Below are 54,107 nucleotides of genomic sequence, written 5' to 3'. Positions count from 1 at the left end.
GTTGCCGGCCTTGGAAATGTCGCGCCCGGCGCCCTTGGCGGTCTCGCAGGCCGCCAGCCCCAGCAGCATCAGCGCGCAGGCAAAAATCCGCATCATTCCGGTCACTCCTCAAATCTGCTCTCTCTGTTGGCAAAATGTCTAGCAAGCCATTGGGGCGCAAGCCAGAGCCTTTGATGCGGTTGAGCGAGGTCAAGGCCGCGGGGGCCACGCCGGGCTAGGCTTCGGGTGAACAGTCACGAGGAGGCAGAGCCATGGACCTATCAACCCGCAAACAGGCGCTGGAGGCGCGCCGCGCCGAGCTGACCGGCCATCTGAGCAAGGTTGAGCACACGCTGGACGCACCAATGCCGCAGGACTGGGAGGACCGCGCCTCCGAGCGGCAGGGCGACGAGGTTCTGGAAAGCCTCGGCAACGCAGAGCTGGACGAACTGCGCCGGATCGACGCCGCGCTGGGCCGGATCCGGGCCGGCACCTACGGCATCTGCGCCGGCTGCGGCGGCCTGATTTCCGACGCGCGGCTGGATCTCTTGCCCGCTGCGCCGCTGTGCAAAACCTGCGCCGGAGCGGCAGCGGGGTAGGGCGCGGCCTCCGGTTCAATGGGGATTTACCAGAAATTTGCAACTTATAAGATAGTGCAATCCCCGTAAATCGCGAGTATCTTGACCTGGATCAAGGAGATAGAACTGACCCGGGGGCACGTTGCGCGAAACCTGAACTGGAGGGCATGGACGATGGACTTTTCCGCCAGAAGAGAATTGCTTGAGGCGCGGCGGCAGCGCCTGGCCGGGCTGCTGTGCCGCACCGGGCAGGCCCCTGCAGCACCCCGGATGGGCTCTCACCGCCAGCCACGCTCTGAACGCGGCGCGGGTTGCGCGATCGAGGTGCTGCCCTACGCCAGCCACGAGGAGCTGCGCCGGATCGAGGCCGCGCTGGCCCGCCTGCGCGACGGCTCCTACGGCTATTGCCGGATCTGTGGCGACGACATCGGCGACGACTTTCTGGACCAGCGCCCGGCCTCGCCCTTTTGCAAGTCCTGCGCTTTGTAGCCGCGCCGCCCGCGCTGCGGCTCAGCAATGATTTCCTCCAGTGCCAGCGGCCTTTCGGGCCGCTGGCTTTTATGCCTGCAGGTATTTTGCTGGGGGCGCACTTTTTTTTGCCGGGGGCGCACAGGTTTTTTGCCACGGGCGCACCGGGGCCGTTGCCCGGTGGCAGCGCCGCACTACTTTAGCCCTTCGCGCGCAAAGGCCCCGTTGCCGTGCTTGCCGGGATGTGCCACAACCGGCCTGACCGACTGAACAAATGAGTTTAGCAGATGCCAGAATTCACTGAGCGCCGCCGCATGATGGTGGATACCCAGATCCGTCCCTCGGATGTCACCAAATACCCGATCATCGAGGCCATGCTGGCGGTCCCGCGGGAGAAATTCGTGCCGGACGCGCAGCGCGAGGCGGCTTATGCCGACCAGAACGTGCGCCTGGGCGGCGGCCGGGTGCTGATGGAGCCGCGCACCCTGGCCAAGATGCTGGATGCGGTCGATCTGCAGAACGACGAACTGGTGCTCGATGTGGCCTGCGGCTTTGGCTACTCCACTGCGGTGGCTGCGCGCATCGCGCAGATGGTGATTGGTGTCGAGGAAGACGAGGCCATGGCCGCGGACGCGCAGGAGCTGCTGAGCGAGACCGGCGCCGACAACGCCATCGTGCACGTTGGCCCGCTGGCCGAAGGCGCGGCCGAACACGGCGCCTATGACGTGATCCTGTTGCAGGGCGGCGCCGAGGAGCTGCCCGCAGCACTGCTGGACCAGCTCAAGGACGGCGGCCGCGTCGCCGCGCTGATGATGACCGGTAACCTGGGCGAGGTTAAGATCGGCTACAAGACCGGCGGCCGGATCTCCTGGCGGTTTGAATTCAACGCCAGCGCGCCGGTGCTGCCGGGCTTTGCCGCGGCAAAGGAATTCGCGCTCTGAGCCTGAGGGGCTGGCGCTGCGGCGGGACCCGCTGCAAGATATGAGGAGGGGCCGGGCGCCGATCATTGGGTGCCCGGAGCAGGAACCAACAAACCGCGGCTGGCGGCGCGGCAAAAGATAAGGCAACCGATGCGAATGAAATTTCCGGCGAGTGTGTTCAAGGCTTTTGTATTTGCCGGCGGCGTGGCGGCGACGGCGCTGATGCCGCTGAAGGCGGCGGCGGACAACCTGTCCGACGCGATGATCGGCGCATATAAGACCAGCGGCCTTTTGGAACAGAACCGGGCGCTGCTGCGCGCCGCGGACGAAGATGTCGCCGCAGGCGTCGCCCGCCTGCGCCCGGTGATCGAATGGACCACCTCCGCCACCCATACCTATACCCGCGGCACCAGCCAGTTCGGCAACTTCAATGAATTCACCGACAATGAAATCCGCACCCAGCTGCAGCTGACCCAGCTTGTCTTTGACGGCGGTGAAACGCGGCTGCGCAAACAGGCCGCGCAGGAACTGGTGCTGGCCACCCGCCAGCGGCTGATCAGCATTGAGCAGCAGGTGCTGTTCTCGGCGGTGCAGGCCTATGTCGGCGTGCTGCAGGGACAGGAAAACGTGTCGCTGCGCCGCAACAACCTGCGTCTGCTGCAGGAGGAGCTGAAAGCGGCCCAGGACCGGTTCGAGGTCGGCGAGGTCACCCGCACCGACGTGGCGCTTGCCGAAAGCCGGGTGGCGGCCGCCCGCGCCAACCTGACTGATTCCGAAGGCACGTTGCGGACTGCCCGCGCCACTTATTTGCAGGTGGTCGGCCATCAGCCGGGCAGCATCGCAGGCCAGCCGCGGCTGCCGTCGCGCAGCGCCTCGCTTGATCAGGCGCAGTCGATTGCCCTGCGCAACCAGCCCGACCTTCTGGCGCAGCAGTTCTCGGTCAAGGCGTCCGACCTGCTGGTGCAGGCCACCACCAAGGCGCTGGGGCCGAGCGTGAACTTCACCGCCCGTGCAGGCCTTGGCGAAAACATCAATGACGGAACCGGCACCTCCTCGGATTTCACCGCCTCGCTGTCGCTCAACCAGCAGCTCTACACTGGCGGTCTCAACGCCGCGACCCGGCGCCGGGCCATTGCCACCGCCGATGCCGAACGCGGCACTCTGATCAACGTTCAGCGCTCGATCCTGCAATCGGTCAGCGCCGCCTATTTCAACGTTGAAACCGCCCGCGCAACCCTGGTCTCCTCCGGCGAACGGGTGCGCGCCTCCAAAGTGGCCTTTGACGGCATTCGCGAGGAAGCCACCCTGGGCGCCCGCACCACGCTGGATGTGCTGCAGGCTGAGCAGGAATACCTCGATGCGCAGACCGAACAGGTCAATGCCCGTGCGAACCAGGCCCTGGCGGCCTATCAGCTGCTGCAATCCCAGGGGCTGCTGACCGCAGAGCATATCGGCCTGGCGGTCGAGATCTACGATCCCACCCTCTATTACAACCTGGTCAAGGACGCTCCGGCCCATCACAGCAAGCGCGGCAAGGATCTGGACCGGGTGCTCAAGGCCTTGGGACGTAACTGACAATTCATCCTATCAGTTGTGCGGGAAGGGGAAGGCCGCTACACTCTGACTCAAGAGGCAAGAGTGGTTTTAGATAATGTCCGACCCAGTTACCCACGCTGAGATTGAAGATGTATTGTCCTCGATCCGCCGGTTGGTGAGCGAAGACACACGGCAACAGCCCGCGGCGCCGGAACCGGCGGCGCGGCTGGTGCTGACACCCGCCCTGCGGGTACAGGAGGCCGACGCCCCCGTCAGCGGCCCGCCCGCTGCAGAACCAGATGCAGGGCAGGACACAGAGGCTGCTGAGGCTGTCGCGGAACCGGCCGAGCAGGCAGCGGAAGACCTGCCGCAGACTGGTTTCGAAGCACAAGAACAGGGCGGTGGCACCGCCGCCATCGCGGATACCGCAGCTGCGGAAGACCTCGCCGCCAGCCTGGCACCGGAACCGCCGCTGGCCTTCCGCCACCACAGGGACCGGGACATTGGCCGAACGAACGCGGATGCACCGCAGGAGACGGCCGAAGATCAGGCCCCGTCTGCCGCCGCTGCGGATCCTGCCGAAACAGATGCGCCCTGGGGCAACCCCGAAACCACCCTGTTTGCCGCCGCTGCCGGAGCCGGGCAGCACGCTGACGATGAAGCCGGGGACGAAGGTACACACGCTGAAGGGGAGGCGGACGCCCAAAAGGCCGCGCCAGTCCTGCTGACGGAGGAAAGCCTCGCCAGCACCACCGCCGGCGCCCGCGCCGCATCCGTAGTCCGCAAGATTGCGGAGCTGGAGGCGCGCAGCACAGCCGCACAGGACCGCGCCCGGCAGCACTGGGAGCCGGACAGCCAGACCGAGGCGCCCTTTGCCGGCGCCGGTCCCGACACCATCGAATGGCGGGATGAGCCGCTGCCGCACCGCCGCACCCGCCGCGCGGACAACGGCATCCCGGATGCCGCTGCAGAGGATATCGCACCGGACACTGCCGATGACCCGGCCAGCGCCGAAGCAGCGCTGGATCCGGAAGCGGCTGCGGACACGCTGGAGGCGGCGGTGGAAGACGCAGTCACCGGCGCGGCAATGGACACGCTGGCGGAGGAGGGCAGCGACAGCTACCTCGACGAAGACGCCCTGCGCGACCTGGTGGCCTCCATCGTCCGCGAGGAACTGCAGGGCCCGCTGGGTGAGCGCATAACCCGCAACGTGCGTAAACTGGTCCGCCGCGAAATCCACCGCGCATTGGCCGCCCACGACCTGCTCTGATCCGGTCCGTTTCTGGATAGGTTTGTTTCGGGGGAGGGATGAAAGGGCCCGCTTCCGGCTCAAGAGAAAACGGGGGCCGTCCCCTTTCCCCATCGCCTTCGCAGGCAGATGCCTATGGCGCACCGGAACCTGCATCAAGGACGCTGCGCGCCAGCAAGCTGGCAAGTCCTTGACGCAGAACCCTGACCGCCATTTCCCGGCATCAGCGAAGGCGACGGAGAAAGGGGACGGCAGCCAGCCCGGCGGCTGCGGTCAGGCCCGTACCTCCTGCGCCAGCTCCATCAGCTGATCCAGATCCATGTAGCGCTCCAGGTGATCGGCCAGCGCGTCCAGCACCTCCTCCACACCGTCCTCATATCCCGCCTGGCTTTCATGCCCCAGCGAAGCCAGCACGCTGGCGCGGAAGGCGTCCTCGGAAAACAGCCCATGCAGGTAGGAGCCCTTGACGCGCCCGTCGGCAGAGGCCGCGCCCTCGGCCCGCCCATCAATGCTGAGCCAGGCGCGGGCGCAGTCGGCGCCGGTGGTGCGGCCCATGTGAATCTCATAACCGCTCACAGGCAGGTTGCCGTCGCGCGTGACCGCCTCGGTCAGCGTCACCCGCTTTTCCCCGGCCATCACCGTGTGCACGTCCAAGAGGCCCAGCCCCTCCACCTTGCCGGGCCGCCCGTCAACTCCTTCGGGATCGTCGATGGTCTTACCCAGCATCTGGTAGCCGCCGCACAGCCCCAGTACATGGCCGCCGCGCCGGTGATGCGCCAGGATGTCGATGTCCCAGCCCTGCGCCCGTAAATAGTTGAGATCGCCGATGGTCGATTTGCTGCCGGGCAGGATCACCAGGTCCGCATCGCCGGGCAGGGCGCGGCCCGGCGGCACGATCTCCACCGTCACCTCCGGCTCCGCCGCCAGCGGGTCCAGGTCGTCGAAATTCGCCATCCGCTCCAGCTGCGGCACCACCACCTTGCAGGCGCCGCCCTGGCGCGAAGCGATGTCCATCATGTCCTCGGCGGGCAGTTTCCAGGCATCCCAGAACCACGGCACCACGCCCAAGGACGGCCAGCCGGTGCGCGCGGCAATGTCGTCGCGGCCGCCGTCAAACAGGCTCAGGTCGCCGCGGAAGCGGTTCACCATGAAACCCACGACCCGCTCCAGGTCCTGAGGCTCCAGCACCGCATGGGTGCCAACAATTTGCGCAATCACCCCGCCGCGGTGAATGTCGCCGGCAATCACCACCGGCACCCCGGCGGCGCAGGCGAAGCCCATATTGGCAATGTCGTTCTTGCGCAGGTTGGTCTCGGCCGGGGAGCCTGCGCCCTCGATCAGCACCAGATCGGCATCCGCCGCCAGCCGGTGAAAGCTCTCCAGTGCCGCTTCCAGCAGGCCGGATTTGTCGCGCATGAACGATCCGGCTCCTTGGGTGCCGCGGCGCTTGCCCTGCACGATCACCTGCGCACCGGTGTCGGTCTCGGGCTTCAACAGCACCGGATTCATATCGGTATGGGGCGGGCGTTTGGCGGCCCGCGCCTGCAGCGCTTGCGCCCGGCCGATCTCGCCGCCCTCAGGTGTCACCGCGGCGTTGTTCGACATGTTCTGCGGCTTGAACGGCGCCACCTTCAGCCCGCGCCGCACATAAGCGCGCGCCAGTCCCGCCACCAGCAGTGACTTGCCGACATTGCTGCCGGTGCCCTGGATCATGATTGCGCGTGCCATCAGCCGCTCCCTGCCTGTGCCCCGTTGTTCAGGGGCCTGCATAGCAGGTTAGACGCCCCCGTCCATGGGGGCTGTGCCGCAAGCGTCCCGCGGCAGCCGCCGCGCGACAGGGTTCCCCTGCGGAAACCCCGGCATGCAAAAAGAAAAACGCGCCCCTAAGGGCGCGCTTTTCAGCAATGCGCAGGGGAAGCCTTAAGCGGCTTCAGCCTGCGCAGCGTTGCGGCGTTCGCTTTCTTCACGCGACAAAGCAACCGAGGTCCGCACACCGCGGCCCACGAAGTCCATCAGGCCTTCCACAACCCGTTCGTTCGGGTCGATGCCGGCGCAGGACAGCACTTCGCGGCCATCGCGCGAGCGCGCCCAGCGGGCGATCTGTTCCGGGCCATTGCCGTATTTCTTGTCGTCGGCGATGGCATCATCCAGTGCGGCCAGGACAACGGCTGCAAACAGTTTGCGGGCGCGGTTGCCTTGCTCGTTATTATAAGCGGTGCCGTCTACGAAATCTCGCATCTCGTATCCCTTGTTGTTCTTGCTATTGCAATTTTCGGCGTAGCGCTGCTTATGACGGAAGTGTGACGATTCGGATAGAGCGCAGATGCATAGCTTTCATGCAATTTGCGCATATCTTATTCACAGATCTTCCATACCATATCCTTGTCTTGCCAGCGATCAGCCCGCCAGATATAGGGTCTTGCAAATTATCATCAACCATCTGAAAGGCATTTTCCCATGCCCAAGATCAACGGCAACGAAATCCGTCCCGGCAATGTGCTGGAACATAATGGCGGCCTTTGGGCAGCGGTGAAGGTCGACCACGTCAAACCCGGCAAGGGCGGCGCTTTTGCCCAGGTCGAGATGCGCAACCTGCGCAACGGCTCCAAGCTGAACGAACGTTTCCGTTCCGCGGACAAAGTGGAGCGTGTCCGCCTGGAGCAGAAAGACCAGCAGTTCCTCTATGAGAGCGACGGCATGCTGGTGTTCATGGACGCCGAAACCTATGAGCAGATCGAACTGCCTGCGGAGCTGCTGGGCGACCGCCGCCCGTTCCTGCAGGATGGCATGACCATTGTGGTGGAATTCTACGAAGCCGAGGCGCTGAACGCGACCGTGCCGCAGAAAGTCACCTGCAAGATCGTCGAGACCGAGCCGGTTGTCAAAGGCCAGACCGCGGCAAACTCCTTCAAGCCCGCGATCCTGGACAATGGCGTCAAAGTCATGGTGCCGCCGTTTGTCGGCCAGGATGAGATGATAGTGGTGAACACAGAGACCATGGAATATTCCGAGCGCGCCTGAACCGGGACGCCTTCGGAAAAACGGAAAAGCCGCCCTCCCTCGGGGGCGGCTTTTTCTGTGTCTGCGCAGCGCCCAAGACTTTTCTGAAAAGTCTTGGCAAAAGTTTTCAAAAACTTTTGCACCAGCCGCCGGGCGGATCACCCCGCAGGCAGCGCCAAGCTGAAGCCGCATTCATCCATCATCTTGCCATAGGCCGCGGTGAACCCGCTGAGCGAGGCCTCGTAGAACATGTCATTGCCCGCCCAGATCTCCACCCAGCGCCCCTGTTTCATCGCCTGCAGCATCACTAGGTGGTCCTGGAACCGCAGCGCGCTTTCGGCTTCGGCCAGGCCTTCCTCATTGATCCAGGAATTGATCCCGGCAGAGAGGGAGAAACTGCGGTCGAAGTCAAAGATGAAATCCACCGTGCCGCCCTGCTGCATCAGCGTCGGGTAATGACGCGGCGCGTATTCCTGCACCTTGGCCATCGGATAGACATCCGGCGGGCCCGCATCGCCGGAAAACACCTCCAGCGCCAGCAGCGGGTCGCCATCGCCGCCGGTCCAGGCGCGGCAGGTCAGATAGCTGTCCTGCTCGGTCTCATGCGGTTCGGTGGCGACATGCCAGTCCTTGTAACTCCAGTAGTCTGCCCAAGCGGGGCAGGCAGCCAGCACGGCAGCACACACTGCAAACATCAGACGCATCAATTACCCTTTCAGCAAATCCTGCGGCGACCCTAACGCAATCAGGTGAACAGAGGCTTGTCAGAAACCCAATGCGTCCAGCCGAGCCTCGACCATGTTTCGGTAGCTGGCGCCAAACAGCCGCAGATGCACCAGCGCGGGCCACAGCTGATAGATGGGAAGGCGCGCTTCAAACCCCGGCTCCAGCGCGCCATAGGCGTTGTGAAACGCCGCAGGCGGCGCGCCGAACAGATTTAGCATCGCCAGATCCACCTCCGCATCGCCGTAATAACACGCCGGGTCGATCAGAAAGGCCTGGGGGCCGCTGAACAGCACATTGCCGCTCCACAGATCGCCATGCAGCAGCGCGGCAGGCGGCGTAGCGGGCAGCAGCTCCGGCAGCCGGGCACACAGCGCTTCTATCCGCGCTCGCAGGTCACGGGGCAGGGCGTCCGGGGCAGCCAGCAAGCGGCGGCTGGTCCAGAACTCCACCCAGTCCGCCAGCGGCGCGTTCGGAATCGCCACCGGACCAAAGGCATAGTCTTCCGCCCAGCCGTAGTGCGGCCCGGTTGCAGAATGCAGCTGCCGCAGGGATTGCCCCAACGCCTGCCAGCCATTTGAAGTGGCCCCGGTTTCCTCCAGCGCTTCCATCAGCAGCACTTGACCGGCGGCGCCCAGCACCTCCGGCGCAGGCGCGCCCGCGTCCCGGATCGCGCGCAGCATCGCCGCCTCCGCCGCCACCAAAGGCCCGGTCTTGGCCACCACACGGCGGCCATCGCTTAAGGAAAGCAGCTGCACGTCCGACAAATCGCCGCCATGCAGCGGGCGGGCGCGCAAAACCTCCGCGCCCAGCAGGGACAGAACCGTCTGGTTCAGCCCGCTCACGGCGTCCAGGTGACGCGGGCGTCTCCCGCCTGCATCTCCCCTTTGGCGCGGTCGAACCGCAGATAGGCAATGCCCTTTCCACCCGATTGGGTGAACAGCGTGCCTACCGGTTTGCCGCCGGCGGTGATCTCCGTCCCCACTGGCGCCGCGCCCTCGACTTCGACCGTGCGCAACCCCTTGCGCAGCTCGGTCTTGTGCTTCATTCGCGCCGTCACCTCCTGGCCGACATAGCAGCCCTTGCGGAAATCAACGCCCTTCAGCGCCTCAAAACCCGCCTCCAGGATATAGCTCTCCGGCCCCAGCTCAACGCCGCTTTCGGGAATGCAATGCGCCACCCGGATCGCGTCCCAGTCGCTGCCGTCATCGCCGCCCTCTGCGCCATACAGCCGCCAGCCCAAATCCCCGTGGCGCGGATCCTTCAGCGCGCCTTCAGGGGCTGCGCCAGTGCCGCGCTTCACCTGCAGCTCCGTCATCTCCACCTGCACATCGGCGCGCAACCGGTACATGTTCAGCCGCTTCATCAGCCCCTCGGCCAGCGACGCCTCCACATCCAACAGCACCGCATCGCCGTCTGCGGCCAGAAAGAAATCCGCCAGGTATTTTCCCTGCGGCGTCAGCAGCGCGGCATAGACCAGCCCGCTGTCCAGATGGTCCACATTATTGGTCACCAGCCCCTGCAGGAAGCTCTTGGCGTCAGCGCCAGTCAGGCGCAGGATGCGGCGGTCGCTCATTTGTGTCTCCGGGTTGCTGCCAATGGCGTTTCACTGCTTGGCCCAGTGATATAGGAAGCAGGGCGGAAGAAAACAGCAAATCCTCTTCAAGGAGCCCCCATGCCCGCGCCGGTCAGCATCGTCATTCCCACTTTGAACGCTGAAGGAGAGCTGCCCGCCACGCTGGAGCATCTGATGGAGGGGCTGGCGGCCGGACTTATCCGGGAGCTGGTGATCAGCGATGGCGGTTCAACGGATGCGACCCGCGCCATTGCCGAAGCGTCCGGCGCCGAATGGATCAGCGGCGCCCCGTCCCGCGGCGGCCAGCTGCGGCGCGGCTGCGCGGCGGCGCAGGGGGGGTGGCTGCTGGTGCTGCACGCCGACACCCATCTAGCGCCGGGCTGGGCTGCGGCGGTGACCAAGCATCTGCACGAGGGGCAGGGCCGCCCCGCCTGTTTCCGCCTGCGGTTCCGGGCGCGCGGGGCAATGCCCGCCTGGGTCGCCGGCTGGGCCAATCTGCGCACGCGTGTGTTCGGGCTGCCTTACGGTGATCAGGGCCTGTTGATTGCCCGCACGGACTACGAGGCTGCGGGCGGCTATCCGGATCAGGTGCTGATGGAGGACGTGGCGCTGGCGCGCCTTCTCAAAGGGATCACTGTCCTGCCAAGCGCGGCGCTCACCAGCGCCGTGCGCTACCAGCGCGCGGGCTGGCTGCGGCGTGGAGGCAGGAACCTGTGGACGCTGATACGGTATTTTTTTGGTGGAAAGCCGGAAAGGTTGGCAAAATACTATAGTAAGTAGAATGTCTTGCCTGGCCGGAGGCCGGGCAGCGCCCGTCCCGCCCCCCCACGGGGCGGGCGCCGCCCTTAACGTTCTGGAGTTGAGGAAATCTTTACCCAAACACCTTCTTAGCAAAGCGGCGGAACCAGCGTTCCTTGCCGCGCCGGGCGCCGCCGGGAACCTGCTCTGCCTGGGCGGCAATGCCTGCGGTGTCCACCACCGTCTTGCCGTCCTGAAACTGCAGGCGGTAGAGGTCGGCATAGATGCCGCCGCGGGCCAGCAGCTCGTCATGGCTGCCCTGGTCCACCACCCGGCCGCGGTCCATCACCACGATCTTGTCGGCATTGCGGATGGTCGACAGACGGTGCGCGATCACCAGCGTGGTGCGCCCGCCCGACAGCTTGTCCAGCGCCTTCTGCACAACCTTCTCAGACTGCGCATCCAGCGCCGAGGTCGCCTCGTCCAGCAAGAGCACCGGCGTGTTGCGCAGCAGGGCGCGCGCAATCACCACCCGCTGCCGCTGGCCGCCCGACAGGGCTGAGCCGCGCGGGCCGACCCGTGTCTCCAGCCCATGCTCCAGCTTGGGCAGGAAATCCGCCACATGCGAAGCCTCCAGCGCCGCCTGCAATTCCTCATCGCTGACGTCCGTGCGGCCCAGCACGATGTTCTCGCGCAGGGTCTCGTCAAACAGCATCGCATCCTGGGTGACGACCGAAAACAGCCCGCGCAGATCGGCAGTGTTCAGATCGGTGACCTCAACCCCGCCCACGGCGACAGAGCCCGCCTGCGGGTCCACCATCCGGGTGAGCAGGTTGAAGATCGTCGATTTGCCGGCACCCGAGGCACCCACCAGTGCCGTGGTCCTGCCGGCCTCGGCCTCCAGGTTCAGCCCATGCAGGATATTCGCTTCGCCATAGCTCAGGTCCACCGCCTCCAGCTTGATCCCGGGCAGCCCTTCCGGCGCAGGCTTCGGGCTTGCAGGCTCGCTCAGCAGGATCGGCGCATCCAGCAGCTCCTTGATCCGCTCCAGGGCTGCGGCCGCGCTCTGCCAGACGCCGGAGATATTGGCCAGCCGCCGCATCGGCTCAAACGACAGCCCGATCGAGGTGAAGAAGCTCATGAACTGGCCGACGGTCTTTTCGCCGGCGATGATCTCATTGCCGCCATAAAGCAGCACCGCCATGAAGCCGACGCCGGCCATGATGTCGGTCATCCCCGAAATCGAGGAGGTGCCAAAGGCCGCCTTCACCTCCGAGCGGACAAATTCATCCTGCCGCTCGCCAAAGCGGCGGGTCTGATACTCCTCCAGCCGGTTCAGCTTGACCGGCACGATGCCGTGGAAAATCTCGTCCAGCCTTGTCGCCAGATCGGCGCCCAGATCGCGGGCGCGCGACGCCTTCTTGCGCACATAGCGCTGGATGGTAGAGATCGGCAGCAACAGCACGGGCACCCCGATGAGCAGGATCAGGGTCCAGCGCCAGTCGATGCTGAAGGCCACGCCCAGCACCGCCACCAGCGCCACCAGATCGCGGCCCGCGCCGGTGATCACCGCCTGCCAGACCGAATTGATCGCGCCCACGTCGCTTTGCACCCGCTGCAGCAGCAGCCCCGGCGGGTGCTGCTGGTGAAACGCCGGGTCCTGGCGGATCAGCCGCGCCAGCATGTCCTTGCGCAGATGCGCGGCAGAGGTCTGCGACACCTTGCTCAGCAGCACCTTCTGGGTGACGCTGGAGATCCCGCGCAGGGTGAAGATCGCCAGAAACGCCAGGCTGACCCAGACCAGCGCGGTGGAGTTGCCAGCCACGAACACCAGGTCGAACATCGGCTGCATCATGTAGCCAAGCGCGCCCATGGTGGCGCCCTCGATCAGCATGAAAATCACCGCGATGCCCAGAAGACCGATGTAATGGCGCAGGTATCCGCGCCACAGCCAGCCGAACAGTTCCTTGGAGGATTTATGCGGTTTCCGGCTCATGTCAGCGCTTCCCTGCGGGAATTTCGTGTCATTGCGGGCCTTTCCCTGTCGTTCCTGCGCCATTTAAGCAGGTGGGAAGCAGGGCGCAAGCACTTCGCCGTGACCCTGCGTCCGCGGCAATTGACGCCGGCAGCGGTCCGGCTACTGTGCCGGCATGGATCAACCGCGGCGGCCCCCGGGGCGCGCGCTGTCAGGGAACATCAGGGATGAGCGGACCAGTGAACGTATCGGCAGGGCGGCAGTACCGGGCCATTCCGGGGCCTTCGGTGGTGCCGGACCAGGTGCTGCAGGCGATGCACCGCGCCTCGCCCAACATCTACGCGGGCGAACTGGTGGAGATGACCGCTGGCCTGATCCCGGACCTGCGCCGGGTCGCGCGCACCCAGCATCACGCCGCCATCTATATCGCCAACGGCCACGGCGCCTGGGAGGCGGCCCTGCAAAACACCCTGCAGCCTGGCGATCTGGTGCTGGTGCCCTCCTCGGGCCGCTTTGCCGTCGGCTGGTCGGAAATGGCGGACAGTCTGGGGGTCGAAACCCAAGTGCTCGATTTCGGCACCCGTGCCCCTTGGGACATGGCCAGTATTGGTGAGGCGCTGGCTGCCGACACGGACCACCGCATCAAGGCGGTGCTGGGCGTGCATGTGGACACCTCGAGCTCCATCCGCAACGACATACCGGGCCTGCGCCAACTGCTGGATGAGGCAGGCCACCCGGCGCTCTTGATGGCCGATTGCATCGCTTCCTTAGGCTGCGAGCGGTTCGAGATGGACGCCTGGGGCGTTGATGTGATGGTCACCGCCAGCCAGAAGGGGCTGATGATGCCGCCGGGCCTCAGCTTCGTGTTCTTTAACGACAAAGCTGCCGCGGCGCGGGCGGCGCTGCCGCGGATCAGCCGCTACTGGGACTGGGCGCCGCGGGCCAACCCGGAGGAGTTCTACCAGTATTTCGGCGGCACCGCGCCCACCCATCACCTCTACGGCCTGCGCGCTGCGCTGGACATGATCCACGGCGAAGGGCTTGATAATGTGTGGAAACGCCATGCTCATCTGGCCCAAACCATCTGGGCCGCCTGTGAGGCCTGGGGCGCAGTGGGCCCGCTGCGGATGAATGTGGCGGACCGCGCCTTGCGCTCCCATGCGGTCACCGCGCTGCACATCGGCGCGCCGGACGGCACCCGCCTGCGCGACTGGGTGGAGCAGAACCTGGGGCTGACCCTGGGCATCGGCCTTGGCATGGCCGCGCCCAAAAGCCCGGAATGGCACGGGTTTTTCCGGCTTGGCCACATGGGGCATGTGAACGGGCAGATGGTGATGGGTCTTCTGGGCGGCATTCAAACCGGCCTCACCGCGCTGGAAATCCCGCACGGAACAGGCGCGCTGGAGGCAGCTTCACGGGTACTGGCGGGCCGCTGACGGCCCGGCATCCGCAGCTGGCGGGGCGGGGTCTAGGCCCGCTGTGAATTCAGCCTGATGTCCAGCCTGGTGATGAAATGGTTGATCAGCACGGCCAGCACCAGCACCGGCACTAGACCGTACATCACCCATACAACAAAGAAGATCCACATCAGGTTGATGCCGGCAAACATGATTGCGGCGGTAAAGAAATCCGGCATGGCGTCCGGCAGTTCAGGGTCACGCATGACAACTCTCCCGGTGATACCCTTTGATGGTAGGCCGGGAGTGGTGAATGTCCGGTAAAACTGCCGCGAGCAGCAGGCCATAGGCGGGTTTCAGCCATTCCGCGCGGCGGCCAGCGCACTAGGCAGCGCCGCGGCAAAGGCCTCCAGCTCCGCCTCCGGCCCGCAGCTCACCCTTATGCAGCGGTTCTGCGGTTCGGCAAAGGGCATCCGGACAAAGATCCCCTGATCCACCAGCCCGTCCAGAACCGCCTTGGCAAACGCCCCGTCCCGCCCGCAATCAATGGCCACGAAATTGGTGGCGGAGGGCAGGGCGGCCAGCCCGTTCTCTGCCGCGATCTCTGCAATCCGCACCCGCGCAGCTTCAACCTGCGCCAGCACCTCAGCCAGCCAGTCCTGATCCTGCAGCGCCGCCAGCGCCCCAGCCTGCGCCGCCCGGTTCATGCCGAAATGATTGCGCACCTTGTTGAAGGCGGCGATCAAATCCGGGTGGCCAATCGCATAACCCACCCGCGCGCCTGCCATCGCATAGGCCTTGGAAAATGTCCGCATCCGGATCACCCGGGTATCATCCGCACTGACCGGCGCCGCGGTGCCCTCCGGGGCGCATTCCACATAGGCCTCGTCCAGCAGCAGCAGGCAGCCTGCGGGCAGATGGTCCAGCGCCGCTGCAATATCGGCGCCCTTGTGCCAGCTGCCCATCGGGTTGTCCGGGTTGGCGAGATAGACGATCTTGGCATCCACCTCCGCAGCTTTGGCAAACAGTGCCTCAAAATCCTCGCGGTCGTCCCTGTAGGGCACCGTGTGGATCACCCCGCCAAAGCCCGCCACATGGTAGTTGAAGGTCGGATAGGCCCCCAGCGAGGTCACCACCGCATCGCCCGGCCCAACCAGCAGCCGCACCAGGTAGCCCAGCAGCCCGTCAATGCCTTCGCCGACGATAATATGCGCCGGGCTCACCCCGTGATGCGCCGCCAGCGCCTGGCGCAGATCATAGTTCTCCGCATCGCCGTATTTCCAGATCTCCGCCGCGGCCTGCGCCATCGCCTCCACCGCCCGGGGCGAGGGGCCAAAGATATTCTCATTCGCCCCCAGCCGCGCGGCAAACGGCGCGCCGCGCTCGCGTTCATGTGTTTCAGGCCCGACAAAAGGCACGGTGGCGGGCAGGGAGAGCGCAAGCGGGGTGTATCGGGGACCAGTCATGGGCGCAGATAAGCGCAAGCATGGTCCTCGGGCAAGGCTTGCGTCACTGCCCCGCCCGGCGCAACCTGCCCGCGGATTTCAAAGGGATTCTTTCATGCGCATTGCCCTGGCCCTGCTGGCCGCCGCCCTCGGCTACCTCCTGTTCTGGCCGGTGCCGGTCGATCCCATCGCCTATGACCCGCCCGCAACGCCGGGCTTTACCGGCGATTACGCCAAAAACAACGCCCTCAGCGCAGCCGCGCTGGTCCATCTGCCGGACGGAGAGCTGGGGCCTGAGGACATCGCCCAACCCCCGGACGGCGCCATCTACACCACCAGTCTGTCCGGCAACCTCTACCGCATCGACGGGGACGAACCTGTTCTGGCAGACCGCTTGGGCGGCCGCCCGCTGGGGCTCAAGGCCGGCCCCGACGGCGCGCTCTACATCGCCGACAGTTTCCGCGGCATCCTGCGCTGGTCCGGCCCCGGCACGCTGGAGGTTGTGGCGGACAGCGTCGATGGCGCCCCCATCATCTATGCCAACCAGATCGACGTGGCCCGCGACGGCACTGTCTACTTTTCCAACTCGTCGGACCGCTTCGACCCCGAAACCATGGGCGGCACCAAGCCCACCTCGATCCTGACCATCTGGGAGCAGTCAAACACCGGTTACGTTGCCCGCATCAACCCCGATGGCAGTGCTGAGAAGATCGCCACCGGCTTCGTCTACACCAATGGCATCGCCCTTTCGCCGGACGAAGACCTCCTGCTGATCAACGAAACCGGCCGCGCCCGTGTCCACCGCCTCTGGCTCAAGGGGGACCGCGCAGGCCAGCAGGAGGTGTTCCTCGACAACCTCCCCGGCTACCCCGACAATCTGGAGGCGCAGGGCGACGGCACCTATTGGCTCGCCTTCGCCAGCCCGCGGGTGCCGTCGGAGAAACTGATGCCCTATCCTTTCCTGCGCAAGGTCATCTGGCGCCTCGGCCCGCTGGTGCGCCCGGCGCCGATCCATCGCGGCATGATTATCCAAGTCGACGGGCAGGGGAACGTGCTGCGGACGCTGCAGGATCCGGGCGGGCGCCTTGGCGTCACCACCGGCGGCAAGGTGATGGACGGGCAGCTTTATGTGATGACCCTCGATTCCCCCTGGTTCGCCCGGATGCCGCTGCAGCCCTGACCTCAGGTAGGGCTGGCATGTCCGCCGGTTCCGGGGCAGGCTGCAGGCAAACCGGATACCAGGGGGAGCAGCCATGAAAAAAGTCACCACCGGCTACAAGGACCACATCGCCTATGTCACGCTTGCCCGCGCGGACAAGCACAACGCGCTGGATGAGGAGATGATCGACTTGATCATCGCCGCAGGCCAGGAGGTGGCACAATCGGACGCCCGCGCGGTGGTGCTTTCGGGTGCGGGCAAGAGCTTCTGCGCAGGCCTCGACATGGCGGCGCTGGCCAGCTTTGCGCAGCGCGACCTCAGCAGCCTGATCATGGAGCGCACCCATGAGGACGCCAACGCCTTTCAGGAGGTGGCGATGGTCTGGCGCCGGGTGCCGGTGCCGGTGATCGCCGCGATCCACGGCGCCTGTTTCGGCGGCGGCCTGCAGATCGCGCTGGGCGCCGACATCCGCATCGCCCACCCGGAGGCGCAGCTGTCGGTGATGGAGATGAAATGGGGCCTGATCCCCGATATGGGCGGTATGGCGCTCTTGCCGCGGCTGCTGCGCTCCGACGTGCTGCGCCGCCTCACCTGGACGGCGGAAAAGGTGGAGGGCCCGCAGGCGCTGGACTGGGGGCTGGTCACCGAACTGGCCGGCAGCCCGCTCAGCCGCGCCAATGAACTGGCCAAGGAAATCGCCGGCAAAAGCCCCTCCGCCGTGCGCGCCGCCAAACGCCTTATTGCCTATGCTGAGTCCGGTGCCTCCCAGGCCGAAGTGCTGCTGCGCGAAAGTGCCGAACAGCTGGATCTTATCGGCAAGCCCGACCAGATCGAGGCGGTCGCCGCCCAGCTGCAAAAACGCCCGCCGGAGTTCAGCTGAACCGCTCCAGCCCGGCTTCTTTCTGGTCACAAATACCCATACCCCGGCCCCCGCCAAGCGGTGCCGCCGCCGGGGGGCGGGCCTGCCGCGGGAAAAGGTGTTTACGCTCCGGTAACCTCTTTGGATTCTGCAACAGCGGAATTTCGCCAAATTGTACGGAACCGCGTCCGGACAAGCGGGAAACCGCCGCCCGCCGGCGGGAAAATGCCGCGTAAAACCAGCGCCAATTCCCGTTAACGTTTTGGCAACACCTGGGGGCGAATTCTGCCTTCAGCAGGGCGCGAAGACGGCCAATCCAGCATCTGGAGATCTGCTGACCGGCAGCCCGGCGGGGGTGCCGGGTGGCCGCTTGCACCCTGGGAAACTGCAATAGAACCGGCGGCGGTCAGGGCCCGCAGCCGGACTTCAGAAAGGAGTGAGGCTGATGCAACTGGTTCAGAAGAAATGGTTTATTCTGTTTGAAAGCGGCGGCCTGCTGTCCCGGACCGGGGACCGGATTACCTATTTCTACGACGAAGCGCTGAGCTTCGGAGACCGCGAGGAGGCGCAGCGCTACCTGGCAGTGAACGAGAACAAGGTCAGCTATACGGGGCTGCGCCCCTCGCTGACCCAAGCGGCGTGAGCGGGTGGCTTGCCGCCAGCCGCACGGCGGAACGGCTTGCCGCAAGCGAGGGGAGGATGCCTAGGTCGGCGCGCTGGCTGCTGGCGCTGTCCGGCGTGCTGATCTCGGCCTCGGCGCTGATCTTCTGGGCCTGGCTCGGCGGTGCGGGCCAGGCGCCGGAGGACCAGCCGGGATGGTTCACCCTCACCGCGCTGCGCTTCTTCTGGCTGCCTTTTCTCAGCGGTGCGGGGCTGGTGCTGGCGGTCTGCTGCGCCGGGCGCAACAACGGCTACTGAAACGGCCCAGCACAATAAGCCCAACAGAAAAGGCCGCGCCCGGGTGCAGGCGCGGCCTTCTCAATGTCAGCTCTGACAGCTCTTACAGCGAGGCGTCGTAGATCTTGCCAATGTTGGCACCCAGCGCCGCATCGTATTCCGCGTCGGACATAGACACGTTCAGCCCTTCGGTCAGCGCGCGGCTGAAGGAGGCGATCATCTTGGTGTTCTGCGACAGGCGCGCGCAGGCGTCGTCGGTGGTGTAGCCGCCCGACAGCGCCACAACCCGCACCACATTGGCGTGATCGGCCAGATCATCATAGAGGCCCGCCTGGGACGGGATGGTCAGCTTCAGCGCCACTTTGCTGTCCGCGGGCAGGGCATCCAGCTGCGCCTTGATCTCTGCTTTCAGCAGCTCTTCGGCCTCAGCCTTGGTGGCAGAGTTGATGTCCACTTCCGGCTCGATGATCGGCACCAGGCCGGCCGCAACAATCTGCTGGCCCACTTCGAACTGCTGCGCAACAACCGCCTTGATGCCTGTCGCATTTGCTTCCTTGACGACAGAGCGCATTTTGGTGCCAAAGATGCCCTTGGCGCCCGCCCGCGCCAGCAGCGCGTCCAGCTCCGGCATCGGCTTCATCATCTGCACGCCGTTGGCCTCATCGGCCAGGCCCTTGTCCACTTTCAGGAACGGCACCACGCCGCAGTTGCCCCACAGGAAGTCCGCGGTCGGCTTGCCGTCAATCTCGCCGTCCATGGTCTTCTCGAACAGGATCGCCCCCAAGATGCGCTCCTTGCCGAAGCTCGGCGAGGTGATGATGCGGGTGCGCATCTTGTGGATCTCGGCGAACATCTCGTCGTCGTTCGAATAGGCGTCCTCGTTCACGCCGTAAAGCGCCAGCGCCTTCGGGGTCGAGCCGCCGGACTGGTCCAGTGCGGCAATAAAGCCCTTGCCGGTTGCGATACGGTCGAGTTGTTCCTGCCGTGTGGAAGCGTCATTGGCCATAATGCGTCACTCTTCTTTGGAATGGTCGGTCTTGGCGCTGTCTATACCGCGAATCTGCCGGGAAACAACGGGGTGTTGCGCTAACGGAAGAAGGATTTCCGCGCATCCCGCGCCATGTTGTAGCGCATCTCCAGATCGGAGATCCGCGCCATCGCCGCCTTGCGCTCTTCCGGATCCGTCAATCCGGCATATTCCCGGCGCGCCTCAGCCAGCTGTTCCTTCAGCCCGAACTCCTCCGGCACCACGCCCGCCTGCGCCATGATCCGCATGCCCGCCGCCAGGCCAGCGTCCACATGCGCCTCGCTGCTGCGGTCGGGCAATGGCTTTCCTTCGCCCTCCAGCCCCTGCAGCTGGCCCTCGGCCTGGGCCTTGGCCAGCTGCCGTTCAATCAGGTTGCGGAAGGCACGGATCATGCGGGCTCCTGTGGTTGCGGGGGAACCATATCAGCCGCCGCTCAGCCCAGCCAGTCCTTGCGGGTGACGGCATCGTTCAGCGCCAGCAGGTCCTCGCGCAGGTCCTCCAGTGTGATCGGCCCGCCCAGGCAGACCCGCACCGCTTCCTGCGGCAGGCCGGAGACGGTGAAGGCATCGCTGGGCATGATGCCGATCTGGCGGCCCGCCATGCGGCCCATCACCTCTGCCCGGCTGGTGCCCCGCGGCAAGGTCAGCCACAGGTTAAAGGCCAGCGGATCGCTGTCGATGAAACAGGCCTGCAGCACTTCCGTTGCCAGCGCCTGCCGCTCTGCCGCAGCCTTGCGGATGAAACGCTGGATCTCCGCCGCGGTTCCGTCCTCGATCCAGCGCCCCAGCAGCGCCAGATTGAGGGGCGACACCATCACATGCATCGACCGGAGCGCTTGGCTGAACTGCCCCAGAACGGCGCGTTTCGGCACCAAAGTATAGGACAGCCGCAGCCCGGCGCCGAAGCATTTGGAAAGCCCCGCAATATGCCAGCCCAGATCGGGGATCAGGCTGCTGATGGGAGCCGGCGCACCATTGTCGACAAAGCAATAGGCATCATCTTCGATCAGCGGCAGGTCATGCTTTTGCAGCACTGCGGCAATCTCCCGCCGCCGTTTGGCGGTTATGGTGCGTGTGGAGGGGTTCTGCAGCGTCGGGTTCTGATAGAGCGCCGCGGGCCAGTCGCTGGTGATGGCCTTTTCCAGCGCGTCCGGCTGAATGCCGTCCTTGTCCCCCGGCAGTCCGATCAGCCGGATCCCCAGCCGCGCCGCGATGGAGCGCAGCCCGGGATAGGTCACCTCCTCGCACAGGATGGTGGACCCCGGCTCGCACAGCACCGTCAGGATCGCATAGAGGCTGGCGTGCGCCCCCGGCGTGATCACCAGCCGGTCCGGCGCGCAGGGCAGGCCGTTGGCCTGCATCCACTCTGCCGCCAAGGCGCGGTCCTGCGGGCTGCCGGTCACCGACTGGTAGCGCAACAGCGGCTGCAGGTTGGCCGAGACATGCTCCAGCCCCTTTTGCATCCGCGCCAGCAAGCCTGGGTCATCCGGTTCCGGCGGCATGTTCATCATCGGGTCTTCTTCCAGCGCCCGGCGCGGGTCGGGGCGTTCCGGCAGCGCCTCCCGGCTGCGCACAAAGGTGCCGCGGCCGACAAAGCTCTCGATGTAGCCGCGCCGCACCGCCTCCGCGTAGCCCCGCGACACGGTGGAGAAATCCACCCCCAGCTCCTGCGCCACCCGCCGCTGCGGCGGCAGCCGGTCGCCGGGCGCCAGCACGCCGGCGTCGATGTCGGCGCCGATCGCCTCGGCCAGCTCGATATAGCGGGGCCGGGCGCCGTCCAGACGGGCAGGGGTCCATTGTTTCATCGCCGGGTCTCCGCGAAGGCTTTGTTTCGTGATTGATTGGTTCAATGCAGGAGTGCGGCAATAAATGCAATATCAATGTTTGCATATTGATTGCATTCAATCCGGGAATCACGTTATCAGGCGGCGGAACCCAAGGAGACGCGCGATGACCCAAGCGGACGTTCTGGAAGAGAACCAGCGGGAGCTGAAACCAGCTTTGCTGAAGGGGCTGCGGCTGCGCTGCCCGAACTGCGGCGGCGGCAAGCTGCTGCACAGCTATCTCAAGGTGAACGACAGCTGCACCGAGTGCGGCCAGGAGCTGCATCATCAGCGCGCTGATGACGGGCCGGCCTATCTGACCATCCTGGTGGTGGGCCACATCCTCGGCTTTGCGCTGCACATCGTCTACACCCAGCTGCGCCCGGACCCCTGGACGCTGGCGATCATCATGTCGGTGATCACGGTGGGGGCCTCGCTGTACCTGCTGCCGCGGATGAAGGGGCTGGTGGTGGCCTATCAGTGGGCCAAGCGGATGCACGGCTTCTGAGCCGGGCAAAACCATTCGACTAAAATGCAAAAGGCGGGCCAGCGGCCCGCCTTTTTCTGTATTTTCCCTGCGCCGCCTTGGCGGCGCCGGGCCCAACGGGTGCTGCTCATGTGTCATGAGCAAAGCAGCGGGCGGGAGAACCCCGCCTGCCGGGGATTACACCAGCCGCGAGGCTTCCTTGGCCGCGCGGACGAAATCGTCGAACAGCGGGTGCGGCGCAAAGGGTTTGGATTTCAGCTCCGGGTGGAACTGCACGCCGATAAACCACGGGTGGTCTTTCCACTCCACGATCTCCGGCAGGCGGCCGTCCGGCGACATGCCGGAGAAGCTGAGGCCGCATTTTTCCAGCTGTTCCTGATACTTGGTGTCGACCTCATAGCGGTGGCGGTGGCGCTCCTCGATATGGGTGCTGCCATAAACTTCCGCCACTTTGGAGCCTTCCTCCAGCGCCGCGTCATAGGCGCCAAGGCGCATGGTGCCGCCCTTGTCGTCGCCCACTTTACGCTCGACAGTCATGTTGCCCTGCACCCATTCCTTCAGGTGGTAGACAACCGGCTCAAAGCGCTTCTTGCCGGCCTCGTGGTCGAACTCCTCGGAGCCCGCCTCGGAAATGCCCGCCACGTTGCGCGCGGCCTCGATCACCGCCATCTGCATGCCGAGGCAGATGCCGAGATACGGCACTTTGTTCTCGCGTGCATACTGCGCTGCCTTGATCTTGCCCTCGGTGCCGCGCTCGCCAAAGCCGCCTGGCACCAGGATCGCGTGGTAGCCCTGCAGGTAGGGAGCGGCGTCTTCCTTGTCAAAGAGCTCCGCATCGACCCATTCGATCGAGACCTTGACCCGGTTCGACATGCCGCCATGGGTCAGCGCCTCGGCGATGGATTTATAGGCGTCTTCCAGCTGGGTGTATTTGCCGACAATGGCTACCTTCACTTCGCCCTCGGGGTTGTAGATGCGGTCGGCCACATCTTCCCAGCGCTCCAGGTTCGGTTTCGGGGCAGGGGCGATGCCGAAGGCATCCAGCACCGCCTGGTCCAGCCCCTCGCGGTGATAGGCCAGCGGCGCCTCATAGATCGACTTCAGGTCCTGCGCGGCAATCACAGAGTCGGCGCGCACGTTGCAGAACAGCGCCAGCTTTTCGCGTTCCTTCACGGGAATCGGCCCCTCAGAGCGGCAGACCAGAATGTCGGGCGCGAGGCCGATGGAGCGCAGCTCCTTCACCGAGTGCTGGGTCGGCTTGGTCTTCAGCTCGCCGGAGGCCTTGATGTACGGGAGCAGGGTCAGGTGCATGAAGATGCACTCGCCGCGCGGCTTGTCCTGGGCGAACTGGCGGATCGCCTCGAAGAAGGGCAGGCCCTCGATGTCGCCGACGGTGCCGCCGATCTCGCAGAGCATGAAGTCGACCTCATCCTCGCCGATGGAGATGAAGTCCTTGATTTCGTTGGTGACGTGCGGAATGACCTGGATGGTTTTGCCGAGGTAGTCGCCGCGGCGCTCCTTCTCCAGCACGTTGGTGTAGATGCGGCCCGACGAGATCGAGTCGGTCTTGCGCGCCGGAACCCCGGTGAAGCGTTCGTAATGGCCGAGGTCCAGGTCGGTCTCGGCGCCGTCGTCGGTCACGAACACCTCGCCGTGCTCAAACGGGCTCATGGTGCCCGGATCGACGTTCAGATAGGGATCCAGCTTGCGCAGGCGGACCGAGTAGCCCCGCGCCTGCAGAAGGGCGCCAAGTGCCGCCGAAGCCAGGCCTTTGCCCAGGGATGAAACAACACCGCCGGTGATGAAGATAAAACGCGCCATATGTGTTCGGCTGCCCCCGTGAGAAGTCAGATTTCAGCTGCCCGGCGGTGATTGGAATCAGTCCAAAAACCGCTGCATCACGGGACTTCATATATAAAGGATTCGCACGAAATGCGCAAGGGAACCGCAAGATGCTGTTGCGGTTCCTAAAACCCTCTCAAGGTGTAGTGGATCAGTCTGCGCTGGGAACCAGCGGAGCGTTGTCGCCCTCGGAAGGCGGCAGGAGATCGCTGCCCAGCGGTGCCGCCGGGGCTTCGGGTGCCTCGCCTGTTTCGCTCTGCGGCACGCCGATGCGGTCGGCAACAGAGGAGCCCGCGGATTTCTGCGCGGCCATGATGGTCAGGGTGATCGAGGTGCAGATGAAGGCAATTGCCAGCAGCCAGGTCACCTTGCTGAGCGCGGTTGCCGCCGCGCGGCCGGAGATCGCGCCGCCGCCGCCGCCGCCCATGCCAAGGCCGCCGCCTTCGGAGCGCTGCAGCAGAACCACGGCGATCAGGCCGAGAGCCAGAAGAAGATGGATGATCAGAACAACGTTTTCCATGGGTCCCTGCGGCGGTTGGCTAAGTACCGGGCGGTAAATAGGCAAGATTGCCCGGGGGGGCAAGGGCGGAGTTTGCCGGTTTCGGAGAGTTTGCGGCCGGAGCAGTTGCTTGCATGGAGCTTTGAAACTCCGGATCGCTTTGCGATCCGGTTCGCGCCCGGCCCCGCCCCCCAGGGCGGGCGCGAAATACTGTACCGTTTCAGAGAGATGCGAGGCTTGCTGGGTGTCCGGACGTTCCGCCATGCAGCACTGCGCCCACCCCCGGTGCCGGGCGCGAACCTGTTGTCCCGGATGGAATGCGACGTCACGCAACGTGATTGTTTGCATCAGGAAACGTGACTGGACAGCTGCCCCCGCGCGGGCGCAGCATGGGGTATGCCTCATGATCATCACGACCACCCGCACGCCCTTTTGCCGCCTGATCCTGCCCTGCGGGTGAAGGCGCTGGAGACGATTCTCACCGAAAAGGGCCTGATCGACCCCGCCGCGCTGGAGGAGATCATCGACACCTATCAGAACAGGATCGGCCCGCAGAACGGTGCCAGGGTGGTGGCCCGCGCCTGGAGTGAGCCGGAGTTCAAGGCGGCGCTGCTGGCGGATGCCGATCCGGTGCTGGCAGACCTCGGCTATTACGGCCGCCAGGGTGAGCATATGGTGGTGGTGGAGAACACGCCCCAGCAGCACAATATGGTCGTGTGTACCTTATGCAGCTGCTACCCGTGGCCTTTGCTGGGCATTCCGCCGGGCTGGTACAAATCCGACGCCTACCGCGCCCGCGCGGTGCGCGAGCCGCGCAAGGTGCTGGCGGAGTTCGGGGTGACGCTGCCACCGGAGGCCGCGGTGCGGGTCTGGGATTCGACGGCAGAGGTCCGCTATCTGGTGCTGCCGATGCGGCCCGGCGGCACTGAGGGGCTGAGCGAGGACGAATTGGCTGCGCTGGTCACCCGTGACAGCATGATCGGCACTGGATTGGCAAAAATGCCGGGGGAGTTGCCGTCATGACCCGGGTGCATGACATGGGCGGGCGATTCGGTGACGGGCCGGTTAAGCCTGAGGCCGAAGACGCACCGGTCTTTGCCGAGGACTGGCATGCCCGTGCGCTGGCGGTGACGCTGGCCTGCGGCGCGCTGGGGCAGTGGAACATCGACACCTCGCGCCACGCGCGGGAGCGGCTGTCGCCCAAGGACTACACGCGCTTTTCCTATTACGAGAAATGGATTTCGGCGTTGGCGGACCTCCTGGTCGAGAAGGGTGTGCTGACGCGCGAGGACCTGCAGGGCCAGGGCGCCGCCGGGCTGCATGCGCTGGCGGAGCGGGCGCTGAAGGCGGATGCGGTGGCGGGGGCCTTGGCCAAGGGTGGTCCAGCCACCCGTGAGGGCGGACCGAAGCCGCGGTTCACACCGGGGCAGGCGGTGCGGGCGCGAATCCCTGCGGATAACGCGCTGGTCGATGGCGGCCACACCCGGCTGCCGCAATACGCTGCCGGGGCGCAGGGCTATATCCTGCGGCTGCATGGCACCCATGTCTTGCCCGACAGCAGCGCCCATGGGCTGGGCGAGGCGCCGGAGCCGCTTTATGCGGTGCGCTTTCATGCCAGTTCCTTGTGGGCGCATGCAGAACACCCCGAGGACGAAGTGGTGCTGGATCTGTGGCAGAGCTATCTGGAGCCGCTATGAGTACCTGTCCTGAGGTTGCAGCACCGGAGCCTGTCTTTGCCGAACCCTGGCATGCGCAGGTCTTTGCGCTGACGGTGCATCTGAATGAGGCCGGGCGGTTCAGCTGGGCCGACTGGGTGGAGCGGTTTTCCGCGACGCTCAAGCGCCATGGGTTGAGCCGTGAATTGGATGGCGGCGAGGATTACTTCCGCGCCTGGCTGGAAACGCTGGAGGTGTTTCTGGCCGAGGACGGCGCGGCGTCGCGCGCAGAGGCGGAGGTGATGCGCAGCCGCTGGGAAGAGGCCTACCTCAGCACGCCGCATGGCGCGCCGGTGCATCTGCGCGGCTGAGCGCGCGCAGCTGTGGCCGCCGGGGCCGCTTGCGGGCCGGGGCGGTTTCTTCTTGCCGGTACTGTTGTTTCGTTCGTTCCGCTCGGGTGTTGCGCTGTGTCCCGATTAAGGGGGCGGCGCCGCCGGGGTGGAGGTGGACAGACCCCGCCGGGGGCCTGCTCGGACAGGATATCCTGGACGACCCCCTTTTTATCAGGGCCGGTCTCCGGGTGTTGCCCATTCAGCCGCACAGATGCCTGGGCCTCGTATCATGGCCCCGCGCGCGGGAACCATGGCTGGGGGATCGCGATCTGATTGCAGTGTGGCATAGGGAAATGAGGATCGCGTGAAGGCACCGTACGCTGGGTATGCAACACCCCGCTGTTTGCCGCGATTTTTTCGTGACGCTGAGGGCGGGCGCCTGCCTGCGGGGTGGCGCTGCAACGGCTGTGTATGGCAGTTTATTCCTGCTGCGCCCGTACGAGTTTGCAATGGAGTACTGCACCTGCGAAAGCGCCAGCCCGTGCGGGCGGGCAGGCGCTGGCCCGGCGCCTGCGGCTTGATTCCGGGCGGGGAAGGTGCTGTGCCCCATGAATTAGCGCCAACTGCGGCGAATTTGCGGTTCCACTGCCTGCGCAGCATCGCTATATGAGCGTGGGTTTGAACCAGACTGTAAAGGACCGGATATGGCCAATGTCGTCGTAGTCGGCGCCCAGTGGGGCGACGAAGGGAAAGGCAAGATCGTGGACTGGCTGAGCGAGCGCGCTGACGTGATCGCCCGCTTCCAGGGCGGCCATAACGCCGGCCACACGCTGGTCATTGACGGCAAGGTCTACAAGCTGCACGCGCTGCCCTCGGGCGTGGTGCGCGGCGGCAAGCTGTCGGTTATCGGCAATGGCGTGGTGCTGGACCCCTGGCACCTGATGAAGGAAATCGCGACGGTTCAGGAGCAGGGCGTGGAAATCACCCCGGAAACCCTGATGATCGCCGAGAATACGCCGCTGATCCTGCCGCTGCACGGCGAGCTGGACCGGGCGCGCGAGGAAGCGGCCTCCAAGGGCACCAAGATCGGCACCACCGGCCGCGGCATCGGCCCGGCCTATGAGGACAAGGTGGGCCGCCGTGCGATCCGCGTTGCCGACCTGGCCGACGAGGCGACCCTGATTGCCCGCGTTGACCGGGCGCTGCAGCACCATGATCCGCTGCGCAAGGGCCTGGGCGTTGACCCGGTCGACCGCGACGCGCTGATCGCCCAGCTGAAAGAGATTGCACCGCAGATCCTGCCGTTTGCGGCACCGGTCTGGAAGGTGCTGAACGAGAAGCGCAAATCCGGCAAGCGGATCCTGTTTGAAGGCGCGCAGGGCGCACTGCTGGACATTGATTTCGGCACTTACCCGTTTGTGACCTCCTCGAACGTGATTGCAGGACAGGCGGCGACCGGTGTGGGCATCGGCCCGGGTTCGATCGATTACGTGCTGGGCATCGTCAAGGCCTATACCACCCGCGTCGGCGAAGGCCCGTTCCCGACCGAGCTGCTGAACGCGGAAGGCAAGCCGGATGCCGATGGCGAGCGCCTGGGCACCCGCGGCCATGAGTTCGGCACCACCACCGGCCGCCAGCGCCGCTGCGGCTGGTTTGATGCCTGCCTGGTGCGCCAGACCTGCGCCACCTCCGGCATCAACGGCATTTCGCTGACTAAGCTGGACGTGCTGGACGGGTTCGAGACCCTGAAGATCTGCACCGGCTATGAGCTGGACGGCGAGCATCTGGATTACCTGCCGACCGCGGCTGACCAGCAGGCCCGCTGCACACCCATCTATGAGGAAATGCCGGGCTGGAGCGAGTCCACCGAGGGCGCGCGCAGCTGGAACGATCTGCCCGCCAACGCGATCAAATACGTGAAGCGCGTGGAAGAGCTGATCGAGTGCCCGGTCGCACTCTTGTCCACCAGCCCGGAGCGGGACGACACCATCCTGGTCACCGACCCGTTTGCCGACTGATGGCTGACAAGCAAGGCCTGAGCTACAAGGCCCGGCGGCGCTGGGCCCTGGTCATCCTGCTGGTGGGGATGCCGGTTTACATCGTGGCCGCAGTCACGGTGATGAACTGGCTCGACCGGCCGCCCCTGTGGCTGGAGCTGATCGTCTATGTGGCGCTGGGCATCGTCTGGGTGCTGCCGTTCAAGTTCGTGTTCCGCGGCGTCGGCAAGGAAGACCCGGACGCCGGGAAGACTGACCCGGAGAAATAAGGGGAGGGGCGCTGCCCCTCTTGGCCTGACGGCCAATTCACCCCGGAGTATTTCCGGAAAGATGAAGCCGGATCTGGTTTGAGAATGAGAAAAGGCGGCCTTGCGGGGCCGCCTTTTTCTGTTTCTGCTGTCCGGGGATCAGCCCGCGGCGCGCTTGGGTTTGAAGCCGATGTCGCCGGAGGCGGTGAACTGGCCGTTGCCGGAGCGTTCGATCTTGCCGTCGCGCAGGAGCTGGCCGAAGGAGCGCAGCCCGTCCTCGCGGTTGAAGTCGCTGCTGCCGGCGCTGCGCACCTTGTTCATCAGTTGCGGGCGCGAGAAGTGGTCGCGGCCTTCGACAAAGCTCATGTAGGCGGCGGCGGCCTCCAGCAGTTCATGCAGCTCAGCCGCGCCGCGTTCTTCGGCATAGGCGGCAAAACCGCTGCCGCCTGCCTCTGCGTCATTGCCCAGAACCGCGGCTGATACCCGGCGCGGGCGCACCGGCTGGGGGGCCGCAGCGGCAGGGGCCGCGGCTGCACCTTCGTCGATGCGCTGCTCGGCCACCAGTTTCAGCGGCGCCGGGCGCGCGGCCGGGCTGGCCGGACGCGCCGAGACGCCCTGGCGGGCTTCGGGCCGGGCTTCGGGGCGGCGCGGGCGCACCACGCTGGCGAGGTCGTCGCGGTAAGGCTTGGCCTCGTCGCTGGCGCTGCCGGCGTCCGGGCCGTCAGCCTTGGTGGCGGCGACGGCGCCGCGCAGCTGGCTGTAGGCCTCAAGCGAGGAGGCGGTTTCCGGGTCTTCCAGCTTTTCGTCGGCGGCGGCCATCAGCCGGGAGACGTCGCTGTCGGCCAGGCCGGGCGCAGCCACCGGATCCGCCGCCTCTGCCGCATCGGCATCATCCTCAAGGGAAGCTTCAGCGGAGTCTTCGGCAGCAGGCTGTTCGGACGCGGCCAGGATCTCAGCCTCCACCTCGGCCAGTTCCCGCATCAGGTCGGCCTCGTCCTCGTCGGAGAGGATGGGCTGTTCGGGCTCTGCGTCTGCCGGAGCCGGGGTGTCCTCTGTCTCTTGCAGCTGGCCGGAGGCAACGGCCTGGTCGAGGACCGCGCGCTTGATCTTGGTGATGCGGACGCGGGCCGGTTTCGGTGCCGGGGCTTCTTCTTCCCCGGCCGGCTGGCTGGAGCTGTCCTCTTCGCTGTCCTCATCAAGGCCTGCGAAGAGACCGTCTTCGGCTTCGGCTTCGTCTTCGCCGCTGTCATCGCCTGCGGAGGCTTCCTCGGTGTCCGCGTCTTCTGCTTGGGCTGCTTCGGCAGCGGCGCTGTTCAGGTCCAGGCGGTCCAGGGCGCGGGCGATCTCGTCGTCGGCCTCGTCATCGAAATCCGGTGCGCCGTCATCTTCCAGCAGGGCCGCGGAGATGTCCTCAGCGGCGCCATCCAGCACGTCATCGGCGTGCTCGTCTTCGCTGAAATCCTCTTCAGGGGTCTGGGCGACCACGGCGCGGATGCGCTGCAGCTTGGCGGCGATGCTGTCGGCGGCGGAGGCGGCTGCAGGGGCCGCAGTCTCGACCTCTTCGGCCTCTGCCTGCGGCTCTTCCGCCTCTGCTGCCGCTTCGGTGAAATCTGCCTCGGCTTCGGTCACTTCCAGCAGTTCGACGGCGGGGGCAGGCTCTTCTTCGCTTGCGGTGCCGAGCACAGCGGCGATGGCTTCTTCGGCTTCGGCTTCGGCTTCGGCTTCGGCTTCGGCTTCGGCTTCCGCGATGATTTCTGCGGCTTCTTCTGCTTCAGCCTCTTCCGCGGCGTCCTCGATTTCGGCAGCGGCGGCCTGGGCTTCTTCTGCAACCGCCTCGGCGGCGGCTTCGGAGGCTTCGGCGGCGATCACGTCTGCGGCAGCTTCTTCGGTTTCGGCCACGGATTCTTCGGTTTCAGCCACGGCTTCCGCTTCGGCGGCCGGAACTTCAGCTTCCGTCGGCGCGGGCGCGGGCTGTTCGGCAACCGGTTCTGCGGCAGGCGCTGGCGCCGGGGCAGGTGCAGCGGTGGGAGCCGGTGCGGCAGCTTCAGCAGCGGCGGCGCCAAGCGCCGGGGTGGCGGCACGCAGGTGGATGCCGCCCTCGCTGGTGCGGGCCTCGACCTGGCGGGCGATCTCGCGCTGGGCAATGCGGGCCAGCATATCGGCATCGGGCTGCGGCGGTTCGGCGCCAAAGTAGCGGTCATCCGCGGCAAGGTCGCGGAAATACTCGGCAATGGCCTTCATTGTGCCGAAGGAATCCTCGAACCCTTCCAATGTGCAGGAAAAGGTTCCATAGGATACGGTCAAGACTTTGTTGTTATGTACCATCAGCTCGCTCGTCTTCGTCACATAGGTTGTCATTCACCATAAAGGCTGGAAGGACCAATTTTGCTCGAATCCGTGCAATTGATCGTATCATTTTGTGTTCACAATGTGTCTTGTTTCCAAAATAGGCGGGAATTCACCGCATGAATACTAAGATTGTAGACGTTCCGGAACCAATCACGCTGGTAGGCGGCGGGGAAGTGGCCTCTGGCGATCTGGAGGCGGCGCTGGCGCTGGCGCCGGTGCTGGTTGCGGCGGATGGCGGCGCTGCGGCGGCGCTGGCGGCGGGGCAGGTGCCACGGGCGGTGATCGGGGACTTTGACTCGCTGAGCGATGACGTGCGGGGGCAGCTGCCGCCGGACAGCCTGCACCCGGTGGCGGAGCAGGACAGCACCGATTTTGACAAGGCGCTGAGGATGATAGCGGCGCCGGCGGTGCTGGCGGTGGGGTTCCTGGGCGCGCGGGTGGATCACCAGCTGGCGGCGTTCAGCACCCTGGTGCAGGGGCATGACGTGCCGGTTGTGCTGGTGGGGGAGACGGAGGTGATCTTTCACCTGACCCGGGCGGTGGAACTGCCCGCGGAGGCGGGTGAGGTGATTTCGCTGTTTCCGATGCAGGAGGTGCAGGGGCGGTCCGAGGGGCTGGAGTGGCCCATTGACGGGCTGACAATGTCGCCGATGGGGCGGATCGGCACCTCGAACCGGGCGACGGGTCCGGTGCGGCTGGAGGCGAAGGGGCCGGGGCTGCTGGCGATTGTGCCGCGGCGGTTGCTGGCGGATGTGCTGGGGGCGGTCCGGCTGGACCGCTAGGCGGGGTTGATGCGCTCTTCGGTTTCTGACGCCTTGCGCTCGCGCATCACCGCGTAAAGCCCTGCGCTGATGGTCAGGAGGATGCCGAAAGCCGCGAGAGTGTTCGGGAGTTCCGAGAAGATCAGCCAGCCGAAGAACACCGCCACCGGGATTTCCAGGTATTGCATCGAGGCGAGGGTGGAGGTGGGCGCGAACCGCAGGCTCCAGGTCATCATCAGATGCGCCACGGTGCCAAGCGCGCCGGCCGCGGCCAGCAGGCTCCAGGTGTCCTGCGGCGGCAGGGCGGTGGATAGCGCGGTGATACCGGCCGCGTCGCCGATCAGGAACACCGGTGCCAGCAGCGCGGTGCCCATGACGCCCGCCACGGCCTGAACCGCGATGGGATCGGTTTCCTTGGCGATTTTGCGGGTGATCAGCATGAACAAGGCAAAGATCACCGCAACCAGCAGCGGCCAGAGTGCGTTCCAGCCGACGGCGGCAAAGCTGGGCTGAATGACCAGCAAGGTGCCGGCAAAGCCGACGACGCAGGCGCCGAGGCGGCGCAGGCCAACCTGTTCGTGCAGGACGTATTTGCCCAGCAGCAGCATCAGAAAGGGCATCACGAAGGCTATGGCCACCGCGTCGGCCAAGGGCAGGTAGCGGAAGGCGGTGAACATCGCGCCGATGCCGCCCATCTGCAACAGAGTGCGCAGGAACAAGAGCGGTGCCACCCGGCGCGACAGGCTGAGCGGCAGCCGCAGGGCCAGGGCCAGCGGCAGCAGGATTGCGGCCTGGGCGGCAAAGCGGATGAAGACGATCTGCGCGACCGGCACCCGGTCCGTCAGCAGTTTGGCGATGGCGTCGCCCAGCGGGATCACCATGCAGAAGCCCAGCATCAGGGCGATGCCGAGGAGGGGCCGGTCCTGTGTCATGGCGGCAGGCTAGGCGGGGTGGGGGAAACTTACAAGGTGCGGTTGAAGGCGGGACGGATTGGGGAGATAGACCCCGGGCCGCTTGCGGCCCGGTTCGCGCCCGTCCCCGCCCCCAGGGCGGGCGCGAAACGCCCACCCTCGGTGCCGGGCGCGAACCTGTGTTTGGTTGCTCCGGCAGCGGCAGACTGAGACATGAAACTCAGCAGTTCGGCACGTTCACGGCTAGGCCGCCGAGCGAGGTTTCCTTGTACTTGTCGTGCATGTCGGCGCCGGTCTGGCGCATGGTCTCAATGCAGGCGTCCAGCGGCACGAAGTGCTGGCCGTCGCCGCGCAGGGCGAGGGACGCGGCGGAGACCGCCTTGATTGCCGCGAGGCCGTTGCGCTCGATGCAGGGGACCTGCACCAGGCCCTTCACCGGGTCGCAGGTCATGCCCAGATGATGCTCCAGCGCGATTTCAGCCGCGTTTTCCACCTGTTCCGGCGTGCCGCCCATGACGGCGCAGAGGCCGGCGGCGGACATTGCCGACGCGGAGCCGACCTCAGCCTGGCAGCCAGCCTCGGCTCCGGAGATCGACGCGTTGTATTTCACCAGGCCGGCAATCGCGGCGGCGGTCAGCAGGAAATCCTCGACATGGGCTTCGGACGCGCCCGGCACATGGTCGAGATAGTAGCGGATCACGGCCGGCAGGGTGCCTGCGGCGCCGTTGGTCGGCGCGGTCACAACCTGGCCGCCAGCCGCGTTTTCTTCGTTCACCGCCATCGCATAGACGCTCATCCAGTCGTTGATGGTGTGCGGCGCGGTCAGGTTCATGCCGCGTTCGGCTATCAGTGCGTCATAGATGCCCTTGGCACGGCGGCGGACCTTGAGGCCGCCGGGCAGGATGCCGTCACGCTCCAGCCCGCGGTTGATGCAGTCGTTCATCACCTGCCAGATGCGGGCGGTGCCCTTGGCGAGGCTGTCGGAGCAGCCGCGGGAGATCTCGTTGGCGCGCTTCATCTCGGCAATCGACTTGCCGCTGGCCTTGGCCATCTCCAGCATCTCTGCCGCGGATTTGAACGGGAAGGGGACCGGGTCGCCTTCGTCGGTGGCCTTGCCTGCGGCCAGTTCTTCTTCGGTCACGACAAAGCCGCCGCCGATCGAGTAGAACACCTGTTTCAGGATCACGTCGCTCTGGGCATCGGTGGCCATCAGTATCATGCCGTTGGCGTGACCCGGCAGTGCGTGATCATAGTCAAAGATCATGTCCGCCTTGGGGTCGAAGTGCAGCGCGCCCAGACCCTCAGGGTGCATGGTATGGGTCTTGTCCAGCTCCGCCAGGAAGGCCTCGGCCTTGGCGTCGTCGTAGTCATGGGCGACAAAGCCGCCGAGGCCGAGGATGGTGGCGCGGTCGGTGGCGTGGCCGACGCCGGTGAAGGCGAGCGAGCCGTGCAGCGAGGCGCGCAGCCCGTGGAATTCAAACGGCGAGGCGCGCATCATGTCGAGGAAGCGCGCGGCGGCGACCATCGGACCCATGGTGTGGGAGGACGACGGGCCGATGCCCACTTTGAACATGTCGAAAACGGAGAGGAACATTAGGTGGCTGATCCTTCTGGGGGATTGGCGTAGGCCGGGGATGTGAACGGGGTGGCGCCGAGGCCCTCGGCCTCGCGTGCCACGGTAACGGCGGGGCGGTGCTCCAGCGCGGCGCAGATCTGCTGCAGGCTGGGGTAATGGGCCAGGGTGAACCAGGTTTTGTCGGCCTGCGCAGGATAAAGCGCCATCCAGCGGATCTGGCAGGCAAGGTAATAGTCCAGCACCGACGGCTGCGGCGCGCCGAGCCAGGAAGGGCGGTCTGCGGCGGCCTGGTTGAGGCTGGTCAGATGCACATGCAGGCGCTGGCGCAGGACCTTTTGCAGCTGCTGCTGATCTGCCTCGGCATCGCCGATGTATTTGTCCGGGTAGAACAGCATCCGCAGGTCGGCGTGCAGCGTGTTGGAGGCGAAAAACAGCCATTTCAGGAGCGCTGCGCGGTCCGCGCTGCCGGGCTGCGGCGCCATCGCGGCGTGGCGCTCGGAGAGCCACAGCAGGATCGCGGCGGTTTCAAACAGCGGCCCGTCCGGGGTTTCCAGCACCGGGATCAGACCGCCCGGGTTCAGCGCCCGGTATTCGGGGCTGTTCTGCGCCTCTGCCCGGCGGTCGACCAGGACCGTTTCATAGGGCAGGCCAAGCTCCTCCAGCACCAGCCGGATGACCAGTGAGGCGTTGTCAGGGGCGTAGTGCAGGCGGTATTCGGGTTTCATAGCGCAACATTATAACTCGGACCGGCAGAATATGTGTCCGTTTCCGGCGTTTCCAATAGGAAACCCGCCTTTGTGATATATGTTTGGTCAAGAGGCCCCGAAGCGGCGGAAGGACGCCGAGCGGGTCATGCGTTGCGCAGCTCTGTTTTGAGCCCGAAGCGGACGCCGAAGGGGCGCGCGTTGTGATTGCCCGCCAAGTTCAAATTGCCTCAAAATGCTGCTTGATTTAGTCTCGCTGTAATGAGCCGAGAATTGAGCGAAATCGATTTGGCCGGGATGCCAGCCCCGTTGGCATTTGCAGTCAAAGAAATCAGTTTCCCGATGGTAGTTGAAGGAAGCGGATCACCTGTTCTGTTTGTTCATGGAGCATGGGCCGATCATCGTATCTGGTGCGGTCTTTGGAAACCCGTTTCCCGCCGAGCTAAGTTCATGGCTTACACTCAGCGGCATTTTGGGGACTGGCACTGGCCAAACGACAAACCTTTCGCGCGCCGTGTCCATACAGAAGACCTGATCGACATATTGGAAAAATTGGAGGAGCCGGTCCATCTCGCTGGGTGGTCTTATGCAGGCGGAATTCTGTTACGCACGGCGGCGACAATACCCAAACAAGTGCTTTCGCTAAGTATCTTTGAGCCATCGTTTGAGTGCGAACCGCCAAAAGAAAATGGCCCACTAACGCATGCTCGCGAAATTGCGTGGGACCGATTAGAGCCAGCCTATGAATTGGCGGAGAAGGGCGATCTTGAGACAGGTATGCGGGTAGGTCTTGAGGCTGTCTATAGCATGCCAGCAGGTGGTTTTCTTGAGTTGCATCCAGACTTTCAAAAGGTTCATTTGGAAAATTGCCATACGATGATGCCTGATCTTAATGCAGAGCCTGCCAAACCACTGTCACCTGAGGAATTTGCTCAAATTAAATGCCCGACCTTAATCTTGTACGGAGAAAACTCACTTGATCAGTACCGTTTAATGGCTGAGCACACGAGCAACAGCATCGACAACGCAATACTAAGAAAAGTACCGGGCGTAAGTCATGGCGGCCCTGTTCAAAGGCCAGACCTGTTGGCTGATGCGATGTTAGAGTTCATTCTGGGGAATGCTTCTTTGCGCTCTGTTTAACTGTAAGGTTCAGTAACTTGAAAGTCCGCTTCGTCCGCTCAGCGTGCGTTCTGAATTGCCGCACAAAACAGCCGGTTCGAGACAGGAGTTCCTGCCCCTTGCGCGGAGGGCAGCTGCCCGTTCAGACCCGCCGGGCGGTGCAGACGAAATGGGTGAGGGAGAAGAAGAACCGCCCCTCCGCCGCCAGTTCCTCCTGTTCCTGCGCCCAGGCGGCGGCGTCGTCCTCATCGGTGGCTTCAGTCTGAACGGCATAAGCGCGGATCAGGCGGATCATCATGGCGGCCAAGCCGTCCGGGCGCAGGCTGGTGTCGCAGATGGTCACGGGGTGCATCGTTTCGAGCGTGAAGCCGCTGTCGCGCAGTTCTTCCGGCAGGCGGGCGGGCACGGTGCGGTCGGCCAGATGGTTGTCCCAGATATCCAGGAACCGCTGCATCCGGGCGCGGTTGTCGCTGTGCCAGGCGAAGGTGTCAAAGTGGATGTCGCCGATCACCAGGCGGCCGTTCGGTTTCAGCACATGGTGCACCGCGCGCAGCACCGGGCGGCGGCTGGTGATGTATTCGAACACCTGCACCGAGACCGCCTTGTCAAAGCTTTCCGGCTCAAACGGCAGGGTCGCGGCATCGCTTTCGGTGAGGGTGGTGTTTTCCCGTTCCTGCAATCGCTGGCGGGCGGCGGCGAGCATGTCGGGGCTGGCGTCCAGCCCGGTCACATGGCCCGCGGGGCCGACCGCGCGGGCGAGTTCCTCTGTCAGCAGCCCGTTGCCGCAGCCGAGGTCCAGGATGCGGTCGCCCGGTGCCGGTGCCAGCGCGTCGAAGCTGGCGCGCCGCCGCCGGGAAATGTCGGCACCCTGGTAGGCATCCTCCAGCACGCGGGTGGTTTCCTTGTCGAATTGCAGCATTCCTGTCCCTCCGTCCGCATCCGCCCGCATAAGAGGACTAGGGCGAACGGGCGGGATTTCCAGCCGGGCGGCGGGCGGGGCGCAAAAGCCCCCTCGCGCGGAATCGGCTAACCGCCTATAACGGCGGGGAAAGCGTTTGCATGGAGATCCGCGATGACCGGAGAGCTGTCCCCCATCGACAAGGCGAAATTCGTTGCGGCCAAGCGGGCGGCGGAGATGGTCGAAGATGGTATGCGGGTGGGGCTTGGCACCGGGTCAACTGCGGCCTGGCTGGTGCGCTGCCTGGGCGATCTGGTGCTGAAGGAGGGTTTGCGGATCACCGCGGTGCCGACCTCCAGCCGCACCGCGGCGCTGGCGCGGGACGTGGGCATCCCTGTGGTCTCTTTGGATGAGGCCAAGTGGCTGGATGTGACCATTGATGGCGCCGATGAGTTTGATCCGGACCTGAACCTGATCAAGGGCGGCGGCGGCGCGCATCTGCAGGAGAAGATTGTCGCCACGGCCTCTGACCAGATGGTGGTGATTGCCGATGCCAGCAAGATGGTGGAGACCCTGGGCGCCTTCCCGCTGCCGGTGGAGGTGCTTCCGTTCGGCTGGCAGAGCAGCCAGGCGCTGATCGAAGAGACGCTGGTGTCGATGGATGTGATGGGGCGCAGCTCCACCCTGCGGATGAACGGCGGGGCGCCATTTGTGACGGATGAGGGCAATTACCTGCTGGACCTGCATCTGAAACGGATCGGCAATGCCCGTCAGCTGGCGCTGGTCTTGAACCAGATCCCCGGGGTGATCGAGAACGGGCTGTTCATTGACATCTGCGACACGGTGGTGATCGGCTATGGCGACGGCCGTGTTGAGGTGCGCGACATCAACGAAGGCACCGTCGAGAAGGACAAGCTGGATTTTGTCGAAACCGACAACCTGTTCACCGATTTGATGGATTGAGTGCGGCTGCGTTCCGCGTTTTGCAAACCGGATTCCTGCGAGGAATCCGGCCCGGTTTCCGGCGCGGAAACCGGGGGCAGGGCTTCTAAAAGCTGGCGGCGGAGACGGGTCTGAAATCCTCGCAGGATTTCAGGACGGAATTCGCGCCGAATTCCGTTTTCTTCGGATGCACTGCCCATGGGGGGGCGGAAAACCGGAATTCCGCCTCACAACCCTGTGCAAATTCAATGCAAAAGGTTGAATGCGGCGCGGGAACGCCCACTTGGGCATATGGCGTTTGGTGGTCCGTTATGGGATACACCTGATCAAGAAATGCAAAGGGCGGAACTTCATGAGCTTTGATTACGATCTGTTTGTCATCGGCGGCGGCTCCGGCGGGGTGCGGGCGGCACGGGTGGCGGCGCAGGAAGGCGCCAAGGTGGCGCTGGCGGAAGAGGACCGCTATGGCGGCACCTGCGTGATCCGCGGCTGCGTGCCGAAGAAGCTGATGGTGTTCGCGTCTGAATACTCCAGCATGTTCGAGGACGCGCAGGCCTATGGCTGGGACATCAAGGCCGGTGCCTTTGACTGGGATGCCTTCAAGGGCAAGCTGCATGGCGAGCTAGACCGGCTGGAAGGCATCTACCGCAATATCCTGAAGAACAACGGCGTCGAGAGCTTTGACAGCCGTGCCAAGCTGGCCGATGCCCACACGGTGGAGCTGGCCGACGGCACCCGCAAGACCGCCAAGCATATCCTGATTGCCACCGGCGGCTGGCCGACTGTGCCGGAGTTCCCGGGCTCGGAACTGGCGATCACCTCGAACGAGATGTTCCATCTGGACAAGCTGCCGGAGAGCCTGCTGATCGTCGGCGGCGGCTATATCGCCAGCGAGTTTGCGGGCATCATGAACGGGTTGGGCGTCAAGACCACGCAATTCTACCGCGGCGCGCAGATCCTGCGCGGTTTCGACGACGAGGCGCGCGGGCTGATTTCCGAGGAGATGTGCCAGGCCGGCATCGACGTGCATCTGGGCACCAATGTGCTGGAGATGCACAAGGAAGGCGACAAGATCCGGGTGAAATCAACGAATGGCCAGGAGCGGCTGTTCGACAAGGTGATGTATGCCACCGGGCGCCACCCCAATGCCGACAACCTCGGGCTTGAGGAAATTGGCGTGCAGCGCGGCCGCAAGGGCGAGATCATCGTCGATGAATACAGCCAGACCTCAGTGCCGTCGGTCTATGCGATCGGCGATGTGACCGACCGGGTGGCGCTGACGCCGGTGGCGATCCGCGAGGCGATGGCCTTTGTCGAGACCGTGTTCAAGGGCAATCCGACCAGCCCCGACCACGCGCTGATCCCGACCGCGATCTTCACCCAGCCGGAGATGGGCACCATTGGCCTCAGCGAGGAAGAAGCGCGCGAGCAGGAGCCGGTTGAGGTTTATGCGACCTCGTTCAAACCGATGCAGCAGGCCTTTGCCGGCCGGGCGCAGCGGGTGCTGATGAAACTGATCGTTTCGAAGGCCACCCGCAAGGTGCTGGGCTGCCATATCGTCGCACCCGGTGCGGGCGAGATGATCCAGCTGGCCGGAATCGCGGTAAAAATGGGGGCAACCAAAGAAGATTTCGACCGCACGGTTGCGGTGCACCCCACAATGTCGGAAGAGTTGGTAACTTTGAAAACTCCGGTGCGCTCGACCTGAGCGGGCAAACCGGCAAGAATGAGAACTCATGCCGCCCAATTCGGTATCTTGCGGGCGGCAGCAAACGGATAGGAGACAAATGGCGGGCAATAGCGGTGGCCCATGGGGGGGCGGTGGCTCCTCCGGCGGCGGAGGAGGCAACCGGGGCAACAACGGCGGCAATAACGGCGGTGGCCGTAAGCCGGAAGATCCCCAGATCCCCGAAATCGATGAGCTGGTGAAGAAAGGCCAGGAGCAGCTGCGCGTGCTGATGGGCGGGCGCGGCGGATCCGGCGGCGGCCGCGGCGGACGCAGCGGCGGCGGAGGCGGCGGCGCGCCGCTGTTCACCAAGGGCACCCTGGGGCTGGCGGTCATTGCCGGCGCGGTGCTGTGGGGCTTTGCCAGCATCTATACCGTCAAGCCGGAAGAGCAGTCGGTGGAGCTGTTCCTGGGCGAGTATTCCTCGACCGGGCAGCCGGGCCTGAACTTTGCGCCCTGGCCGCTGGTCACCAAGGAAGTGATCCCCGTGCGGGTGGAGCAGACCGAGAACATCGGTTCTGGCGCGCGCGGCTCTGACGCCGGTCTGATGCTGACCGGCGACGAGAACATCATCGACGTGGATTTCCAGGTGGTGTGGAACATCTCTGACCCGGCGCGGTTCCTGTTCAACCTGCGCGACCCGCGCTCAACTATCAACGCGGTGTCGGAATCGGCAATGCGCGAGATCATCGCCCAGTCCGAGCTGGCACCGATCCTGAACCGCGACCGCGGCGCCATCACCGCCCGTCTGGAAGAGCTGATCCAATCGACGCTGGACAGCTACGACAGCGGCGTGAACATCGTGCGTGTGAACTTTGACGGCGCCGACCCGCCAGAGCCGGTGAAGGACGCCTTCCGCGAAGTGCAGTCCGCAGGCCAGGAACGCGACCGGCTGGAAAAGCAGGCTGACGCCTATGCCAACCGCAAGCTGGCAGGCGCCCGCGGCCAGGCCGCGCAGACGCTGGAAGAGGCCGAGGCCTACCGTGCGCAGGTAGTGAACGAGGCGCAGGGTGAGGCGAGCCGCTTTACGGCGGTTCTGGAGGAATACCAGAAAGCGCCGGAAGTGACCCGCAAGCGCCTGTACCTGGAAACCATGGAAGAGGTGCTGGGCCGGGTCGACAAGATCATCCTGGATGACACTGCAGGCGGCGAAGGCCAGGGCGTCGTGCCCTATCTGCCGCTCAATGAACTGCGCAAATCGCAGGAGGGCAACTGATGCGGAAATCTACTCTTCTTCTGCCCGTCCTGGTGGTCGCGGCGATTGCTGTGCTGTCCTCGATCTTCATCGTGGACGAGCGGGAAAAGGCGCTGGTTCTTCGCTTTGGCCGGGTGGTAGACATCAAGGAAGCCCCGGGCCTGGCGTTCAAACTGCCGGTCATCGACAATGTGGTGCGCTATGACGACCGCATCCTGAGCCTGGAAGTCGGTCCGTTGGAAGTCACCCCGCTGGATGACCGCCGCCTGATCGTGGATGCGTTTTCGCGCTACCGGATTGCCAATGTGGATACCTTCCGGCAGGCCGTCGGCGGCGGCGGCATTGGTGCCGCGGAACTGCGCCTGGACAAGATCATGCGGGCACAGACCCGTGAGGTGCTGGGTTCCGTCAGTTCCAACGACATCCTGTCCTCGGACCGTTTCGCGCTGATGCTGCGGATCCGCAATGGCGCCATCACTCAGGCGCGCCAGCTGGGGCTTGAGGTGATCGACGTGCGGCTGAAGCGCACCGACCTGCCGCAGGCCAACCTGGAAGCCACCTTTGCCCGGATGCGCGCCGAGCGCGAACGGGAAGCAGCTGACGAGATCGCCCGCGGTGAAGAGGCGGCGCAGCGCGTGCGCGCGCAGGCCGACCGGACCGAGGTTGAGCTGGTGTCGGAAGCCGAGCGCGAAGCCGAGGTGATCCGCGGTGAAGCGGACGCCGAACGCAACGCGATCTTTGCTTCGGCCTATGGCCGCGACGCGGAGTTCTTCGAGTTCTACCGCTCGCTGAACGCCTATGCGAATTCGCTGCTGGCGGGCAATTCCTCGCTGGTGCTGTCGCCTGACAACGAGTTCTTCAATTACCTGAAGTCCTCGGGCGGCAAGGCTGTCCAGTAATGGGGTTCATCCTCCTGGCCCTCGGGCTGGTACTGATTGCAGAGGGGCTGGTGTACGCACTGGCCCCTTCGCTTGTGGAGCGGCTCTTGGAAATGCTGCGGGTGCTGAGTGAAGATCAGCGCCGCAATGCAGGTCTGGCGGCGCTGGCGCTGGGTCTCATTCTGGTCTGGCTGGCGTTCCGTCTGGGGATTTAAAGCGGCGCTTTCCCCCCAATTTTTCAGCGAAACCGTAATCTTTCCCTGCTAGGATAGCCTCAGCAGGGCCTCCCCCGCTGTTACAGGGCAAAAACCGGATCACAGCGGCTTTATTCCGTGCAACATTTGTTGCGGGACAGGGGAGAGTTCCTACATTGGGTCCATAAGACTTTGCCCGGCATATGCGGCGTTTGCGCCTGTCCGGGCAGGGGAGAAGAATTGAAAATGACAAGGAGTAGATCCGTGCAGCCACAGGCAATTGCAATTTCCGGCCGGACAGGCGGCAGCGGCGCGATGATCCGGCTGGCCTGGCTTCTGGTGCTGAGCATGGCAGTCCTGCTGATGCAGGCGGTCACCGCAATGGCCCGCCCCGAGAGCCTGGCGCCGCTGGCCGACAAGGTCAGCCCCGCGGTCGTCAACATCACCACCAGCACCGTTGTCGAGGGCCGCACCGGCCCGCAGGGCATCGTGCCGGAGGGCTCGCCGTTTGAGGATTTCTTCCGTGAGTTCCAGGACCGCAACGGCAATGGCACCCGGCCGCGCCGCTCCTCGGCGCTGGGCTCTGGCTTTGTGATTTCCGAGGACGGTTATATCGTCACCAACAACCACGTGATCGACGGCGCCGACGAGATCGAGATCGAGTTCTTTCCCGGCGAAGGCCAGCCCAAGGAGCTGCTGCCCGCCAAGGTGATCGGAACCGATCCCAACACCGATATCGCGCTGCTGAAGGTGGAGGCGCCGTCGGCGCTTAAATACGTCAAGTTCGGCGACAGCGACACCGCCCGTGTCGGCGACTGGGTGGTGGCGATGGGCAATCCGCTGGGGCAGGGGTTCTCTGTTTCCGCTGGTATTGTCTCGGCCCGCAACCGCGAGCTGTCGGGCTCTTATGACGACTACATCCAGACCGATGCGGCGATCAACCGGGGCAATTCCGGCGGGCCGCTGTTCAACATGGACGGTGATGTGGTCGGCGTGAACACCGCGATCCTGTCGCCCAATGGCGGCTCCATCGGCATCGGGTTCTCGATGGCCTCCAACGTTGTGGTCAAGGTTGTGGCGCAGCTGAAGGAATTCGGCGAGACGCGGCGCGGCTGGCTGGGTGTGAAGATCCAGGATGTGGATTCGGATCTGGCAGAGGCGATGGGCTTGGAAAAAGCCCGCGGCGCGCTGGTCACCGATGTGCCGGAAGGCCCCGCCAAGGACGGTGGTGTGCTGGCCGGTGACGTGATCGTCAGCTTTGATGGCGCCGATGTGAAGGACACCCGCGGCCTGGTGCGTCAGGTCGGCAATGCCGAGGTTGGCAAGACTGTGCGCGTGGTGGTCTACCGCGAGGGCAAGACCGAGACGCTGCGGATTACCCTGGGCCGCCGTGAAGACGCCGAGCGCGGCCCCTCCAGCGAGAGCGGCAGCGGCGATGCGCCGGGCAGCAGCGAGAAGGAGCTGCTGGGCCTGTCGGTCGGCGTGCTGACCGACCAGATGCGTGCTGAGCTGAATGTGGCTGAGGATCTCGAGGGCCTGGCCGTCCTGTCGGTGGATGAGACTTCGGAAGCCTGGGAGAAGGGCTTGCGTGCGGGTGATGTGATCACCGAGGCGGGCCAGCAGAAGGTGGCCTCGATCAGCGATCTGGAAGCGCGTGTCAGCGAAGCCAAGGAGGCGGGGCGCAAGTCGCTGCTGCTGCTGGTGCGCCGCGGCGGCGAGCCGCGCTTTGTGGCGCTGAACCTGTCGGAGTGATCCGGGTCAGGGACCGCTGAGAAATAAGGGAAGGCCGGGCAAATGCCCGGCCTTTTTCGTTGGCTCAGGGACGGGCCAGCTGCATGAAAAGGAGGCCGCGGCTGTCCTTTGCCGTGCGCCAGCTGCCGGGCTGTTCGGCAAAGATCTGGCGGAAATCTTCCAGGTTGCGCCTTTCATCCGAGATCAGCACCCAGCCGCCCGGACGCACGTGCGGCAGGCAGCGGGTCAGCAGCTCCCGCCGCTGCGGCGCGGCCAGCATATGCAGGGTGCGGTCAAACAGCAGGACACCATAGTCCTTGTCCGGCGCCCATGTGGTGAGATCAGCGGCGATGCCGGTCACGTCGAGGTTTTCCGGCTGCGCTGCGGCCAGCATGTCCCGGATGCCATGCGGGGAAATGTCGATGCCGGTGACACGGTGGCCCAGCCGGGCAATGAACAGCGCATCCCGGCCCTGGCCGCAGCCTGCATCCAGAACGTCCTGGGCCTGTGTGCCCAGCTCCTCAAAAAAGGCGGTGAAGGCGGGGGACGGTGCCCCAAGCGCATCCGGGGTGTCACGGTAGAGTTTGTCGTAGTCATAAGCCATGTGAGGCACCGTAGCGGCCGGGTCTGGCAATGGCTAAGTGAATAATTCTTGAACAAGAGAGATGGCAGCGGGCAGCCGCTTCCCACCCCGGAATTCTCGCAGAATTCCGGGGTGGGCGGCAAAACTGATGCGCAAAAAGGGGAAGAGCCATGCGCTGGCGGGCACATGGCTCTTGTTGGACAGGCGGCCATTGGGATGGAACGGATAATGGCCGTCTATGAAGCCGTTATGGCGCGGTGCGGCGACGCGTTCTGTGACCGGGATTACAGAGGGCGGATTTTGCTGCAGAAATCTGCATCCGGCGGCGGGGTCAGATTGAATCCGGCTCCGCCAGCACCGCCAGTTCGCTGCGGTCGAGGATCTGCACGCCGCCGCGGCTGATGCCGACCAGGCCGCTGCGCTTCCAGGCGGCGAGCGTCTTGGAGACCGCTTCACGGGTGGCGCCGACAAATTCCGCCAGTTCCGCCTGCGACAGAGCCACGCGGCCGTCGCTGCTTTCGGGTGCGAGGTACAAGAGCTTGCGCGCGAGCCGCACCGGCATCGGCAGGAACACCTGTTCATTGAGCTGGGTATTCATCCAGCGCATCCGCTGGCCCGCCAGCCGCAACAGGTCGGCGGCCAGGTCCGGGTACTGGCGGATCTGCGCCAGCACGTCGCCGCTGCGCAGGCGCAGGACCCGGCTGGGTTCGGCGGCGATGGCGGTGGCGGTGCGCTCGCCCGGGTCAAACAGGGTGATCTCGCCGAACACCGCACCGGGGCGCATCATGTCGAGCGACAGCTTGCGGCCTGAGGCGGAGAGCACCGAGAACTCCAGAGCGCCTTCGGCAATCGCATAAAGCGCATCACCGGCGTCGCCCTGCTCGAACAGCACCTCGCCCTGGCGCAGGCGCACCTCGGTGGCCTGGCTCTCCAGCATCCGGCGCAGCGGGCCGGAGGCACCGGAGAGAAAGCCGGTGTCCGGCAGGCGGGTGGTCAGCATGGTGTTTGTCTCATGTTATGTCTTTGGCCCGGTGGGCGGACCTTAGCAGAGGCTTTGCCAGCTGGGAACCGGGGAGCTGAACCGCGCGGTTCAGCCCGCGACGGCGATCAGGCCCAGCTTGCGGGCGGAGGCCAGCGTCAGGGTGCCGCTGTCCAGCCCCAGCGGCGCCTGGAAGCGCTGCACGGCCTTGCGGGTGGCGGCGTCCATCTGGCCATGCACGGGGCCGCGGTAGAGGCCGCGCGCCGTCAGGGCCCGCTGGATGGTGCGGATGAAGTCCGGGGTCATCATTTCGGGGCAGGGGATTTCGATCCACTGCTCCTGCCGCGGCTGCACGATTTCCTGCCGGGTCTCGGTGCGGAAGGTGGCGGGGCGGATCACCTGGCCGCTGGCGTCCAGCTGCGCCGGTTCGGTCAGCACCTGGCTGGTGACGGTTTCAATGACGGCGGGGGAGGTGTGGGTGCTCCAGCAGGTGCCGGGGGGCGCGCCGGGCGGCGCGTAGCGGCCGGCGCGGGAGGTTTCGTTGCCGGGGTGCGGCTGGACGCAGGCGGTCAGGGCCGCAAGCATGGCCAGCAGCAGGGCAGGCGCCAGGCGCCGGCTGGGGAGAAAGATCGGTGGCGTCATGCCCGGGTGCCTCATGCCGGCGCCTCTGTCTGTCCCCGGGGGGCTGGCGCCGTTGCTTTGGCGGCAGCCTAGCCGAGTTCGCCGCCATCCGCAAAGGCCGGATCGCCTGTCCGGCCCTGATCCGCCAGCAGGAGGTCGAGCATCGGCGAGATGTCCTCCACATCTTCGGCGATCACATGGGTGACGGAATGCGCCCGCTGCAGCCGCCCGGTGACCCGCAGCATCCGCCCGGAGATCACCGCGCGGCGGAAGGCTTCGTAAATCTTGCGCCAGACGATCACGTTGACGATGCCGGTCTCATCCTCGAGCGTGACGAAGATGACCCCCTTGGCGGTGCCGGGGCGCTGGCGCAGGATCACCAGGCCCGCGACGGTGATGCGGGCGTTTTCCGGCGGCTCCTGCAGCCGGGCGGCGGTCAGGCAATGGGGCGGGCGCGGCCAGCGGGGCTGGCCGGTTCGCGGTCCGGTTTGCAGGCCGGTTTGCAAATCGGAGCGGGCCGGCACGGGAGGGCGCGCGGGGGCTGGCATGAGGAAATCCCCCCTGGGGTTGAGAATATTTGAGTGTGAACAAATATAGAACATGAGGCGGTAAAGTCCAGCAGCGGCAGGGCGGCGTCGCAATTGGGGGTGGCACCGGCGCGGGCGCTTGGCTACACAGTCGCGCAAGTACCGGAAAAGGGAAGAGAGCTGACGAATGGCAAAGATCACTTATATCGAGCACAACGGCACCCAGCACGTGGTGGATGTGGCCAACGGGCTGACCGTGATGGAAGGCGCGCGCGACAACAACATTCCGGGCATCGAGGCCGATTGCGGCGGCGCCTGCGCCTGCTCCACCTGCCATGTCTACATCGCGCCGGACTGGGTCGAGAAGCTGCCCGCCAAGGATGACATGGAAGAGGACATGCTGGACTTCGCCTATGAGCCCGATCCGGCCCGCTCGCGCCTGACCTGCCAGATCAAGGTGAGCGACGATCTGGACGGCCTCGTGGTGCACATGCCCGAAAAGCAGATCTGATGGCTGCGGGGGCGGCAGCGCGGCGTCTTCCGTTGCGCGTCCGGCCCCGTTTTGCCCGCCGCGTATTGCGGGCGTTGTGTTTGGGGCTGGCCCTGGCCGGCCCTTTGGCGCAGGAGGCCGGCGCCGGGGTGATCGGCGCGGAATACGGCGATCCCACCACCCGCTACGGCCATGCAGTGCTGGGCGATGATGTGGAATACGGGTCGCTGGTGCTGACGGTTGCAAGCACGGGGGGAAGCGGGGCTTCCCTGGCGGCGGACTACAAGACCTCCGAAATCCTGATCCGCCTGCCGCAGGACCATGTGTTCGAGGACATCGCGCCGCGGCTGGCGGATGTGGACGGCGACGGCAGCCCCGAGGTGCTGGTGGTCGAGACTGATGTGGCCGCGGGCGCCCAGCTGGCGGTCTATGACGCGGACGGCGAAAAGATCACCGAAACCCCGCATATCGGCACCCGCAACCGCTGGCTGGCGCCCATCGGCGCCGCGGATCTGGATGGCGACGGTCATGTGGAGATCGCCTATGTCGACCGGCCGCATCTGGCGAAAACCCTGCGCATCTGGCGCTTCCGGGACGGCGCATTGCATGAGGTGGCAAGCAAGGCGGGCCTGACCAATCACCGCATTGGCGAGGATTTCATCACTTCCGGCATCCGCGACTGCGGGCAGGGCGCGGAACTGGTGATGGTGAGCGGCGACTGGCGCCGGATCATTGCCGCGCGGCTGCAGGATGGTGAAATCACTGCCCGGGAGATCGGTCCCTTTGATCCTGACACCAGGCTGGCGGACGCGTTGGCCTGCCGCTGAGAGCAGCAGGGGCAAACTGTCCGCGCCGCGCCTTGCGCGGCGCGCGGCCCAACGGTGCGGCCCATCCCCGGATGGGCTGAAACAGGTGGAAGAGCTGCGCTGACTGTTGCCCAAGGGCCTGCGGCGGGCGGATGCTTCAACGCGCTGCCGCGCGGGTGTTTCCGAAATATTCATTCCCTTCAGCTAGCCTGCGGCAAACGGGAAATGCCCGGCGGCGCCGGCTGGGGCATGTTTTCACAGGAGACACGCGCGTGAGTTTTACACCCTATGTGTTCGGCACCGGTATCGCCGGCTGGACCTTCCTGCAGCGGACCCAGGCCCAGCAGCAGGAAGTGTTTGAAAAATCGCCCATTCTGGACCGCCGGGTGCAGGATTTCACGCAGCGCATCACCAGCATCCAGAACTCGGACCAGCTGCTGGACGACTACAATCTCCTGCAGGTGACACTGGGTGCTTTTGGCCTGGATGAGGACATCGGCAACCGGGCTTTCATCCAGAAGGTGCTGGATTCGGACCTGAGTGATTCCAAGTCCTTCGTGAACCGCCTCAATGACAGCCGCTACCTGGCGCTGGCGCAGACCTTTGGCTTCAACAGCCCGGACGGCCCGCAGCTGCCCAGTGCCAAGGGCGGCAGCGAATTTGCCGGCATCACCACCGCCGATGACCTTCTGTCCAACCAGACGCTGCTGAAAAAGGCGCTGGACAACGTGGGCCTGAAGGGGATGGAGAACAACCAGTTCTTCCTGCAGAAGGTGCTGGAGTCGGACCTGAGCGATCCGGACTCCTTTGCCAACAAGCTGACCGATACCCGCTTTGCCGATTTCGCCAAGCAGTTCGAGTTCGGCAAGCCGCCGGAATATGACAACAGCATCCAGGCGCTGGTGTCGGAGTTCAACCAGCATACCGAAGGGCTGGCCAGCGCCGATGACCTCTTGGAGGATGAAGACCTGCTGCAGGCGGTGATCGAGACCTTCGACCTGGAGCGCACCAACAAGGATTTCCTGCGGCGGGTGCTGAATTCGGACACCACCGATCCGGATTCCTTTGTGAACCAGCTGGAGGACACGCGCTATCTGAACGTCTCCCGCGCGTTCGGCTTCGGCTATCCGGACATCAACGCGATGACCGACCCGGATGAACTGCTGCAGAACCCGGAGCTGCTGGCGGATGCGCTGGACCAGTTCAACGTCAGCGACCGGGGCGAGACCTTCCTGCGCCAGGTGCTGGAATCGGACCTGAGCGATCCGAATTCCTTTGTGAACCAGCCGGAGAACATCGCCTATTACGATTTTGCCGATGCGTTCCAGAACACCTGGCCGGAGCATGTCAGCAAAATGCAGGTGTTTTCTGACGAGATCACCGACAAGCTGGACAGCCTGTCCTCCGCCACCGAGCTGGTGTTCGACCTGAGCCTGTTCGAGGCTTCGCTGGACATCTTCGGGCTAAGCCACCGGGACAGCGATTTCAACGTGATGATCAAGACGCTGGATTCGGATCTGTCCTCGGAGATTTCCTATGCCAATCTGCACCATGACAACAACATGAAAGCAATGGCTTACGCCTTCTCCTTCAACAAGGGCACAGAGGCGCAGGTATACCCGGACGGCTTTGCAGATGAGATTGCCGATCTTTACACCACCCGGCAATTCGAGATTGCCATCGGCGAGTCCGATCCCAACATGCGGCTGGCGCTGGCGTTTGAGCGCGAACTGCAGGCGGTGGTGGATGAGGGCGGCAGCGAGAACGCCCATTGGTACAACATCATGGGATCGCCGCCGCTGCGCACCGTGTTTGAGACGGCGCTGGTGCTGCCCTCCGGTTTTGGCCAGCTGGATATCGAGCGGCAGCTGGGTGAGATGAAGGACCGCACACAGGCGGCCTTCGGGGTCACCCATCCCGCGGATCTGCTGGAGCCGGACATGCTCGACCAGTTCCGCAGGCGGTTCCTGCTGATGACGGATATCGGCGGGTTCTAGGGCAGCAAGCGCCTGAGCTTGGGCTGCAGGCGCATGATCTGCAAGTTTCCAAAGCGTCCCGGAGGGCCTGCGCGGCTGCCCGGCACGGGCGGCCTGTATCCGTGGCAATGATTGAACGCTTACCCGGTGCGTTCAGGCTGGCGGAACAAGGCTGATCGCAGTTTCCCATGCATTGGCATGCAGCCAGGCGGAGCTTTGGCAGCAGGTTTGGCGCTTCCCGTCCAGGCAGACCGGCCTGCGGCTCAGGCGCGGGCGGGGTGGGCCGGCACGGATTTCTCCATGGTCACCGAGGTTGGCCTGTCAAACCCGGGATGCGCGGTTTCGCCGGTTTTGCGGAAGCCCATGCGGGCAAAGGCCGCGTGGTTTTTTGTCAGCTCGACCCGGGTCTGCAACCGCAGTACCGGCAAGCCAAGTGCCGCAGCGCGGGTTGCGGCCAGCTCCACCAGCGTGCGGGCGAGCCCGGTACCGCGATGGGTTTCGTCCACCGCCAGTTTGCCCAGATAGAGGCAATCGGGTCTGGGCGTCAGGAAGATGCAGGCCGCGGGCGGGGTGCCGATGCCCCAGATTTCACCATCGCGGCATTGGTCCTGCAGGGCGGCCAATGACAGGCGGTGCATGGAGGACGGCGGGTCGATGCGCCCCTCCATAAAGGCAAAGCTGCGCTGGATCAGGTCCAGCACATCCCTCAGGCTGGGATCATCGGGAGAGAGCCGCCAGGGCGCGGTCATTGTGCCGGTCTTTGGGCAGGCATTCGGGACCGGTGCAGGCGGCAAATGGCGGGCAGGTGCAGCATGTGTTTTCCTCCCTGCGCCGCAGGATAGCCTTCTGAGGCGGAGCCGGCAAACGGCGGAGACTGATCCGCGCCACAGCCTTTCAGGGCGCCTCTGGCCGGGCGCGGCAGCGCCCGGCCACGCCCAACTGTGAGGATCAATCTGTGATTGGTCCGGAGCAGGCGGGAGGGCCTGCCTGTCCGGGTGCGCTGCAGCGGTTACTTCAGCGCGCGCCAGCCGATGTCGCGGCGGAAGAAGCCCTGGGGCCAGTCCACCCCGTCCACCATCGCATAGGCACGGTCGCGGGCCTCCTGCAGGGTGTTGCCGCGGGCGGTCACGTTCAGCACCCGGCCGCCAACCGCCAGCACCTTACCGTCCTGCGCCTTGGTGCCCGCGTGGAACACCATGTTGCTGCTGTCCTCGGGCAGCGCGTCCAGGCCCTTGATCTCGGAAAACTTCTCGTAAGACCCCGGGTAGCCCTCGGTCGCCATCACCACGGTGATCGCATGGTCATCGGCCCAGTTCACCTGCGCTTCGCCTAGGCGGCCCTCAGCCGCGGCGTGCATCAGGTCCAGCGCCTGGGCGCCGAGGCGCATCATCAGCACCTGGCATTCCGGATCACCGAAGCGGACGTTGTATTCCACCAGCCGCGGCTGCCCGTCCTTGATCATCAGGCCCGCATAGAGCACGCCCTGATAGGGCATGCCGCGCTCTGCCATCACTCGCATTGTGGGCTTCACGATCTCTTCCATCGCGCGGGCCTCGACTTCAGCCGACAGGACCGGTGCGGGGGAGTAGGCGCCCATGCCGCCGGTGTTGAGGCCGGTGTCGCCCTCGCCGACGCGCTTGTGGTCCTGGGCGGAGCCGATCGCCAGCACGTCCTCGCCATCCACCAGCACAAACAGGGAGGCTTCCTCGCCTTCCATGAATTCCTCGATCACCACCTCGGCGCCGGCCCCGCCGAAAACGCCGCCGAACATATCGTCGATGGCCGCCATGGCCTCGTCCTCAGTCATGGCGATGATGACGCCCTTGCCTGCGGCCAGGCCGTCCGCCTTGACCACGGTGGGCACGCCGTTGGCACGCACATGCGCCTTGGCGGCTTCGGCATCGGTGAAATGGCCGTAGCCTGCGGTGGGGGCATTTGCCGCGTCGCAGATTTCCTTGGTGAAGCTTTTGGAGGCTTCCAGCCGGGCGGCCGCCTCGGAAGGACCGAACACCAGGATGCCAGCCTCGCGCAGCCGGTCGGCGACGCCCGCAGCCAGTGGGGCCTCGGGGCCGACAATCACGAAGTCGATGGCGTTTTCCTCGGCAAAACTCACAACCGCTCCGCCGTCCTCGATGTCAAAGGCCGCGCAATCGGCGATCTGGGCGATGCCTGCGTTGCCCGGCGCCACGATCAGCTTGTCGCATTTGGGGTTCTGCATCACGGCCCAGGCCAGTGCATGTTCACGCCCGCCGCTGCCGAGGATAAGGATGTTCATTGGCGCATTCTCCGATCTGCCTGAGCCCTGTGGCGCCGCGGGCCGCATCCCGGGGCTTGCCTTGCTTGCCGCGCGTTCTATGCTGCGCGCGACTTCAAAACAAGACCGGCCAAAGGCCGCAGGAGAGCAGCCCCCGATGTCCGACCTGTTTGACGACCCGCAGCCGGGACAGAACGCCCCGGAATTCACCGTTTCGGAGATTTCCGGCGAGGTGAAGCGCACGCTGGAGGGCACCTTTGGCCGTATTCGGGTGAAGGGCGAGGTGGGCCGTGTGTTCAAGGCGCGCTCCGGGCATCTTTATTATGACATCAAGGACGACCGTTCGGTGCTGGCCTGCACCACCTGGAAGGGGCAGATCAGCGGCTTGTCGGTGGTGCCGGAGGAAGGGCTGGAAGTGGTGGTCACCGGCCGGCTGACAGCCTTTGGCGCGCAGTCCAAGTACAACATGAACGTCGATGAGGTTGCGGTTGCGGGCCAGGGGGCGCTGATGGCGCTGCTGGAGAAGCGCAAGAAACAGCTGGAGGCGGAGGGCCTGTTTGCGCCGGAGCGCAAGAAACCTCTGCCCTATCTGCCGCAGATCATCGGGGTGGTTACGTCGCCCTCGGGCGCGGTGATCCGCGATATCCTGCACCGGCTGCGCGACCGGTTCCCGCGTAAGGTGCTGGTCTGGCCGGTTGCCGTGCAGGGGCAGAATTGCGCGCCCGAGGTGGCCCGCGCCATCGAAGGCTTCAACCGCCTGACGCCGGGCGGCGCGCTGCCGCGGCCCGATCTGATCATCGTCGCCCGCGGAGGCGGTTCGATCGAGGATCTGTGGGGCTTCAATGAAGAGATCGTGGCGCGCGCGGCTGCCGCCTCTCAGATCCCGCTGATCTCTGCCGTCGGGCATGAGACGGACACGACGCTGATTGATTTCGTCTCCGACCGCCGGGCGCCGACGCCGACCGCGGCGGCGGAGCTGGCGGTGCCGGTGCGGCTGGAACTGATGGCCTGGAGTGAGAACCAGGGCGCGCGGCTGACCCGCGCCGCCGGGCAGGCGGTGCAACTCAGGCGGCAGCGGCTGAACGATCTGGCCCGGGCGCTGCCCAAACCCGATACGCTCTTGGAAACCCCGCGGCAGCGGCTGGACCGGATTTCCGACCGGCTGCCCGGCGCACTGATCTCCGGCGTGCAGCGGCGCCGTCTGCACTTGAGCGAAACCGCGGCGTCCTTGCGCCCGGCCACCCTGCGGCAGCTGGTTGAGGGGCGGCGCAACCGGCTGCAGAACCTCGCCTCGCGCCTCAGCCTGCGGCCTATCCAGCGGGAAGTGGCGGCGCAGAAGGACGCGCTCGGTCGGCTGGCGCAGCGGCTGGATGCGGCGCAGGCCGCGCGCATCGACCGCCAGCGACAGGCCTTGAGTGCCACCGGGAGGCAGCTTGAGATCCTCAGCTACAAGGCAACACTGGAGCGCGGCTATGCGGTGGTGCGCTCGGGCGATGAAATCCTGACAACCAAGGCCGCTGCCGCCAGGGCAGACGCGCTGCAGATCGAATTTGCCGATGGCACGCTGGATCTGGAGGGCGGAGCAGCACAGGCGCCAAAAAAGGGCACGCCAAAACCGCCCGGGGGCGGCCAGGGCTCGCTGTTCTAGGGGCCGGCCTCCGGCTTCTTTCTGGTTTCAAATACCCGCTGCACCGCGGCTTGCCTCAGGCGCCGACGTCGGGGCCGTAGCACAGCATATCCTCGCCGATATCCTCGGCCTCATAAAGTTCTGTTGAGGCCGGGTCGTCCTCGAACCGCGCCGTCAGGCCGCGCGGGGTCAGCTCAAAGGTCCAGCACTGCGGGTCGTCGCGGTTCTCGTAGACAAAGCAGATCTGCCCCGCTTCCTCGTACCAGCTGCCCTCCTGGCATTTGCCGTCCAGGAAAGACCAGATCACCCGGCGGTTTGGCAGGTAGCGTTCGACCCCGTACATGGCACCGCCGAAGCCATAAAACAGCGTGCGGCCCTGGGTGTAGCGGTCAAACTCGCCCGCACTCAGCGGCTCCCCCGCCGCCAGCGGGGCGGGCAGGGCAGCGAGCAGGAGAATCATCACGAAGCGCATGAGGGTATTGTGCCTCAGGAGCAGCGGATGCTCCAAGCCTTGCGTTTTCTGAACAGGCTCCCGCGGGGTCACCTTTGACGGCGAACGGCTTGCGCGGACAGAGTGGCGGAAAATCAAAGGGGAAGCAGGGCATGACGGCGGAAATGGTGCTTTGGGCGGGGGCTGCAGCCTGTGCGCTGATCTACCTGCTGTTGGCTGCGCAGCCGCCGGGGGTGCTGCGCAGCCTGTTGAAAACCGCCTCTGTTGCCTTGCTGGCGCTGGCGGCGCTGCTGCTGGGGGCACCCTGGCTGCTGGCCGTGGCGCTGGGCCTATGCGCACTGGGCGACCTGTTCCTTTCGCGCGACGGCGAAGGCGCGTTCATGGCGGGGGTCGGCGCC

The 54,107-nt window shown here is 65.2% G+C and carries 57 protein-coding genes (1 of these 57 running past the window's edge); 31 read left to right on the top strand and 26 right to left on the bottom strand.

Annotated features, from left to right (window positions below; genetic code table 11):
* Positions 1 to 96 carry the 5' portion of an entericidin A/B family lipoprotein gene (locus RA24_RS21965; RefSeq protein ID WP_019296116.1) on the bottom strand. Its footprint begins 42 nt before the window's first position, so the window shows 96 of its 138 coding nt (coding positions 1-96); its start codon is at positions 94 to 96; its stop codon lies beyond the left edge, outside the window.
* 155 nt (positions 97 to 251) lie between these two features.
* Between RA24_RS21965 and RA24_RS09410 the strand changes: the two genes are divergently transcribed.
* From RA24_RS09410 to RA24_RS21730, 5 genes are all read left to right on the top strand, one after another.
* Positions 252 to 578 (top strand): TraR/DksA family transcriptional regulator, encoded by a 327-nt coding sequence (locus RA24_RS09410; protein ID WP_019296117.1) that lies wholly within the window; start codon positions 252 to 254, stop codon positions 576 to 578.
* Positions 579 to 731: 153 nt separating this feature from the next.
* Positions 732 to 1,046, top strand: a complete 315-nt coding sequence (locus RA24_RS09405; RefSeq protein ID WP_019296118.1) for a TraR/DksA family transcriptional regulator — start codon at positions 732 to 734, stop codon at positions 1,044 to 1,046.
* A 266-nt stretch (positions 1,047 to 1,312) separates the two neighbouring features.
* Positions 1,313 to 1,966 carry a protein-L-isoaspartate O-methyltransferase family protein gene (locus RA24_RS09400; protein WP_039191177.1) on the top strand — a complete coding sequence of 218 codons (654 nt, stop codon included), beginning with the start codon at positions 1,313 to 1,315 and terminating at the stop codon, positions 1,964 to 1,966.
* 129 nt (positions 1,967 to 2,095) lie between these two features.
* A complete protein-coding gene (locus RA24_RS09395; RefSeq protein WP_039191176.1) occupies positions 2,096 to 3,520 on the top strand; it encodes a TolC family outer membrane protein in 1,425 nt (474 codons plus the stop codon).
* Positions 3,521 to 3,596: 76 nt separating this feature from the next.
* On the top strand, positions 3,597 to 4,751 hold the full coding sequence (locus tag RA24_RS21730) for a hypothetical protein (RefSeq protein ID WP_052269571.1): 1,155 nt from the start codon (positions 3,597 to 3,599) through the stop codon (positions 4,749 to 4,751).
* A 252-nt stretch (positions 4,752 to 5,003) separates the two neighbouring features.
* On the opposite strand, the gene RA24_RS09385 is transcribed toward RA24_RS21730, so the two are convergent.
* Complete coding sequence (locus tag RA24_RS09385) at positions 5,004 to 6,458, bottom strand: cobyric acid synthase (RefSeq protein ID WP_193747120.1); 1,455 nt, start codon at positions 6,456 to 6,458, stop codon at positions 5,004 to 5,006.
* 192 nt (positions 6,459 to 6,650) lie between these two features.
* A complete protein-coding gene (locus RA24_RS09380) occupies positions 6,651 to 6,968 on the bottom strand; it encodes a DUF6280 family protein (protein WP_008556013.1) in 318 nt (105 codons plus the stop codon).
* 219 nt (positions 6,969 to 7,187) lie between these two features.
* On the opposite strand from RA24_RS09380, the gene efp reads away from it, so the two are divergent.
* On the top strand, positions 7,188 to 7,751 hold the full coding sequence (gene efp, locus RA24_RS09375) for an elongation factor P (protein ID WP_019296123.1): 564 nt from the start codon (positions 7,188 to 7,190) through the stop codon (positions 7,749 to 7,751).
* Positions 7,752 to 7,888: 137 nt separating this feature from the next.
* Here efp and RA24_RS09370 read toward each other — a convergent pair whose 3' ends face one another.
* From RA24_RS09370 to ygfZ, 3 genes are all read right to left on the bottom strand, one after another.
* A complete protein-coding gene (locus RA24_RS09370; RefSeq protein WP_241480925.1) occupies positions 7,889 to 8,425 on the bottom strand; it encodes a hypothetical protein in 537 nt (178 codons plus the stop codon).
* Positions 8,426 to 8,494: 69 nt separating this feature from the next.
* Positions 8,495 to 9,298, bottom strand: a complete 804-nt coding sequence (locus tag RA24_RS09365; protein ID WP_039191175.1) for a fructosamine kinase family protein — start codon at positions 9,296 to 9,298, stop codon at positions 8,495 to 8,497.
* Positions 9,295 to 10,029, bottom strand: a complete 735-nt coding sequence (ygfZ, locus tag RA24_RS09360) for a CAF17-like 4Fe-4S cluster assembly/insertion protein YgfZ (protein ID WP_039191174.1) — start codon at positions 10,027 to 10,029, stop codon at positions 9,295 to 9,297. The genes RA24_RS09365 and ygfZ overlap by 4 nt, the downstream gene beginning before the upstream one ends.
* 99 nt (positions 10,030 to 10,128) lie before the next feature.
* Here ygfZ and RA24_RS09355 point away from each other — a divergent pair, with 99 nt between their 5' ends.
* On the top strand, positions 10,129 to 10,809 hold the full coding sequence (locus tag RA24_RS09355; RefSeq protein ID WP_039191173.1) for a TIGR04283 family arsenosugar biosynthesis glycosyltransferase: 681 nt from the start codon (positions 10,129 to 10,131) through the stop codon (positions 10,807 to 10,809).
* Positions 10,810 to 10,900: 91 nt separating this feature from the next.
* On the opposite strand, the gene RA24_RS09350 is transcribed toward RA24_RS09355, so the two are convergent.
* The gene (locus RA24_RS09350; protein WP_039191172.1) at positions 10,901 to 12,763 is read right to left on the bottom strand and encodes an ABC transporter ATP-binding protein; all 1,863 of its coding nucleotides are present in this window, start codon (positions 12,761 to 12,763) and stop codon (positions 10,901 to 10,903) included.
* Positions 12,764 to 12,969: 206 nt separating this feature from the next.
* On the opposite strand from RA24_RS09350, the gene RA24_RS09345 reads away from it, so the two are divergent.
* On the top strand, positions 12,970 to 14,178 hold the full coding sequence (locus RA24_RS09345; protein WP_039191171.1) for a pyridoxal-phosphate-dependent aminotransferase family protein: 1,209 nt from the start codon (positions 12,970 to 12,972) through the stop codon (positions 14,176 to 14,178).
* A gap of 32 nt (positions 14,179 to 14,210) precedes the next feature.
* Here the strand turns inward: RA24_RS09345 and RA24_RS09340 are convergent, their stop codons facing one another.
* Positions 14,211 to 14,405: a hypothetical protein gene (locus RA24_RS09340; protein ID WP_019296130.1), complete on the bottom strand. Its 195-nt coding sequence runs from the start codon at positions 14,403 to 14,405 to the stop codon at positions 14,211 to 14,213.
* Between the two features lie 90 nt (positions 14,406 to 14,495).
* Positions 14,496 to 15,605 (bottom strand): pyridoxal phosphate-dependent aminotransferase, encoded by a 1,110-nt coding sequence (locus RA24_RS09335; RefSeq protein ID WP_039191170.1) that lies wholly within the window; start codon positions 15,603 to 15,605, stop codon positions 14,496 to 14,498.
* Between the two features lie 94 nt (positions 15,606 to 15,699).
* Here RA24_RS09335 and RA24_RS09330 point away from each other — a divergent pair, with 94 nt between their 5' ends.
* The 4 genes from RA24_RS09330 (at position 15,700) to RA24_RS09315 (ending at position 18,520) form a co-directional block, all read left to right on the top strand.
* Positions 15,700 to 16,764: an SMP-30/gluconolactonase/LRE family protein gene (locus tag RA24_RS09330; RefSeq protein ID WP_039191169.1), complete on the top strand. Its 1,065-nt coding sequence runs from the start codon at positions 15,700 to 15,702 to the stop codon at positions 16,762 to 16,764.
* Between the two features lie 73 nt (positions 16,765 to 16,837).
* The gene (locus tag RA24_RS09325) at positions 16,838 to 17,623 is read left to right on the top strand and encodes a crotonase/enoyl-CoA hydratase family protein (protein ID WP_039151320.1); all 786 of its coding nucleotides are present in this window, start codon (positions 16,838 to 16,840) and stop codon (positions 17,621 to 17,623) included.
* Between the two features lie 424 nt (positions 17,624 to 18,047).
* A complete protein-coding gene (locus RA24_RS09320) occupies positions 18,048 to 18,245 on the top strand; it encodes a hypothetical protein (RefSeq protein ID WP_019296134.1) in 198 nt (65 codons plus the stop codon).
* 56 nt (positions 18,246 to 18,301) lie between these two features.
* Positions 18,302 to 18,520 (top strand): hypothetical protein, encoded by a 219-nt coding sequence (locus RA24_RS09315; protein ID WP_019296135.1) that lies wholly within the window; start codon positions 18,302 to 18,304, stop codon positions 18,518 to 18,520.
* Between the two features lie 82 nt (positions 18,521 to 18,602).
* On the opposite strand, the gene RA24_RS09310 is transcribed toward RA24_RS09315, so the two are convergent.
* The 3 genes from RA24_RS09310 to RA24_RS09300 form a co-directional block, all read right to left on the bottom strand.
* The gene (locus RA24_RS09310) at positions 18,603 to 19,505 is read right to left on the bottom strand and encodes a fructose bisphosphate aldolase (protein ID WP_039169417.1); all 903 of its coding nucleotides are present in this window, start codon (positions 19,503 to 19,505) and stop codon (positions 18,603 to 18,605) included.
* An 80-nt stretch (positions 19,506 to 19,585) separates the two neighbouring features.
* Positions 19,586 to 19,918, bottom strand: coding sequence for a DnaJ family domain-containing protein (locus tag RA24_RS09305; RefSeq protein WP_039191168.1), 333 nt, complete (start codon positions 19,916 to 19,918; stop codon positions 19,586 to 19,588).
* A gap of 41 nt (positions 19,919 to 19,959) precedes the next feature.
* A complete protein-coding gene (locus tag RA24_RS09300; RefSeq protein WP_039191167.1) occupies positions 19,960 to 21,330 on the bottom strand; it encodes an aminotransferase-like domain-containing protein in 1,371 nt (456 codons plus the stop codon).
* 145 nt (positions 21,331 to 21,475) lie between these two features.
* Between RA24_RS09300 and RA24_RS09295 the strand changes: the two genes are divergently transcribed.
* Complete coding sequence (locus tag RA24_RS09295) at positions 21,476 to 21,856, top strand: DUF983 domain-containing protein (RefSeq protein ID WP_019296139.1); 381 nt, start codon at positions 21,476 to 21,478, stop codon at positions 21,854 to 21,856.
* A 156-nt stretch (positions 21,857 to 22,012) separates the two neighbouring features.
* On the opposite strand, the gene RA24_RS09290 is transcribed toward RA24_RS09295, so the two are convergent.
* Positions 22,013 to 23,656 carry a CTP synthase gene (locus RA24_RS09290; protein ID WP_039151310.1) on the bottom strand — a complete coding sequence of 548 codons (1,644 nt, stop codon included), beginning with the start codon at positions 23,654 to 23,656 and terminating at the stop codon, positions 22,013 to 22,015.
* 172 nt (positions 23,657 to 23,828) lie between these two features.
* Positions 23,829 to 24,197: a preprotein translocase subunit SecG gene (gene secG / locus RA24_RS09285; protein WP_039151307.1), complete on the bottom strand. Its 369-nt coding sequence runs from the start codon at positions 24,195 to 24,197 to the stop codon at positions 23,829 to 23,831.
* Positions 24,198 to 24,572: 375 nt separating this feature from the next.
* Between secG and nthA the strand changes: the two genes are divergently transcribed.
* The 5 genes from nthA to RA24_RS09260 all read left to right on the top strand — a co-directional run bounded on the left by nthA (position 24,573) and on the right by RA24_RS09260 (position 28,429).
* A complete protein-coding gene (gene nthA / locus RA24_RS09280; protein WP_039191165.1) occupies positions 24,573 to 25,199 on the top strand; it encodes a nitrile hydratase subunit alpha in 627 nt (208 codons plus the stop codon).
* Positions 25,196 to 25,873 (top strand): nitrile hydratase subunit beta, encoded by a 678-nt coding sequence (gene nthB, locus RA24_RS09275; RefSeq protein WP_039191164.1) that lies wholly within the window; start codon positions 25,196 to 25,198, stop codon positions 25,871 to 25,873. Before nthA ends, nthB begins: the two co-directional genes overlap by 4 nt.
* Positions 25,870 to 26,202 (top strand): nitrile hydratase accessory protein, encoded by a 333-nt coding sequence (locus RA24_RS09270; protein WP_039191162.1) that lies wholly within the window; start codon positions 25,870 to 25,872, stop codon positions 26,200 to 26,202. Before nthB ends, RA24_RS09270 begins: the two co-directional genes overlap by 4 nt.
* 665 nt (positions 26,203 to 26,867) lie before the next feature.
* Entirely contained in the window at positions 26,868 to 28,181 is a 1,314-nt protein-coding gene (locus RA24_RS09265) for an adenylosuccinate synthase (RefSeq protein ID WP_039151297.1), read from the top strand.
* On the top strand, positions 28,181 to 28,429 hold the full coding sequence (locus RA24_RS09260) for a DUF2842 domain-containing protein (RefSeq protein ID WP_019296880.1): 249 nt from the start codon (positions 28,181 to 28,183) through the stop codon (positions 28,427 to 28,429). The genes RA24_RS09265 and RA24_RS09260 overlap by 1 nt, the downstream gene beginning before the upstream one ends.
* Positions 28,430 to 28,567: 138 nt before the next feature.
* On the opposite strand, the gene RA24_RS22485 is transcribed toward RA24_RS09260, so the two are convergent.
* Positions 28,568 to 30,733, bottom strand: a complete 2,166-nt coding sequence (locus RA24_RS22485) for a hypothetical protein (protein WP_039191248.1) — start codon at positions 30,731 to 30,733, stop codon at positions 28,568 to 28,570.
* A 140-nt stretch (positions 30,734 to 30,873) separates the two neighbouring features.
* On the opposite strand from RA24_RS22485, the gene RA24_RS09250 reads away from it, so the two are divergent.
* Complete coding sequence (locus tag RA24_RS09250; protein ID WP_039191160.1) at positions 30,874 to 31,539, top strand: thiamine diphosphokinase; 666 nt, start codon at positions 30,874 to 30,876, stop codon at positions 31,537 to 31,539.
* On the opposite strand, the gene RA24_RS09245 is transcribed toward RA24_RS09250, so the two are convergent.
* From RA24_RS09245 to RA24_RS09235, 3 genes are all read right to left on the bottom strand, one after another.
* A complete protein-coding gene (locus tag RA24_RS09245) occupies positions 31,536 to 32,450 on the bottom strand; it encodes a DMT family transporter (RefSeq protein WP_039191159.1) in 915 nt (304 codons plus the stop codon). The two genes, RA24_RS09250 and RA24_RS09245, sit on opposite strands and share 4 nt — an antisense overlap.
* A 199-nt stretch (positions 32,451 to 32,649) precedes the next feature.
* Complete coding sequence (locus RA24_RS09240; protein ID WP_039191157.1) at positions 32,650 to 34,023, bottom strand: L-serine ammonia-lyase; 1,374 nt, start codon at positions 34,021 to 34,023, stop codon at positions 32,650 to 32,652.
* Entirely contained in the window at positions 34,023 to 34,730 is a 708-nt protein-coding gene (locus RA24_RS09235; protein WP_039191155.1) for a glutathione S-transferase family protein, read from the bottom strand. The genes RA24_RS09240 and RA24_RS09235 overlap by 1 nt, the downstream gene beginning before the upstream one ends.
* 240 nt (positions 34,731 to 34,970) lie before the next feature.
* On the opposite strand from RA24_RS09235, the gene RA24_RS21950 reads away from it, so the two are divergent.
* Positions 34,971 to 35,852, top strand: coding sequence for an alpha/beta fold hydrolase (locus tag RA24_RS21950; protein ID WP_082008948.1), 882 nt, complete (start codon positions 34,971 to 34,973; stop codon positions 35,850 to 35,852).
* A 121-nt stretch (positions 35,853 to 35,973) separates the two neighbouring features.
* Here RA24_RS21950 and RA24_RS09230 read toward each other — a convergent pair whose 3' ends face one another.
* On the bottom strand, positions 35,974 to 36,750 hold the full coding sequence (locus RA24_RS09230) for a methyltransferase domain-containing protein (RefSeq protein ID WP_039149738.1): 777 nt from the start codon (positions 36,748 to 36,750) through the stop codon (positions 35,974 to 35,976).
* Between the two features lie 153 nt (positions 36,751 to 36,903).
* Between RA24_RS09230 and rpiA the strand changes: the two genes are divergently transcribed.
* From rpiA to RA24_RS09200, 6 genes are all read left to right on the top strand, one after another.
* Positions 36,904 to 37,692: a ribose-5-phosphate isomerase RpiA gene (rpiA, locus tag RA24_RS09225; protein WP_039191153.1), complete on the top strand. Its 789-nt coding sequence runs from the start codon at positions 36,904 to 36,906 to the stop codon at positions 37,690 to 37,692.
* A 331-nt stretch (positions 37,693 to 38,023) separates the two neighbouring features.
* On the top strand, positions 38,024 to 39,379 hold the full coding sequence (gor, locus tag RA24_RS09220; protein WP_039191246.1) for a glutathione-disulfide reductase: 1,356 nt from the start codon (positions 38,024 to 38,026) through the stop codon (positions 39,377 to 39,379).
* 79 nt (positions 39,380 to 39,458) lie between these two features.
* Positions 39,459 to 40,613, top strand: coding sequence for an FtsH protease activity modulator HflK (gene hflK, locus RA24_RS09215; protein WP_039149745.1), 1,155 nt, complete (start codon positions 39,459 to 39,461; stop codon positions 40,611 to 40,613).
* Positions 40,613 to 41,491: a protease modulator HflC gene (gene hflC, locus RA24_RS09210; RefSeq protein WP_019296806.1), complete on the top strand. Its 879-nt coding sequence runs from the start codon at positions 40,613 to 40,615 to the stop codon at positions 41,489 to 41,491. The genes hflK and hflC overlap by 1 nt, the downstream gene beginning before the upstream one ends.
* Positions 41,491 to 41,685, top strand: a complete 195-nt coding sequence (locus RA24_RS09205; RefSeq protein WP_019296807.1) for a DUF2065 family protein — start codon at positions 41,491 to 41,493, stop codon at positions 41,683 to 41,685. The genes hflC and RA24_RS09205 overlap by 1 nt, the downstream gene beginning before the upstream one ends.
* 243 nt (positions 41,686 to 41,928) lie before the next feature.
* The gene (locus tag RA24_RS09200) at positions 41,929 to 43,416 is read left to right on the top strand and encodes a Do family serine endopeptidase (RefSeq protein WP_052269569.1); all 1,488 of its coding nucleotides are present in this window, start codon (positions 41,929 to 41,931) and stop codon (positions 43,414 to 43,416) included.
* A 64-nt stretch (positions 43,417 to 43,480) separates the two neighbouring features.
* Here RA24_RS09200 and RA24_RS09195 read toward each other — a convergent pair whose 3' ends face one another.
* The 4 genes from RA24_RS09195 to RA24_RS09180 all read right to left on the bottom strand — a co-directional run bounded on the left by RA24_RS09195 (position 43,481) and on the right by RA24_RS09180 (position 46,126).
* Positions 43,481 to 43,999, bottom strand: a complete 519-nt coding sequence (locus RA24_RS09195; protein ID WP_052269568.1) for a class I SAM-dependent methyltransferase — start codon at positions 43,997 to 43,999, stop codon at positions 43,481 to 43,483.
* 310 nt (positions 44,000 to 44,309) lie between these two features.
* The gene (locus RA24_RS09190; RefSeq protein WP_019296811.1) at positions 44,310 to 44,978 is read right to left on the bottom strand and encodes a Crp/Fnr family transcriptional regulator; all 669 of its coding nucleotides are present in this window, start codon (positions 44,976 to 44,978) and stop codon (positions 44,310 to 44,312) included.
* Between the two features lie 90 nt (positions 44,979 to 45,068).
* Entirely contained in the window at positions 45,069 to 45,599 is a 531-nt protein-coding gene (locus RA24_RS09185) for a peptidoglycan-binding domain-containing protein (RefSeq protein WP_039191149.1), read from the bottom strand.
* Between the two features lie 68 nt (positions 45,600 to 45,667).
* Entirely contained in the window at positions 45,668 to 46,126 is a 459-nt protein-coding gene (locus RA24_RS09180) for an OB-fold nucleic acid binding domain-containing protein (protein WP_241480924.1), read from the bottom strand.
* A gap of 166 nt (positions 46,127 to 46,292) precedes the next feature.
* Here RA24_RS09180 and RA24_RS09175 point away from each other — a divergent pair, with 166 nt between their 5' ends.
* The 3 genes from RA24_RS09175 to RA24_RS09165 all read left to right on the top strand — a co-directional run bounded on the left by RA24_RS09175 (position 46,293) and on the right by RA24_RS09165 (position 49,398).
* A complete protein-coding gene (locus RA24_RS09175) occupies positions 46,293 to 46,616 on the top strand; it encodes a 2Fe-2S iron-sulfur cluster-binding protein (RefSeq protein WP_019296814.1) in 324 nt (107 codons plus the stop codon).
* Entirely contained in the window at positions 46,616 to 47,422 is an 807-nt protein-coding gene (locus RA24_RS09170; protein ID WP_039191148.1) for an FG-GAP repeat domain-containing protein, read from the top strand. Before RA24_RS09175 ends, RA24_RS09170 begins: the two co-directional genes overlap by 1 nt.
* A gap of 251 nt (positions 47,423 to 47,673) precedes the next feature.
* Positions 47,674 to 49,398 carry a DUF1217 domain-containing protein gene (locus tag RA24_RS09165; RefSeq protein WP_039191146.1) on the top strand — a complete coding sequence of 575 codons (1,725 nt, stop codon included), beginning with the start codon at positions 47,674 to 47,676 and terminating at the stop codon, positions 49,396 to 49,398.
* 242 nt (positions 49,399 to 49,640) lie between these two features.
* Here RA24_RS09165 and RA24_RS09160 read toward each other — a convergent pair whose 3' ends face one another.
* On the bottom strand, positions 49,641 to 50,126 hold the full coding sequence (locus RA24_RS09160) for a GNAT family N-acetyltransferase (RefSeq protein ID WP_052269573.1): 486 nt from the start codon (positions 50,124 to 50,126) through the stop codon (positions 49,641 to 49,643).
* Between the two features lie 260 nt (positions 50,127 to 50,386).
* A complete protein-coding gene (purD, locus tag RA24_RS09155; RefSeq protein ID WP_039191144.1) occupies positions 50,387 to 51,652 on the bottom strand; it encodes a phosphoribosylamine--glycine ligase in 1,266 nt (421 codons plus the stop codon).
* A 136-nt stretch (positions 51,653 to 51,788) separates the two neighbouring features.
* Between purD and xseA the strand changes: the two genes are divergently transcribed.
* The gene (xseA, locus tag RA24_RS09150; protein WP_039191238.1) at positions 51,789 to 53,279 is read left to right on the top strand and encodes an exodeoxyribonuclease VII large subunit; all 1,491 of its coding nucleotides are present in this window, start codon (positions 51,789 to 51,791) and stop codon (positions 53,277 to 53,279) included.
* Positions 53,280 to 53,334: 55 nt separating this feature from the next.
* On the opposite strand, the gene RA24_RS09145 is transcribed toward xseA, so the two are convergent.
* Entirely contained in the window at positions 53,335 to 53,730 is a 396-nt protein-coding gene (locus RA24_RS09145) for a hypothetical protein (protein WP_019296820.1), read from the bottom strand.
* Positions 53,731 to 53,861: 131 nt separating this feature from the next.
* On the opposite strand from RA24_RS09145, the gene RA24_RS09140 reads away from it, so the two are divergent.
* Positions 53,862 to 54,107, top strand: a 246-nt coding sequence (locus RA24_RS09140) for a lysoplasmalogenase family protein (protein ID WP_039191236.1), incomplete at its 3' end; no start/stop codon positions are given.

It is taken from the genome of Leisingera sp. ANG-M6, assembly GCF_000813905.1.
Taxonomy (GTDB): Bacteria; Pseudomonadota; Alphaproteobacteria; order Rhodobacterales; family Rhodobacteraceae; genus Leisingera.
Note: the sequence above shows the minus strand (reverse complement) of the source record. Positions and strands in the feature narration are given on the sequence as shown.

Coding starts and splice junctions, on each gene's coding strand:
- hflC (WP_019296806.1), top strand. CDS start 40,613: ATGCGGAAATCTACTCTTCTTCTGCCCGTCCTGGTGGTCGCGGCGATT.
- RA24_RS09315 (WP_019296135.1), top strand. CDS start 18,302: ATGCCTAGGTCGGCGCGCTGGCTGCTGGCGCTGTCCGGCGTGCTGATC.
- ygfZ (WP_039191174.1), bottom strand. CDS start 10,029: ATGAGCGACCGCCGCATCCTGCGCCTGACTGGCGCTGACGCCAAGAGC.
- RA24_RS09250 (WP_039191160.1), top strand. CDS start 30,874: ATGAATACTAAGATTGTAGACGTTCCGGAACCAATCACGCTGGTAGGC.
- RA24_RS09180 (WP_241480924.1), bottom strand. CDS start 46,126: ATGCCAGCCCCCGCGCGCCCTCCCGTGCCGGCCCGCTCCGATTTGCAA.
- nthA (WP_039191165.1), top strand. CDS start 24,573: ATGCCTCATGATCATCACGACCACCCGCACGCCCTTTTGCCGCCTGAT.
- RA24_RS09170 (WP_039191148.1), top strand. CDS start 46,616: ATGGCTGCGGGGGCGGCAGCGCGGCGTCTTCCGTTGCGCGTCCGGCCC.
- RA24_RS09190 (WP_019296811.1), bottom strand. CDS start 44,978: ATGCTGACCACCCGCCTGCCGGACACCGGCTTTCTCTCCGGTGCCTCC.
- RA24_RS09270 (WP_039191162.1), top strand. CDS start 25,870: ATGAGTACCTGTCCTGAGGTTGCAGCACCGGAGCCTGTCTTTGCCGAA.
- RA24_RS09260 (WP_019296880.1), top strand. CDS start 28,181: ATGGCTGACAAGCAAGGCCTGAGCTACAAGGCCCGGCGGCGCTGGGCC.
- rpiA (WP_039191153.1), top strand. CDS start 36,904: ATGACCGGAGAGCTGTCCCCCATCGACAAGGCGAAATTCGTTGCGGCC.
- RA24_RS21730 (WP_052269571.1), top strand. CDS start 3,597: ATGTCCGACCCAGTTACCCACGCTGAGATTGAAGATGTATTGTCCTCG.
- RA24_RS09245 (WP_039191159.1), bottom strand. CDS start 32,450: ATGACACAGGACCGGCCCCTCCTCGGCATCGCCCTGATGCTGGGCTTC.
- hflK (WP_039149745.1), top strand. CDS start 39,459: ATGGCGGGCAATAGCGGTGGCCCATGGGGGGGCGGTGGCTCCTCCGGC.
- RA24_RS09340 (WP_019296130.1), bottom strand. CDS start 14,405: ATGCGTGACCCTGAACTGCCGGACGCCATGCCGGATTTCTTTACCGCC.
- RA24_RS09385 (WP_193747120.1), bottom strand. CDS start 6,458: ATGGCACGCGCAATCATGATCCAGGGCACCGGCAGCAATGTCGGCAAG.
- RA24_RS09185 (WP_039191149.1), bottom strand. CDS start 45,599: ATGACGCCACCGATCTTTCTCCCCAGCCGGCGCCTGGCGCCTGCCCTG.
- RA24_RS09325 (WP_039151320.1), top strand. CDS start 16,838: ATGAAAAAAGTCACCACCGGCTACAAGGACCACATCGCCTATGTCACG.
- xseA (WP_039191238.1), top strand. CDS start 51,789: ATGTCCGACCTGTTTGACGACCCGCAGCCGGGACAGAACGCCCCGGAA.
- RA24_RS09335 (WP_039191170.1), bottom strand. CDS start 15,605: ATGACTGGTCCCCGATACACCCCGCTTGCGCTCTCCCTGCCCGCCACC.
- RA24_RS09395 (WP_039191176.1), top strand. CDS start 2,096: ATGCGAATGAAATTTCCGGCGAGTGTGTTCAAGGCTTTTGTATTTGCC.
- RA24_RS09205 (WP_019296807.1), top strand. CDS start 41,491: ATGGGGTTCATCCTCCTGGCCCTCGGGCTGGTACTGATTGCAGAGGGG.
- RA24_RS09240 (WP_039191157.1), bottom strand. CDS start 34,023: ATGTTCCTCTCCGTTTTCGACATGTTCAAAGTGGGCATCGGCCCGTCG.
- RA24_RS09145 (WP_019296820.1), bottom strand. CDS start 53,730: ATGCGCTTCGTGATGATTCTCCTGCTCGCTGCCCTGCCCGCCCCGCTG.
- RA24_RS09290 (WP_039151310.1), bottom strand. CDS start 23,656: ATGGCGCGTTTTATCTTCATCACCGGCGGTGTTGTTTCATCCCTGGGC.
- RA24_RS09370 (WP_241480925.1), bottom strand. CDS start 8,425: ATGTTTGCAGTGTGTGCTGCCGTGCTGGCTGCCTGCCCCGCTTGGGCA.
- RA24_RS09345 (WP_039191171.1), top strand. CDS start 12,970: ATGAGCGGACCAGTGAACGTATCGGCAGGGCGGCAGTACCGGGCCATT.
- RA24_RS09310 (WP_039169417.1), bottom strand. CDS start 19,505: ATGGCCAATGACGCTTCCACACGGCAGGAACAACTCGACCGTATCGCA.
- secG (WP_039151307.1), bottom strand. CDS start 24,197: ATGGAAAACGTTGTTCTGATCATCCATCTTCTTCTGGCTCTCGGCCTG.
- RA24_RS09265 (WP_039151297.1), top strand. CDS start 26,868: ATGGCCAATGTCGTCGTAGTCGGCGCCCAGTGGGGCGACGAAGGGAAA.
- gor (WP_039191246.1), top strand. CDS start 38,024: ATGAGCTTTGATTACGATCTGTTTGTCATCGGCGGCGGCTCCGGCGGG.
- purD (WP_039191144.1), bottom strand. CDS start 51,652: ATGAACATCCTTATCCTCGGCAGCGGCGGGCGTGAACATGCACTGGCC.
- RA24_RS09320 (WP_019296134.1), top strand. CDS start 18,048: ATGCAACTGGTTCAGAAGAAATGGTTTATTCTGTTTGAAAGCGGCGGC.
- RA24_RS09300 (WP_039191167.1), bottom strand. CDS start 21,330: ATGAAACAATGGACCCCTGCCCGTCTGGACGGCGCCCGGCCCCGCTAT.
- RA24_RS09410 (WP_019296117.1), top strand. CDS start 252: ATGGACCTATCAACCCGCAAACAGGCGCTGGAGGCGCGCCGCGCCGAG.
- RA24_RS09235 (WP_039191155.1), bottom strand. CDS start 34,730: ATGAAACCCGAATACCGCCTGCACTACGCCCCTGACAACGCCTCACTG.
- RA24_RS09305 (WP_039191168.1), bottom strand. CDS start 19,918: ATGATCCGTGCCTTCCGCAACCTGATTGAACGGCAGCTGGCCAAGGCC.
- efp (WP_019296123.1), top strand. CDS start 7,188: ATGCCCAAGATCAACGGCAACGAAATCCGTCCCGGCAATGTGCTGGAA.
- RA24_RS22485 (WP_039191248.1), bottom strand. CDS start 30,733: ATGGTACATAACAACAAAGTCTTGACCGTATCCTATGGAACCTTTTCC.
- RA24_RS09195 (WP_052269568.1), bottom strand. CDS start 43,999: ATGGCTTATGACTACGACAAACTCTACCGTGACACCCCGGATGCGCTT.
- RA24_RS21950 (WP_082008948.1), top strand. CDS start 34,971: ATGAGCCGAGAATTGAGCGAAATCGATTTGGCCGGGATGCCAGCCCCG.
- RA24_RS09230 (WP_039149738.1), bottom strand. CDS start 36,750: ATGCTGCAATTCGACAAGGAAACCACCCGCGTGCTGGAGGATGCCTAC.
- RA24_RS09295 (WP_019296139.1), top strand. CDS start 21,476: ATGACCCAAGCGGACGTTCTGGAAGAGAACCAGCGGGAGCTGAAACCA.
- RA24_RS09355 (WP_039191173.1), top strand. CDS start 10,129: ATGCCCGCGCCGGTCAGCATCGTCATTCCCACTTTGAACGCTGAAGGA.
- RA24_RS09405 (WP_019296118.1), top strand. CDS start 732: ATGGACTTTTCCGCCAGAAGAGAATTGCTTGAGGCGCGGCGGCAGCGC.
- nthB (WP_039191164.1), top strand. CDS start 25,196: ATGACCCGGGTGCATGACATGGGCGGGCGATTCGGTGACGGGCCGGTT.
- RA24_RS09160 (WP_052269573.1), bottom strand. CDS start 50,126: ATGACCGCGCCCTGGCGGCTCTCTCCCGATGATCCCAGCCTGAGGGAT.
- RA24_RS09330 (WP_039191169.1), top strand. CDS start 15,700: ATGCGCATTGCCCTGGCCCTGCTGGCCGCCGCCCTCGGCTACCTCCTG.
- RA24_RS09380 (WP_008556013.1), bottom strand. CDS start 6,968: ATGCGAGATTTCGTAGACGGCACCGCTTATAATAACGAGCAAGGCAAC.
- RA24_RS09175 (WP_019296814.1), top strand. CDS start 46,293: ATGGCAAAGATCACTTATATCGAGCACAACGGCACCCAGCACGTGGTG.
- RA24_RS09400 (WP_039191177.1), top strand. CDS start 1,313: ATGCCAGAATTCACTGAGCGCCGCCGCATGATGGTGGATACCCAGATC.
- RA24_RS09350 (WP_039191172.1), bottom strand. CDS start 12,763: ATGAGCCGGAAACCGCATAAATCCTCCAAGGAACTGTTCGGCTGGCTG.